The 53074-nt window shown below is 45.3% G+C and carries 44 protein-coding genes and 3 pseudogenes; 24 read left to right on the top strand and 23 right to left on the bottom strand.

Annotation, left to right across the window (positions count from 1 at the left end):
* Positions 1-68: 68 nt before the first annotated feature.
* The gene (locus tag RID53_RS20735) at positions 69-215 is read left to right on the top strand and encodes a hypothetical protein (RefSeq protein WP_446389892.1); all 147 of its coding nucleotides are present in this window, start codon (positions 69-71) and stop codon (positions 213-215) included.
* A 189-nt stretch (positions 216-404) separates the two neighbouring features.
* Here RID53_RS20735 and RID53_RS20730 read toward each other — a convergent pair whose 3' ends face one another.
* Positions 405-1679 (bottom strand): FGGY-family carbohydrate kinase, encoded by a 1275-nt coding sequence (locus RID53_RS20730; protein WP_446389891.1) that lies wholly within the window; start codon positions 1677-1679, stop codon positions 405-407.
* Between the two features lie 84 nt (positions 1680-1763).
* Between RID53_RS20730 and RID53_RS20725 the strand changes: the two genes are divergently transcribed.
* Both RID53_RS20725 and RID53_RS20720 read left to right on the top strand, forming a co-directional pair.
* Positions 1764-2795, top strand: coding sequence for a PstS family phosphate ABC transporter substrate-binding protein (locus RID53_RS20725; protein ID WP_446389890.1), 1032 nt, complete (start codon positions 1764-1766; stop codon positions 2793-2795).
* Between the two features lie 262 nt (positions 2796-3057).
* Complete coding sequence (locus tag RID53_RS20720) at positions 3058-4068, top strand: hypothetical protein (protein ID WP_446389889.1); 1011 nt, start codon at positions 3058-3060, stop codon at positions 4066-4068.
* A gap of 77 nt (positions 4069-4145) precedes the next feature.
* Here RID53_RS20720 and RID53_RS20715 read toward each other — a convergent pair whose 3' ends face one another.
* Positions 4146-4427 (bottom strand): hypothetical protein, encoded by a 282-nt coding sequence (locus tag RID53_RS20715; RefSeq protein WP_446389888.1) that lies wholly within the window; start codon positions 4425-4427, stop codon positions 4146-4148.
* A gap of 461 nt (positions 4428-4888) precedes the next feature.
* Between RID53_RS20715 and RID53_RS20710 the strand changes: the two genes are divergently transcribed.
* Together RID53_RS20710 and RID53_RS20705 are read left to right on the top strand one after the other, a co-directional pair.
* On the top strand, positions 4889-6046 hold the full coding sequence (locus RID53_RS20710; RefSeq protein ID WP_446389887.1) for a hypothetical protein: 1158 nt from the start codon (positions 4889-4891) through the stop codon (positions 6044-6046).
* A complete protein-coding gene (locus tag RID53_RS20705) occupies positions 6036-7034 on the top strand; it encodes a pentapeptide repeat-containing protein (protein ID WP_446389886.1) in 999 nt (332 codons plus the stop codon). Before RID53_RS20710 ends, RID53_RS20705 begins: the two co-directional genes overlap by 11 nt.
* A 156-nt stretch (positions 7035-7190) precedes the next feature.
* Here RID53_RS20705 and RID53_RS20700 read toward each other — a convergent pair whose 3' ends face one another.
* The gene (locus RID53_RS20700) at positions 7191-7385 is read right to left on the bottom strand and encodes a hypothetical protein (RefSeq protein WP_446389885.1); all 195 of its coding nucleotides are present in this window, start codon (positions 7383-7385) and stop codon (positions 7191-7193) included.
* A gap of 523 nt (positions 7386-7908) precedes the next feature.
* Between RID53_RS20700 and RID53_RS20695 the strand changes: the two genes are divergently transcribed.
* Positions 7909-8544, top strand: coding sequence for a type I restriction endonuclease (locus tag RID53_RS20695; RefSeq protein ID WP_446389884.1), 636 nt, complete (start codon positions 7909-7911; stop codon positions 8542-8544).
* A 137-nt stretch (positions 8545-8681) separates the two neighbouring features.
* On the opposite strand, the gene RID53_RS20690 is transcribed toward RID53_RS20695, so the two are convergent.
* The 3 genes from RID53_RS20690 to RID53_RS20680 all read right to left on the bottom strand — a co-directional run bounded on the left by RID53_RS20690 (position 8682) and on the right by RID53_RS20680 (position 15323).
* Positions 8682-13511 (bottom strand): WD40 domain-containing protein, encoded by a 4830-nt coding sequence (locus RID53_RS20690; RefSeq protein WP_446389883.1) that lies wholly within the window; start codon positions 13509-13511, stop codon positions 8682-8684.
* Positions 13512-13582: 71 nt separating this feature from the next.
* Positions 13583-14950, bottom strand: coding sequence for an ATP-binding protein (locus tag RID53_RS20685; RefSeq protein ID WP_446389882.1), 1368 nt, complete (start codon positions 14948-14950; stop codon positions 13583-13585).
* 229 nt (positions 14951-15179) lie between these two features.
* Positions 15180-15323 carry a hypothetical protein gene (locus RID53_RS20680; RefSeq protein WP_446389881.1) on the bottom strand — a complete coding sequence of 48 codons (144 nt, stop codon included), beginning with the start codon at positions 15321-15323 and terminating at the stop codon, positions 15180-15182.
* A 485-nt stretch (positions 15324-15808) separates the two neighbouring features.
* Here RID53_RS20680 and RID53_RS20675 point away from each other — a divergent pair, with 485 nt between their 5' ends.
* Positions 15809-15994 (top strand): XamI family restriction endonuclease, encoded by a 186-nt coding sequence (locus RID53_RS20675; RefSeq protein ID WP_446389880.1) that lies wholly within the window; start codon positions 15809-15811, stop codon positions 15992-15994.
* 95 nt (positions 15995-16089) lie between these two features.
* Here the strand turns inward: RID53_RS20675 and RID53_RS20670 are convergent, their stop codons facing one another.
* The 3 genes from RID53_RS20670 to RID53_RS20660 form a co-directional block, all read right to left on the bottom strand.
* The gene (locus RID53_RS20670) at positions 16090-16404 is read right to left on the bottom strand and encodes a DUF1816 domain-containing protein (RefSeq protein WP_446389879.1); all 315 of its coding nucleotides are present in this window, start codon (positions 16402-16404) and stop codon (positions 16090-16092) included.
* A 301-nt stretch (positions 16405-16705) separates the two neighbouring features.
* On the bottom strand, positions 16706-17278 hold the full coding sequence (locus RID53_RS20665) for a ferritin-like domain-containing protein (RefSeq protein WP_446389878.1): 573 nt from the start codon (positions 17276-17278) through the stop codon (positions 16706-16708).
* 185 nt (positions 17279-17463) lie between these two features.
* Positions 17464-17979, bottom strand: coding sequence for a hypothetical protein (locus tag RID53_RS20660; RefSeq protein WP_446389877.1), 516 nt, complete (start codon positions 17977-17979; stop codon positions 17464-17466).
* 329 nt (positions 17980-18308) lie between these two features.
* On the opposite strand from RID53_RS20660, the gene RID53_RS20655 reads away from it, so the two are divergent.
* Positions 18309-18971 carry a BON domain-containing protein gene (locus RID53_RS20655; RefSeq protein WP_446389876.1) on the top strand — a complete coding sequence of 221 codons (663 nt, stop codon included), beginning with the start codon at positions 18309-18311 and terminating at the stop codon, positions 18969-18971.
* 130 nt (positions 18972-19101) lie between these two features.
* Here RID53_RS20655 and RID53_RS20650 read toward each other — a convergent pair.
* The 6 genes and pseudogenes from RID53_RS20650 to RID53_RS20625 form a co-directional block, all read right to left on the bottom strand.
* Positions 19102-19275 (bottom strand): annotated as a pseudogene (locus RID53_RS20650) (NF041680 family putative transposase); the annotation flags it as partial.
* A 275-nt stretch (positions 19276-19550) separates the two neighbouring features.
* The gene (locus RID53_RS20645) at positions 19551-20282 is read right to left on the bottom strand and encodes a TVP38/TMEM64 family protein (RefSeq protein WP_446389875.1); all 732 of its coding nucleotides are present in this window, start codon (positions 20280-20282) and stop codon (positions 19551-19553) included.
* Positions 20283-20417: 135 nt separating this feature from the next.
* A complete protein-coding gene (locus tag RID53_RS20640; protein ID WP_446389874.1) occupies positions 20418-21392 on the bottom strand; it encodes a hypothetical protein in 975 nt (324 codons plus the stop codon).
* A 323-nt stretch (positions 21393-21715) separates the two neighbouring features.
* Positions 21716-22234 carry a phage tail protein gene (locus tag RID53_RS20635; RefSeq protein WP_446389873.1) on the bottom strand — a complete coding sequence of 173 codons (519 nt, stop codon included), beginning with the start codon at positions 22232-22234 and terminating at the stop codon, positions 21716-21718.
* Positions 22235-22393 (bottom strand): hypothetical protein, encoded by a 159-nt coding sequence (locus RID53_RS20630; protein ID WP_446389872.1) that lies wholly within the window; start codon positions 22391-22393, stop codon positions 22235-22237.
* Between the two features lie 3 nt (positions 22394-22396).
* Positions 22397-24097 (bottom strand): CHASE2 domain-containing protein, encoded by a 1701-nt coding sequence (locus RID53_RS20625; protein WP_446389871.1) that lies wholly within the window; start codon positions 24095-24097, stop codon positions 22397-22399.
* 511 nt (positions 24098-24608) lie between these two features.
* Between RID53_RS20625 and RID53_RS20620 the strand changes: the two genes are divergently transcribed.
* Positions 24609-25487 (top strand): DUF928 domain-containing protein, encoded by an 879-nt coding sequence (locus RID53_RS20620; RefSeq protein ID WP_446389870.1) that lies wholly within the window; start codon positions 24609-24611, stop codon positions 25485-25487.
* A 192-nt stretch (positions 25488-25679) separates the two neighbouring features.
* Complete coding sequence (locus tag RID53_RS20615; protein WP_446389869.1) at positions 25680-26516, top strand: DUF928 domain-containing protein; 837 nt, start codon at positions 25680-25682, stop codon at positions 26514-26516.
* Positions 26517-26602: 86 nt separating this feature from the next.
* Here RID53_RS20615 and RID53_RS20610 read toward each other — a convergent pair whose 3' ends face one another.
* The 4 genes from RID53_RS20610 to RID53_RS20595 all read right to left on the bottom strand — a co-directional run bounded on the left by RID53_RS20610 (position 26603) and on the right by RID53_RS20595 (position 31771).
* Positions 26603-27589 (bottom strand): 3'(2'),5'-bisphosphate nucleotidase, encoded by a 987-nt coding sequence (locus RID53_RS20610; RefSeq protein ID WP_446389868.1) that lies wholly within the window; start codon positions 27587-27589, stop codon positions 26603-26605.
* 588 nt (positions 27590-28177) lie between these two features.
* Positions 28178-28978, bottom strand: coding sequence for an inositol monophosphatase family protein (locus tag RID53_RS20605; RefSeq protein ID WP_446389867.1), 801 nt, complete (start codon positions 28976-28978; stop codon positions 28178-28180).
* A gap of 124 nt (positions 28979-29102) precedes the next feature.
* Positions 29103-30587 carry a BCD family MFS transporter gene (locus tag RID53_RS20600; RefSeq protein WP_446389866.1) on the bottom strand — a complete coding sequence of 495 codons (1485 nt, stop codon included), beginning with the start codon at positions 30585-30587 and terminating at the stop codon, positions 29103-29105.
* A 275-nt stretch (positions 30588-30862) separates the two neighbouring features.
* Positions 30863-31771, bottom strand: coding sequence for a DEAD/DEAH box helicase family protein (locus RID53_RS20595; RefSeq protein ID WP_446389865.1), 909 nt, complete (start codon positions 31769-31771; stop codon positions 30863-30865).
* Between the two features lie 241 nt (positions 31772-32012).
* Between RID53_RS20595 and RID53_RS20590 the strand changes: the two genes are divergently transcribed.
* On the top strand, positions 32013-32486 hold the full coding sequence (locus RID53_RS20590; RefSeq protein ID WP_446389864.1) for a DNA-binding protein: 474 nt from the start codon (positions 32013-32015) through the stop codon (positions 32484-32486).
* A gap of 79 nt (positions 32487-32565) precedes the next feature.
* Here the strand turns inward: RID53_RS20590 and RID53_RS20585 are convergent, their stop codons facing one another.
* Complete coding sequence (locus RID53_RS20585) at positions 32566-33543, bottom strand: hypothetical protein (RefSeq protein ID WP_446389863.1); 978 nt, start codon at positions 33541-33543, stop codon at positions 32566-32568.
* 315 nt (positions 33544-33858) lie between these two features.
* On the opposite strand from RID53_RS20585, the gene RID53_RS20580 reads away from it, so the two are divergent.
* From RID53_RS20580 to RID53_RS20540, 9 genes and pseudogenes are all read left to right on the top strand, one after another.
* Positions 33859-34806 (top strand): aldo/keto reductase, encoded by a 948-nt coding sequence (locus RID53_RS20580; RefSeq protein WP_446389862.1) that lies wholly within the window; start codon positions 33859-33861, stop codon positions 34804-34806.
* 283 nt (positions 34807-35089) lie between these two features.
* Positions 35090-35344 (top strand): annotated as a pseudogene (locus RID53_RS20575) (ribonucleoside-triphosphate reductase); the annotation flags it as partial.
* 727 nt (positions 35345-36071) lie between these two features.
* Positions 36072-37871, top strand: a complete 1800-nt coding sequence (ltrA, locus tag RID53_RS20570; RefSeq protein WP_446389861.1) for a group II intron reverse transcriptase/maturase — start codon at positions 36072-36074, stop codon at positions 37869-37871.
* A gap of 785 nt (positions 37872-38656) precedes the next feature.
* Positions 38657-40486, top strand: a complete 1830-nt coding sequence (gene ltrA / locus RID53_RS20565; protein WP_446389860.1) for a group II intron reverse transcriptase/maturase — start codon at positions 38657-38659, stop codon at positions 40484-40486.
* Positions 40487-40492: 6 nt separating this feature from the next.
* A pseudogene (gene nrdJ / locus RID53_RS20560) lies at positions 40493-43444 on the top strand (ribonucleoside-triphosphate reductase, adenosylcobalamin-dependent); the annotation flags it as partial.
* Positions 43445-43593: 149 nt separating this feature from the next.
* Entirely contained in the window at positions 43594-43818 is a 225-nt protein-coding gene (locus RID53_RS20555) for a DUF167 domain-containing protein (RefSeq protein WP_446389893.1), read from the top strand.
* A gap of 619 nt (positions 43819-44437) precedes the next feature.
* On the top strand, positions 44438-45403 hold the full coding sequence (locus RID53_RS20550; protein ID WP_446389859.1) for an NF038130 family PEP-CTERM protein: 966 nt from the start codon (positions 44438-44440) through the stop codon (positions 45401-45403).
* Positions 45404-45847: 444 nt separating this feature from the next.
* Positions 45848-46864, top strand: coding sequence for an NF038130 family PEP-CTERM protein (locus RID53_RS20545; RefSeq protein ID WP_446389858.1), 1017 nt, complete (start codon positions 45848-45850; stop codon positions 46862-46864).
* 224 nt (positions 46865-47088) lie between these two features.
* On the top strand, positions 47089-47985 hold the full coding sequence (locus RID53_RS20540; protein WP_446389857.1) for a PEP-CTERM sorting domain-containing protein: 897 nt from the start codon (positions 47089-47091) through the stop codon (positions 47983-47985).
* 246 nt (positions 47986-48231) lie between these two features.
* Here the strand turns inward: RID53_RS20540 and RID53_RS20535 are convergent, their stop codons facing one another.
* Complete coding sequence (locus tag RID53_RS20535) at positions 48232-48645, bottom strand: fasciclin domain-containing protein (protein ID WP_446389856.1); 414 nt, start codon at positions 48643-48645, stop codon at positions 48232-48234.
* Positions 48646-48726: 81 nt separating this feature from the next.
* A complete protein-coding gene (locus RID53_RS20530; RefSeq protein WP_446389855.1) occupies positions 48727-49998 on the bottom strand; it encodes a lipid-A-disaccharide synthase-related protein in 1272 nt (423 codons plus the stop codon).
* Between the two features lie 112 nt (positions 49999-50110).
* On the opposite strand from RID53_RS20530, the gene RID53_RS20525 reads away from it, so the two are divergent.
* Positions 50111-50806: a 2-isopropylmalate synthase gene (locus RID53_RS20525; protein ID WP_446389854.1), complete on the top strand. Its 696-nt coding sequence runs from the start codon at positions 50111-50113 to the stop codon at positions 50804-50806.
* Positions 50807-50896: 90 nt separating this feature from the next.
* Here the strand turns inward: RID53_RS20525 and RID53_RS20520 are convergent, their stop codons facing one another.
* Positions 50897-51130 (bottom strand): hypothetical protein, encoded by a 234-nt coding sequence (locus tag RID53_RS20520; RefSeq protein ID WP_446389853.1) that lies wholly within the window; start codon positions 51128-51130, stop codon positions 50897-50899.
* A gap of 28 nt (positions 51131-51158) precedes the next feature.
* Between RID53_RS20520 and RID53_RS20515 the strand changes: the two genes are divergently transcribed.
* The 3 genes from RID53_RS20515 to RID53_RS20505 all read left to right on the top strand — a co-directional run.
* Positions 51159-51416 (top strand): hypothetical protein, encoded by a 258-nt coding sequence (locus tag RID53_RS20515; protein WP_446389852.1) that lies wholly within the window; start codon positions 51159-51161, stop codon positions 51414-51416.
* A 2-nt stretch (positions 51417-51418) separates the two neighbouring features.
* Complete coding sequence (locus RID53_RS20510; protein WP_446389851.1) at positions 51419-52465, top strand: NAD-dependent epimerase/dehydratase family protein; 1047 nt, start codon at positions 51419-51421, stop codon at positions 52463-52465.
* Positions 52466-52664: 199 nt separating this feature from the next.
* On the top strand, positions 52665-53074 hold a 410-nt coding region (locus RID53_RS20505), incomplete at its 3' end, for a hypothetical protein (protein WP_446389850.1).

Below are 53074 nucleotides of genomic sequence, written 5' to 3'. Positions count from 1 at the left end.
AAGCATTGACTCGACCTGCTCAATGACTGCTAGACTCATATCATACATGAGTTTTAAGGCCAATCAGGATGTCTGGAAAGAAAATTTACGATGAGCCAAAACGCAGGTTTACGATGACATTGACCGAAACAGCTATCAAATGGTTAAAGATAAAACGACTGGAGTTGGGCGCTAATAGCCTTAGCGACGTAATAGAACGGATGGCGCGACATTAAAACTTACCCAAAAAGTCAAAATATGGGTAGCTTTGGGCAAGTATTTGGTTACAGTTGCTTACCCCTAGTGCAAGACGGTAGAAATAACGCCAGCAGCTAATATCTCCCCCTGCTCCCCCTGCTCCCTCTGCTTCCCCTGCTCCCCCTGCTCCCCCTGCTTCCCCTGCTCCCCCTGCTCCCCCTGCTTCCCTAGCTATCTTTTATGGGGTTCCTGACAAATAATGCTGTACCGTAAGCTGCTTCTATATGTCTGGGGGGTTGAATGGCAACCTGAAGCTGACGTTCGCGAATCCCTGTCCATGTCGTATTTTTAGCGCCTCCTCCCGCCGTATAGACACAGGTGAGGGGAGTCGCACCGAGTTGTTGTAATAGTTGATAGCCTCGTGCTTCAATACGGGCAATGCTTTCGAGTAAACCGTGGAGAAATTCGACAGGGTTGGCAGGTTGAGGTTCTAATTTGGGAGACAGATCAGGGTCATTGATGGGAAAGCGATCGCCTCTTTTTAATAATGGATAATAATCTAGGGGACTTTCCTGTTCAGGGTTGATTTGATGGCTAAGTTCTTCAAGTTCTCTGTCACTGAAAAATTGTCGCAGTACAGCACCTCCGGTATTCGATGCACCTCCGGTTAACCATAAGTTTCCCAGTCGGTGAGAATAAATTCCGTAACTCGCATCCTCGAGGCGGGTATGACTCAATAGCTTCAAGACTAATGTAGAACCCAGAGAGGTTACTGCTTCACCGGGATGCTTGGCACCACTGGCGAGAAATGCAGCAATACTATCCGTTGTACCCGTACAAACCTGACAGTCTGGGTGTAATCCTAACCGGGAGGCAATTTCTGGAGTGACTTCACCGACTGGTGTTCCCGGAGCCAGGACTTGGGGTAATATTGGTGTGAGTGGAAGTTGTTTCATCCAAGTGGGATACTCTAGGTTTTCTGGGTCGTATCCCAGCTTTAAGGCATTGTGATAGTCGCTAACTCCGAGCTTACCGTGTAATAAAAAGGCTAACCAGTCGGCTTGATGGAGGAAGTAATAATTTTCCAGAGTGCCTGGTGTATGGTGAGTTAACCACAAGAGTTTAGCCAGACTCGAGGTAGCACTGAGAACCACGGAATTAGCCGGAGCAATCTGCTTTAATTGTTCCATCACCTCTATCCCTCGCCCATCATTATAAAGAAGTGGCTCGGTGATTGGAGTCCCTTGGCGATCGCATAGTAGTACAGTTGCCGATGTCCCATCAATGGCGATACGAGTAATATCCTGTCGAATCGATGCCGGAATTTGTTCAATGAGCCGATACAGAGTGTTTTGCCAAATTGCTGTTAATTCAGCCAGAGGCGTCGCCGCAAACCCACATTGCGCTTCGGCTTGAACTGCACCTGTGGCGTCAATCACAATCGCTCGTGCGCCAGACGTACCGAAATCGATCCCCAGGTAAAGGATTCTAGAATCCGCCATAAGCTCTCGATAAATTCTGCTTAAACTAATACTGACATGATTGAACTGTATCCTGTGTTCAAACAATGGGGGCTTTGATTTGATATGAACACAACACCCCAGCAATTGGTTTTCCGGCTCAGTACAGTTGCGATCGCACTTAGCTTTGCTGTCGGATTGAACTCCTGTACATCAAATGTTCAGTCTCAACAACCGCAACCGATCAACATTGATGGTTCGAGTACGGTTTACCCGATTACCCAAGCCGTTGTTCAAGAGTTTAACAACACCACTGAGACTCCCGTAGACGTTTCCGTGGGCTTTTCGGGGACAGGGGGCGGATTTGGAAAGTTTTGCGCTGGGGAAACTGACATTAACAATGCTTCACGCCCCATAAACACGCAGGAAATGGAAGCCTGTAAACAAGCGGGAGTTCCTTATATTGAATTACCCGTTGGCTTTGATGCGATTACGGTAGTCGTTAATCCGGAAAATGATTGGGCTGATAGCATCACTGTGCAAGAGTTGAAAACGATGTGGGAACCAGCGGCGCAACGAAAAATCACCAACTGGAATCAGGTGCGCCAATCGTGGCCCAACCGCCCTCTGAATCTCTATGGTCCTGGCACTGATTCTGGTACGTTTGATTATTTTACAGAAGCGATTGTTGGCAAAGCGGGAGCGAGTCGCAGCGACTATACGGCTAGTGAAGATGACGACATTCTCCAGCAGGCGGTGAGTCAAAATCCCAATGCTTTAGGGTACTTTGGTTTAGCCTACTACGAAACCAATAAAGATGACTTGAAAGCTGTAGCAGTAGAAGATGGGAATGAGCCAGTGCTTCCGTCTCCGAAAACGGTAGAACAGGCTGAATATCAACCCCTTTCCCGCCCCTTATTTATCTATATTAATGCGGACAAAACGCAAAAGAATCCAGCCTTGAGAAAATTCGTTGAGTTTTATTTAGAGCAAGCGCCAGAGGTGGTTCGTTCTGTCGGTTATGTCCCCTTACCAGACGATGGCTATCATTTAATTGAGGTGAAATTTTATAACAGTAAAACCGGAACCGTTTTTGATGGACAATCTGAGTTCAATCTCACCATTGGCGAGTTATTACGCAAACAACCTAAGTTTTAAGGAGTCGGACTTTCATTAAAGTTAAACATGAGGGCAAGGCAACAGGCAACAGGCAACGGGCAACAGTAATAATTTTAGTTTTGCAGAATTTGTAGGGGCGGGTTTCACTATTATCGTTTCTTCCCTCACCCGGATGCAACTAAACCCGCCCCAACTCCATGAGAGAGTTTTGAGTGTTTAAGGTTGAATGCAGGCAATTAACGCTCACTCTCCCTTGTAAGTGAGCTAGATTGAATTCAGTATCTGAATCTCCAATAACCTGATGAAGAAACCATTCCTCCTAAGTGCTGCCTTCTTACTGATTACTGGATGGGGAGTAACGCCGCCTTCTCCCTCTGTCAATGCTCAAACACCCTTGATTGAAACCATTCCTGACTCAGCCGAAAGTGCGACTGAAGCGAAATCAACCATAGTCTTACTTGATCCAGGCGCTCAACCTCGGCAAATTTTGCGGCTTCAACCCGCCGCCAACACCAAGCAAACCACAGTCCTGACGATGAATATGGACATGACAGGGGCGGTGGATGGTCAGGTTATGCCTGATGTCAATATGCCTGCTATGCAGATGATTGTTGAGTCAGAGGTGACTCAGGTTGAGGCGAATGGAGATGCTCATATTAAAGTGACTTACACGGATGTGGATGTAGTCTCGGATACAACCGCGCCGCCGGAACTGATTCAAAACCTGCGATCGCAACTGCAACAACTCCAAGATGTAACCATTGAGTTTGTGATTAATCAGCAGGGAATCACCAAAGATGTGGACGTATCGTTACCGGCGGATCTTGATCCCAACCTCCAACAACTTTTACAGCAAATGTTGAGTTCCTTAGAGCAATTATCAGCCGCACCGTTTCCCCAAGAAGCCGTAGGAGTGGGCGCAACCTGGCAAGTCTCTAGCGCTGTACCTGTTTCCGGGTTGCCATTGGATCAGGTTCAAGTCTTATATGAGGTGGAAGATATTAAGGAAGATCAGGTGACGCTGAAAATGAGTATGCAACAGCAATCTCAAGAATCGAGCCAAATGAATCTTCCCGGAACGCCTCCCGGTGTGAATTTTAAGATTCAGTCTTTTGCGATGCAAAGCGCGGGCACAATGACCATTGGGTTTGATCAAATCATGCCGCTTCAGGGAATGATGTCTACACTTTCTAACATGGAGTTTCTGGTTACAGAACCGGAAAGTGAGCAAGAAAAGCTGATGCGGATGAGTTCGTCTATGCAAATAGAGATGGATTCTCAATCAGCGGTTTTTCGTGAGAGCCTTCCATGAAAGCGATTACCACAACTCCTAGCAAGATCCCCGGCTTCTTCAAGAAGTCGGGGATATGTAGAATAAAACAGAATGGTTTAGTTTTGATAGAATTTACCCTCGATATGATCTAACTTTTCCTCAATTTCAAAATGGTTGAGTTGTTCCCAGGCATCCGCGATCGCCAGAATTTCGCCAATGACGGAATGGGCATTTTGGGAGGGTAAAATATCAGACATTTGCCAAATGCCTTGATCGAGAACCGTATCCTCTAACGTGAGGATGTTGTGTTCAAGTTCTCTTCTAGCATCTTGGAGTAATTGACTGAGCCGTTTGGCATTGCGTTTTTTGGCTTTGAGTTGTTGACGAGTAAGTAACATAGTGATTTAGAAGGAGTCGTAATCGACTACTGATAAGGGATTAAACTGCCACTAAAATGGGGTCAGTATTTATTTATGATTTTCTTAGCCTGTGTCAGCCGATCAGGATAATTTCTGGGGAAACTGGGGGAGATGAGGGAGATTAACTTTCATTTTTCCCACCTACTTATACCAAGTTGCATTCCAAGATATAACTTTCCCTCCCCCTGCTTCCCCTGCTTCCACTGCTTCCACTGCTTTTCCTCTCTACTATGTTTGAGCGCAACTCGGTATTAGTATTGGGTGGCAGTCTTGATATCATAGAGTTGGAAATCGGTTTAATCTAAAACATTGACAAAATAAACAATGTGTGTTAATACCTCTAAGCAGGTACATCAGTTCAAGGCATCCTGCTCAAAAACAAAATGCGGCGGATTATTTCCCTATAAAAGCGATAATTTCACAATTCATTATTTAGATTAATGCCAGGGTTATTGAGTTTAGATAGAATTGTTAAAAATTTAGAAACCCACGACAATTCAACGCGGATAAAAAAGTTAATGGTTTATACCTGCCAGAGTCAGTGGGAAAGCGAGTTGTCAATTCTGAATCAGTATAAGTTCTCTGATTTAATCCAACAACTTCGCGCCTCCCATTTCAGTCTGGAACAGCTTCGTTCAACGCTTTATAGCTTTGCGGAAACGTTGAACCGCCAAGCTGAATATTTAGTCGTGGCTGATACGATTATTCATCAATTAGAACCCCTCTATGACGAACCGGAAGAGTTAACTCAAGTCGTCGCGGTTAAATCCCCGCCTAAAGCGGCGACTCAACCCCCATGGATTGTCTTAGAAACGGTTAGTGAACTGGAAGAAGACAGTAATATCCTGCGAATCAAAAAACTGATGCTTTATGTCGGTAAAAATCACTGGGAAACCGACTCGCAGATTCTCAACCAATTAAATTTGGCGGATTTAATTCAAGACTTAAGAGAATCTTACCCTAGCATCAAGCAACTCAGTGCAGCACTCAAGCAACAAGTGCAAACCCTTAACCGACAGGCAGACTATATTGTTGTGGCAAAAACGATTCTCAAGGTGCTGCAAAAACTCTATGATGATGATTCAGAAATCACCAGTGTTAAATCGGCTAAAGCCGCGCGATCGCAGCCGCCAGCACCACCACCGACAAGGTTACCTCCACCGACCAATCGAGGGAACAGAAATACCCAAAGACGGGGAGACAAAAACAAGCAAAGCGAATTTATTCATCAGCAATCATCAGGGGTTAAAGGTCAAGAATTTGGACAAAATTTAACTCAGGATTCCCCGTCACAGCCCTGCCCGTATGATCCGTTTGATTTACGCTTAAATGTAATGAAATATACGACACCATTGCGGGCAAAGTTATTAATTTTTTCGGTACTTTATCATCCGATTAAGAAAACGCAACATGATTGGTTATTGATGAAAGCCAAGCCCCTAGACGATTTGTTATTTGAATTGTTCTCAACTTGTTCCACACTTGAGGAACTCGAAACCAAGCTTTACCAGACAGCAGAAGCTCTGGAAGACGCCGAGGAAAACACTCAAGCCGCTGGCGCGATCGCACAATCAATGAAACGATTCTATGAACGTTAAAGAACTCCTACACCGCTATGAAGCGGGAGAAACAAAATTTACTGGCGTCAGCCTCAGTGGTGTCAATTTGTTTGGCGCGGACTTAATTGGCATTGTTCTCAATGGGGCTGATTTACATGGCGCGACGTTAATTTTTGCTTACCTGAGTCGCGCTAATTTGCGGAAAGCTAATTTAGTGGGGACACGGTTAAGTGGCGCAAATTTAAATCAGGCGTGGCTGAGTGGGGTTAATTTAAATAATGCCGACTTACATGGGGCGAGTTTACAAAGTGCTGACTTAAGAAGCGCCAATTTGACATTAGCTAGTTTGCTTGATGCTAACTTAATGGATGCTGATTTGCGGGGGGCTAATTTAAGTGGGGCGGATTTAACGGGGGCGTGTTTGCGCGGGGCGAATTTGCGAGAAGAAAAGCGGATGTATACCGCCAAGCTACGGGGCGCCATCTTGCAGAAGGTAGATTTACAAGGGGCAGATTTACGCGGGGCAGATTTATTGAAAGTGAACTTAAGGGGTGCCAATTTAAGGGAAACGAATTTGCGGGAAGCGGATTTGCGCGGGGCTGATTTGAGTGGCGCTAATTTGAGTTCGGCATTTTTGACCGAAGTGAATTTGATGGGGGCGAATTTGCGCGGCGCTATTCTAAAGAATGTCAAATTGGAACGGGCAATTTTAAGTGAGGCAGATTTAACCGACGTGAATTTACAGGGGGCTGTAATGCCTGATGTACGGTTAAGTAAAGCTCAAGTGAGTCGGGGAAATCTGAGTTTGGCGCGATTGAATCGGGCGGATTTGAGTCGGACAAATTTACGGGAAGCGAATTTGAGTGAGTCGGATTTAATTGAGGCATATTTGGCAAGAACAAACCTGATGGGGGCGAATTTGAGCAATGCTAATCTGACACGGGCAGAATTGAGTACCACGAATTTAATGGGGGCAAATTTGCAGGGGGCAACCATGCCTGATGGTAGAATTCATGACACAGATTGATACAGGGAAAAGGAAGAAAATTTAAGCCCTGAACTAAAGTTCGGGCTAAAAGCTTAAGTCAGCTAAAGCTGACTGGATACGGATTTTAATCCACCAAGCTTGGACTTGAGCGACTCGCTGTGAAACTAAGCTAGGTTTGGAGTTGCGCTGTCTTCGCTATAAATATAGCGGTACTAAGACAGGGCGATCGCACTCTTGGCAATAACGACTATTCACGACATACCACTTTGTCCTTTCTGTATCCTTCGGTACTGACATTTCCTTAGCTTGACTCAATGTCGTTTCGGCTAAATTTGTCAAGTTCTGATAATTAAAACTATTTTTTTCCCCATAAAGGTTTAAATTTTTCAATCAGGTTCACATCGCAACAAAACGTCATAATTGCTCAATTTTTACCTCTGTTCCGAAATAATCTACGAATTTTCAGGGGTTACGGCGATTGTGAGGTGATTGTGGGATTTTCAGGTATACTATCTATTGTGGGTATTTTGTAAGCAAAACTAATCTAAACGCCGCTAAACCCTTGGATTTTTCGTGGAACTTTGTATAATTTATGGTTTGCGCTTTATACTCAATGCCCCCTTGAACGCATGTATTTTGTTAAAGTTACGATAAAAATTATGACTAAGCCTTGACAAAAACACAGATTACACAGAAGGGATGGCTGTTTCGAGAACACAGAATAGTGAAGGACACAGATTGACACAGAAAACTCAATAATCTCCCCAACCATCGAATCATCTTCTCATCCTTTGCCAGCGAGAATTAACCTGTCTGTGTAATCAGTGCGACTAACCTCTCACCCCCCACCTCTATCGTTCCTACTAATCAGAGAAATCAGTGTTCTTAACCCTAACCGTAAATTTGGATAGTTATGGCACAAGTCATTCAAGCCAGCGAACTAACCTTACACGATGTCAAAGCCAAGTTTAACCTTCAGCGAGTGGAGGATGAACAGTTCTTTCCAGAATGGCAGGATGATTTACCCCAAGCCACTGATGCTGAAAAGCAATGGCTTGATCGGGTTAAGGCGAATTTTCTCTATTTGGCAGAGTATCACATGCATGAAGAGATTGTGAAAATGGTGGTACTGTCTCCATTGCTATCCCTCGCTAACTTTTATAGCTATCCGTTTCGTCCTGTGGCAGAAAAGCCAGTGGAAATTGTGTTTGAGGATGAGGCAGAAACCCTCAGGGGAAGGATTGATGTGCTGGTTTTACATCAAAACTTATGGGTTACAGTTATTGAGGCGAAGCGTAAGCAGCTTAATGTTTTAGAGGGAATTCCCCAAGCGTTGTTCTATATGATGAATCGTCCGACTATCAGGGAACCTCTATTTGGGTTGATTACCAATGGCAGTGAATTTGTGTATCTCAAACTCATGCAGCCAGACTCGCCGCGATATGGTTTGTCCCGGCTTTTCTCGCTGATTAATCCCGGAAATGATTTATATACGGTGTTAGGTGTCTTGAAGCGATTGGGGGAAGTTGTGAACAGTACTAAGCTGTAAGATGGTAAAACAAGGTTCTAGGGTCGTGCGATCGCACCTGATTCCACCAAATCCGGGTTAGCTACCCCGGTTATAACCTAGTCCTTACCTTGCGGACGAAAGTTTATGTAGCAGCGATTTCAATCGCCTCCTCTTGCTTATTGACAATAAATGTCATCACACAGATTTCTATCACTCTCACTGACATTGGGATTAGTCTTTAAATAATCCCGCAACCAATTACAACCCTGTCTGAGTAAATCATCTAGCGCTAACTTCCAAGTCATCACCTTTACCGTTCCATCACGGCTAGCAGAGGCAATGGTTTGACCATCGGGACTGAAACTAACACTGTAAACCCAATTACCATGTCCTTGAAACGTTTGTAGTTCGATACCATCTATCCGCCAGAATTTTACCGTACCATCACCACTGGCTGAAGCAACGGTTTGACCATCGGGGCTAAAGCTGACACTATTCACCCAATTGCCATGTCCCTGAAACGTGTGCATCAGTGTACCATCTAAACGCCAGAGTTTCACAGTGCCATCCCCGTTTGCCGAAGCAATGATTTGACCATTTGGACTGAAACTAGCGCTATTCACCCAATTGCCCTGGCGTTCAAACTCTTGCACAATTGTGCCATCAGTACGCCACCGTTTCATCGTCCCGTCACGACTGGCGGAGACAAGGGTTTGACCATTCGGACTAAAGCTGACGCTATTGACGCCACCACTATGCCCTGCAAAGATTTGCATCACTGTGCCATCTCGACGCCAAACTTGGACGGTACAATCGGTACTAGCTGAGGCAAGGGTTTGACCATCCGGGCTAAAACTAACACTCTTAACCAAACCACTATGTCCTTTAAACGTTTGAACCACTCTGCCATCTAAACCCCAGAGTTTTACTGTACCATCATGACTCGCCGAAGCCAGCATCTGACCATCGGGACTGAAACTGATGCTACTCACCCAATCCCTGTGTCCGGCAAAAGTTTGTACGTCTGTGTCATGGAAATGTCGGAGTTTTACCGTGCCATCACCGCTAGCTGAGGCAATCCTCTGACCATCAGGACTGAAACTAACACTATTGACGCCATCGCTATGGTCGTGAAATGTTTGGACAACAGTGCTATTGGTGCGCCAAAGTTTTACTGTACCATCCGTACTAGCTGAAGCAAGGGTGCGATTATCGGGACTAAAACTGATACTCCACAGCCAACTGCTATACCCTTGAAAGGTTTGCACAATTGTACCATCAAGACGCCAGAGTTTCACGGTGCCATCACTGCTGGCTGAGGTGAGTATTTGACCATCGGGACTAAAATTGACGCTATAAACCCCATCACTATGTTCCTGGAACGTTTGCACCGTCGTGCCATCTAAACGCCACACGTTAACAGTACGGTCATGACTAGCTGAGGCAATTAGTTGACCATCGGGACTGAAACTAATGCTATTAATCCCACCGTTGTGTTTTTTAACGGTTTGAATCACGCTGCCATCTAAACGCCAAAGTTTTACGGTGCGGTCATGACTGGTTGAGGCAATCAGTTGACCATCGGGACTGAACGTGACGCTATTGACCCAATCCCGATGCCCTTTTAAGGTGTGGATAAGTTTACCATCTATGCCCCATAATTTTACTGTCCCGTCACCACTGGCTGAGGCAATAATTTGACCATCGGGACTAAAGGTAACACTCCTCACCCAATCCCGATGCCCCTCAAACGTGTGCAAAATTGTACCATCAAGACGCCAAAGTTTGACGGTTCCATCCGTACTGGCTGAGGCAAGGGTTTGACCATCGGGACTAAAACTGACACTCCTCACCATACCGCGATGTCCCTCAAACGTGTGCAGAATTGTGCCATCAAGACGCCAAAGTTTTACGGTTCCATCCGTACTAGCTGAAGCAAGGGTTTGACCATCGGGACTAAACCTGACACTCCAAACCCCACCGCTATGTCCCTGGAAGCGATTACATTCTTTCATTGAGTAGATGACTTGCCAAAGTGTACACAAGGTTCGCGTTTTTATCGTCGCTGGCGCATTGATATACTTTAGCTTTTGACCTGCCTTAACGCTGGTGACTAATGCCCCCAGTTGGTCATGACACAGAAACATGGCTTGAGCTAACGAACTTAGGGTTTCAATTTCGGCAATTTCTGTCCGCCTACGCGCCTGTTGTTCGTGAGTTAATGCCTCTTCTTTCTCTTTCAGTGCCTGTCTGAGTTGGGCTTCGGTTAATTTCTGCTTCTCTTTTGCCTCGGCTAATTCGGCTAATAAGCCGGGGGCTTGCTTCTGGCGAATGAAGTCAACTAAATAATCGTGAAATAACTGATAACGATTGACGGGGTAATCGGGGACTAAAAAGACTATCCCTGAACCAACTAAAATATGCAGAACCAAATTTAATTGCTGCCTTGCGGCTGGAAATCCCCAGGCGTCTAAATCGGCTGCCAACTCAGCACGGGTTTTGAGGGGGCGTGTTCCATTTTCATAGGTAAGTAAATACAAAATCAGTCGGGCAAGTTGTTCATTCTTTGCCCCACAATCGACAACCACTTCTTCTAGAAAACGCTGGGCTAGGGTTTCTTTGGGATGATCCAAAAGTTGGCGATATTGATGTAACTTTGTGATGTTATAGGTTTGCAGTTGCGCCCCCACCACCTGCAACTCAATCGGACGAACTTTCCCTACATCACCGGCTAAATCCTGGACAACTTCATCGATGAGTGCTGGCTCTAAATAAAACTGCGATCGCTCGGTTAAGTCCTGAATCACAGATTTTGCCCGTTCCGGTGAAAAGTCGCCGAGGTAATAGCGAATCGTTTTATCCAGAATATTCTGATGAAACGCCTCTAAATTCGCTAGCCGTTCAAATTCTAAAAGATAGTGTAAATAATCTTCCCGTAACGCTATGATAATTTTCAGATAGGGAATACTTAAACAACATTCTAGGAACTGATAAAACTCACGGCGAGTACTTATATGACTACAATTAAAGAAAAATTCTTCAAATTGGTCAAGAATTAACACCGTCAGCAGATGGCGATCGCCATTTTTTCTCAAGGTTTCCAGAATCCCATCAAGTCTCTTAACCGATTCTCCGGCTTTCCGGGAAAAAGAACGGCTTTCATCGGATAAATCAAGGGCTTCAATTCCCCTTTCCTTTAATGCATCTGCTAACTTAATCTCCAATTCGTTGACCCAATTAGTATAAACTCGCAGCGTCACAGGTAACGCATAGCGATCGCCAACAGGATGCTGTTTCAAATCGGGGACTAATCCTGCCGATAAGAGGGAACTTTTACCTACCCCTGATTGACCATGAATGACCGTTAATTTATGGCAGGGTTCACTCAGCCTTGTCCTTAACGCTTGAATATCTTGACCCCGCCCCGATGCTGTAATTCGGTCTTGGGTTCTGACTTGGGGATAAATGGAATCAATAGAGGAATTAATCACTCGTTTGATCGGCTTTAAACGTCCAGCGCCGACAAAGGGGCGGAACCCATATTGCGCTTCAATCGAACGTTGCTCTAATTTGAGGGCAAATGATTTCAGATACTCATCCCGTTCAAAGTAGAGTCCGCGTAATTCTTTTAAGATATCGATATAAAGTTGAGGATCATAGTCAGGTAGACTCTGGTTTTTAGCCGTCTCTAAATTTTGAATCGCTTCAGCCGTCTGATCGAGATGACGTTGGGCTTTTGCCAGTAGTAATAAATATAAACTTTGATAGTGTTGCCATGCCCAAGCCCAATGGGTGTGATTATGCTGGGAGGCTAAGTCAACTACAGACTGCTGATTATTCTTGTGTCGGGCTGATTCAGCATACCGTTTGGCATCACTCCAAGCGCCTCTGGCTAGGGCGACTTCAGCTAAAAGGGCATCAGCATAGCCGGCATACAGATGAGTGCTGTCTAAATACGTTTGATGCAGATTAACGGCAGTTTGAGCCACCTCTTCTAATTCCTGCCACTCCTGCAACCGAATTAACACTTCTCCCCAGGGATTAATAAACCGGGCGGCTAAATCCGGACGATTCCCCTGTTGAAACACACGCACACAGCGCTGAAAATAGTCCTTTGCCCGATAACACGATCGCCAATAGTCAGCTCGATGCAAAACCGCATAACACCGCCACCATAACCCCAGATAAAATAACAAACAGCCTTGCTGTTCCGGGTAATCCCCCTGTTGCCAAAATGCCAGACTTTGCTGATAATACTGGCGGGCTTTTTCCATGTCCTGATTAGCCTGAGCATCTCTACCCAGGAGAAAGTGCAGTTTTGCTTCGAGTTCTGGTGTTAAGGGTTCGCCCCGACGGTGCAAATCATTCAGCGCCGATTCTAATTCAGAACAACGACGGGAACCCACGGCGATCGTAAACACCGCGTTATCCAGAAACCGACCGACCCCAGCCTTTAACACCTCAGTAAAGATTGTATCAGCCGTTTGCTGAATTCTATCGATTAAATCTTGGGTCGCGATCGCAAAATCGACTTGGGTTGCCCAACTTTCAAAATCGGGGACTAACCGAATTAGTTTTCGCAGCAGGTTATCGGTTACCCACAGGATTAAGGGAAAGGGCAATTTGCGAAACTCTTCCCGGATTTGGTTGGTAGCGGTTAGCAGTTGATCCAGATCGGTTATAGAGTCTAAACCGAATACAATCAGAGCATTAGGTGATTGCTTATCAGTTGCAGGCGAGATCCCCGACTTCTTAAAGGAGTTGGGACTCTGAACCGCTGATTTTGAAGAGGAAATATGTTCAATAATGGTTGAGTAAAGTCGGGTAACAGAGGGCTGGAGAATTAGTGTTTGAATATCAAGAGGACATTGTTCTTGCAACTGCTGTGTGATCTGCTTTTGCCAGGTGAAATAATTACAACGCGCTAGAATGAGTGAAAACTCACCTTGAGACAATTGGATGGCACGGATCAGCGTTTTTAAGGATTGTTCGTTGTCATTCGTCATTTGTCATTCGTCTTATGTCTTATGTCTTATGTCTTATGTCATTCGTCATTCGTCTTATGTCATTCCCGCCCCTACAATTGAAAACCATGTCCTGGAGGTAAGCGATCGGCTAAGATAGGATTAATGTCAAACCAACACCCTTGCTGATCCCGATATTCAAAGACAAACAAACTCCGCAAAAGAACTTGATATCCATCCTCACCTCTGACGGTTTTGTTTTGTTCGACTTGTTCCAGTAATTCCCACTCATCGGGGGTAATTGCCAAGCATAAATCATTCCGCCGCTGACAAATTACATTGCCTAAACAATTCTGACTGATAGGGGGGTCATCTTTTTGGATACAGCAAAACAATAAAACCAGCACGTTTCGCACATGACCCCCACTGACTAAACAGAGACGATCTAGGGTTTCCGAAGAATCAAATACGTCTGCAATCAAACGCAATCGCTGTTGAGGTTCAACCCCTGGAAATGCCCTCGCTAATACCATCTGTCGCAGCAATGCCATTCCCTCCTGGCAAATAGTATTATCCCGCTGCTTCACCCGCACCATCGGCAATATTTTCGGCTCAACGCCAAAACGATTCGTTAATCGTCCTAAGGCATTGGAAAAGGCTAAAACCAGGGGAATGGTATAGACAACATGACAGTTTAATTGATTCAACTGTTCGCCTCGGTCTACAAATAAATATTCCGGTTGCAGTTGTCCTCCCGGCTTTTGTTTATTATCGATGCGGTCAAGATTATCGACAATGACGACTAATCCTTGTTTCCCCTGCTGCTTTAACTGCTGGATAGCGGGTTCAATTAACTCCTTGTTAATCGCGTCTAAAATACCATTAACTCGTGGTTCTAAATGTTGTCGCAATAAAGAACGCACTTCTGGACTATTCTTCGCTTGAGCGGTAATTTCACCAATACCCAACGCCAAGGAAAACTCGCCCTCTTTTTTAGTTGTCATCCCTAAATTTCCCACCTTAGGGATTTTTACGTTTACCCCCTTGACTTCCGCTTGCAAAATCTGAGTTGCACCTTGGAGTAACTGTTGAAAACGGGTAGGCTGGACATTGAGGTGACTGGCTTCGAGACTGTTACTCACCTGACGTGCGATCGCGAGTAGAATATCACTAATATCCACATCTGCCATATCCAAGTCCTGGGAGGACTCAAAGTAGACGACATGAAATCCTTGCTGTTCGAGTTCGGTTTTCAGGCGCAGTAATTCCGTGGATTTGCCACAGCCAATATGTCCGGTAAACAGTTGACAGGTTGGTTCATCGGGAGATAATCGGCTAATCGTGCGTCCCAGTTCCTTGATGATATTATTTCCTCGCACGGAAGAAAAATCAATATAATACTGTCGATCCTCAGACTGACTTAGATCGAGGGTTTTGCTAGGGTTGGATGCTCGGTAAAATTTGGCTAAATTCAGTGTCATGGTTTGCCTGACTCTCCAGCCTATTCCTAGTGTTGACTCTGTTTGTTCTAGCCCTGAGTAATTGTCTTCACTGAAGTGTAGCACTACAATCTGTCAGTTGCTGGGCAATACCAGAATCAGGCGGTAAAGATGGAGTCGGCTAGGTCTGGCGGCTGTTTTGACTATTGGGATGAAAATGGGCAAAAAAATGGGTGATGTTGAAGGATAAGAGGGGCGATCGCACAACTCACTAGACGACTACATCAGAGTGCGATCGCGCCAAATCCATTCGCTCAAATTGGGTGGCTCTTGCCTCAATTCTCTGGCGCAAAACGACATGACATTTTGTTTGTCTGATGGGAACAACTTTGATATGACGGGTGGATAATTGCATTCCCATTCCCTTTTGAGCCGGGAAATATGCATGAAACGACTTTTTTGTCAAATCTGCCTCTGCATGAGTCGATCAAATTGGGTAATGGAACATGATTGTAGTATTTCAATTTTTCCGGCGCTAGGGAGAACCCAATAACGCAGTATCAAGGCGTTTCAGGAATAGTTAGTTAAAAATGGTCACAAAAATAACCCAATACAGTATAACAGTAACGTTATACTACATCCTCAAACCCAGGTCAAATCAGGATTTACCCCGGGCATTTTCTGCCCGCCCGAACTCCGCTTATCTTTAGACTATTAAAACGTAAACGTCAAACCTAAAAGTTTTACTTATATAAATGGGGTTCGTCTGGAAGCTGGGGGAGATGTTAGCGGCTCAATTATTTCTGCCTTCTTGCACTAGGAATCGGTAATCACCTGTTCAATAATACTAACGGAGACTATTTGATAATCTTGATTATCTGTAGGAAGGTTGCTAGGAAGGTGATAGAAGACGTTAACCGAGCCGCGACTATTGTAGCCGATCATCTCTGCGGTGCTATTTCTGACCCGATTATTCGCCTGGAACCGAGAGAATTGGGTAATGTTTGGGTGGAGAGGATTGAGGAAATTTTAGCTAGAGCCGTCTCAAGAAATAGTGAGGCGATCGCGAATCCCCATCATAGCTGATACAGGGGTGATGAAATTTTTCCCTGAAGCGTTTCGCTTTAATCAGGATAGAGGAAAACTATTAGCATTGAAATTATTGAGTTTTAGGAATCGGATTAAGAAAACAGCTTGGAATTATAGAGAACATCAAGAATACCGCTCTTAAAATTATCGGCAGGTTCATTTTCCGAAATGGTGAGTAATTTGGGTTGACCTTGCTTCAGTTCAATCATGCTGATTTTACAGCCTTCTTCCTGTAAATCCTCGATATATCCGGATTGGTAAAGTTTGGCTTGCTTGCCACTGCCAAACGGTCCAAAGTAGTAGGTATAGTGGGGATGATCTGTGACGATTTTCAACCACCACGCTAAACCTAAGCGTTCTAAGGAAGCAAGAAACGTATTTTGATATTTTTTCCAAAAGCCAGTCATCTTTTTTGGTAAGTCCGTTGCTGGAGCTGTTGACACCCTGTTCATTAGGGATGGCATTTCTCAATCTTGCCATCTCTACGCTAGAGGATTTGGGCTTCCAGAGCTTAAGATTATCAATGTCAGTGAGGCAATTTCTTCTATCTAAAGAATGAACATTAAGTTAAGTTAGCCTGTAATGCTAAATACAGAACTATTTTGGGCATCAAGGAAGAATCCCGCCCCCAGTCAGTGATTCTGGTAGCACGGGATACCTTTTACCTGAAGTGGCGCGATCGATCGCACGCCCAATAGAACCAATTAATTAGCTGGGTTTATTTCTGGGATCGATAGCCGCTAACAGATCAGCCAGTTCACTGGCGTGATCTTCTTCATCTTCCAGAATGCTTTCCACAATATGACGAGTTGTGGGATCAGCATGACCAAAAAAGCCAACTAACTTGCGGTAAACTTCAATCGCAATCCGCTCGGCGACTAAATCCTCTTTGATCAATTGAGTCAACTCAATATTGGCACCCGTGCTACCATACTCCGTAGATGAGCGCTCCATGATTGTCGCCGGATTAAAATCGGGATCACCCCCAAGCTGATCAATCCGCTCGGCGAGCATCATCGTATGTTCTTGTTCTTGCTCGGCATGTTCTGCAAACTCCGCCGCAACTTGAGGATAATTAATTCCCTTAGCAATAACCTGATGGTGACGGTAGCGCATTACACATAAAATTTCCGTGGCTAGCGCTTCGTTGAGAAACTGACAAGCTTGTTCGCGGTCTAGGGGATAATCTTCAGTAACGGCTCCCTCTTCAATAGACTGACGCGCCTGCTGGCGGATCTTGTCGATATCATAAAGTTTATTTTTTGTTTGTGTAGCTGTCATACGTGTTCATCCTTCTCATTATCAATTCAGGGATACTCACCGATTCACCAACCATAAGTCATTGGCTCTCGGCGTTAATTGAGTAACCCAAATCTTTATTACTGAACTTAACTGTAAACAAAGAGCCGAAAAAGTGCTTCTGTCGCAGGAGAGAACTAGGATTTCTAACTTCCGAACTATTCGACTTAGGCGGAAGTCGGCTCTTGATACCCCTGAATCGCTTCGGGTTCAAATTGGCGCAGCACAGAAGTAGCTTGGCGGATTAAATCCTCCGATGCTTTTACCGCAATCAAATATTTACCTGCATTCAGGCGATTGCGATACGTCAGAGCATCACCCCCACCAATGGCGATACCTACGCCACCGCCCACCAAAAGAGCGCCCAGCGCTCCAGCAATAGCGCCGAGAATTCCGGCGATAATGTGATTGAGTAGGCGACTCGCACCAGGAAAAATGGCGATACCCGTGAGGACATTGAAGACATAACCAGCCACAAATCCAAAGGGAATCAGCCAATAGGCTAAACGGATGATTTGTTGAGTCGCCTGTTGATTGGGTTCAACCAAGCCAAATTCATCTGCACTTTGATAGCCTTCGCCTAGGATACTAATCTGAGTCGTTGATAGACCATTTTTAACTAAGGCAGAGGAAGCCGCTTCTGCTTGGGTTCGATTGGGCAATACGGCAATCAGATAAGACATAATCCGATAGTGATGATATCTACAAGTTGAACAAAATAATAGATTTAGGGGAGTTTACGATAATCTTAAAGAATCGAACCCGGCAATAACGTCAGTCTTGAGACGGAATACATCTCCAATACCTTTACCTTGATCTGACCCCACCCTAACCCTCCCCTTGCCAAGGGGAGGGAACTTTCCCCCCTACTTTGAGAATCATATCTACCCCTTTAGAAAGAGGAAAGCCAAGGGGAACAAATACCAAGATGAAGTGGGGGTGTCGGCTATTTCAATATGAGTTAGATTCCGTTAAAACCAAATGGCGATTTGAGGTGATAGGTATGGTTTTCATGACAGATCAAGAACTTGGCACTAGAGTTAAAGATCAAATCCGCTGGGATGGGCGCGTGCCAGCCGCAGATATTGAGATTACGATTGAAGATAGTAAAGCTATCCTGAGAGGCAATGTACCCAGTTACCGCGCCAAAATGGCAGCAGCAGAAGACGCTTGGGTGGTATCGGGAATTCAGAAAGTAGATAACCAACTCCAGGTAAAATATCCACCTGCGGTAACAGTTCCCCCGGACAGCGAAATTGCATCGAGTGTAAACGCTGTCTTAGTTTGGGAACCTGATATTGATTCGGCGAACATAGAAGTCAGTGTTACCTCTGGAGTGGTTACTCTCCGAGGTACTGTGGATGCTTATTGGAAGAAATATCAAGCGGAACAGGATGCTTATGGGATTGCGGGTGTCATCGATGTAATTAACGAACTTGGGGTGGTTCTGACCGATAAACTGCTTGATCAGGTAATCGCTAGAGATATTGAAGCCGCCCTAGCCAGAAATTCTCATGTCAATGTTGAGGATGTCACGGTGGCTGTAGAAAATGGCACTGTGATCTTGGGAGGTAATGTTCCCAATTGGGCGGCGTGGCGATCTGCCTATAACGCGGCTATCTATACTACTGGTGTGGTGGATGTAGTCGATCAACTTAACATCGTTTATACCTAGTTTTGGACTTTGGACAAAATCGAAGTATTTGCGTAACTAATACGCAAATAAAGCAAGAGACAATAGCTTCTCTATCTCAGCTCGAAGAAAAGCTCAGAAATACCGGATTTAGAAGGTTACAGAGTAAAGCTTAGGAGACTTGACTCTTTTGGTTTTTACAAGGTGGCTGTTTTTTGATAACTTGATGGCGGGTTCTCAGCTCTTTTTTTTCACCTTTAATTCTTCCAGGTGAATAACCACGACGTTTGGGGGATTGAGCAGGTATACCCAAAGACGAAATAATTCGGTAGAAGTCCCGTTGAACTCTCTCCAGGAAAGTTATTTAGATGTTTGTTTTGGGGGAGAAACTGAGCCGCATATCTCGGAGAAAAATGAGGGAGTTAAAGACGAGTAAAAATTTTCGGTCATAGTCAAATTATTTCCTCTTCATTAAGTTAAAACATCCAATACTAAAATTAGTTATTTCTGGTTGCAGTGGGTTAGACTTGGGAGCATGTCAGGTTTGCCCGCAATACCCCAGTTAACCGGATAAGTTGGGTTTCGTCCCTCAACCCAACCTACAAAGTTGACATGCACCCGTTAGACTTCTTCCTGTACAACAGTTTCATCTAAAGCTTTCTTGGCAAGATGGGTGAGGTAGACTGTTACGACAATTGTCGCAATTAAGCCAATGATCCGAATCACCCATTTAGCGATTTGAGTTTCCTGCGTGGTGGGTTGATTAGACATATTAACGGCGGCTAAATTGCTAGCCAGGGAACCGATGTAAACGTATACCAAGGTGGCTGGAATCATGCCAATAGAACCCACAACATAGTCTTTGATAGAAACTTGGGTAACACCAAATAGGTAATTGAGTAGGTTAAACGGAAAGATAGGAGAAAGGCGAGTCAGCAGGACAATTTTCCATCCTTCTCTCTTCACCGCTTGATTAATCGCTTTGAATTTGGGATGATTTTCAAGTTGTTTACAAACCCAATCCCGCGAAAGATAGCGTCCAATTAAAAAAGCAAAAATGGCTCCAAACATTGCCGCAATCGTGACATAGATTGAACCCCAAAACAAGCCAAACAAGCAACCTCCTTTTAAGGTCAAGAGAGAACCCGGAATAAATAGTACTGTTGCTAGGTTGTAGATGATTATATATATAATGGGCGCTAAGATACCAAGAGTTTTCACCCAATGTAAGGTGGTTTGCAAAAGTTCCCGAATGTCGAAATGTTTGTTGGCAATAATCAGAAGAACGACTAAACCCCCGATTAGTACCAGTTTTAGCTTTGAATTTAAACGATATTTACTGAGTTGAGCCATTTTATTTTCCTTAGTTTTACCATTTTTATCTGCTTTCCTCTATAGAGACGGAGGTATTTAATCCAATTTAAGTATCATTTATAGATTATTTTTGTTTCAATAATCATGGTTTATAATTGCATCTTATAAAAAAACTTAACGACGATAACGTTCTCGCTCAATTTGCAACCGCTGTCGGACTAACTTGTAGACTTCCTGTGCCAACATCCGCAAATTAGATTCACTGACGAGTTCCGGTTCGTTTGATTGGGAGGAGGGAACGACTGTTGATGAAGGTTGAACCGTTACTTTAGGAGTTTGATAGGTTTCAGAAACTGTTTTTGCTTCCGCTTCAATTGAATCCGCCCCATCACCAGATGTTTTTATTGGATTAGCATAAATGGGACGAAATCCTTCTGGAGTAAACATGAACCCTTCGATATCTTCATCATCGCTATCCTGACTAGAAACCGAACTATCCTCGCCAATTAATTCAGCCAAACTCTCCCAAGAGGTTGGTGTAGTTTGACTAGAGGATTGACTATCTAAATTTAAATCTGAATGACTCTTGTCTAAAGAGATTGAGTTCAATCGTGAGAAACTTGACTCAGGTAAACGATTCTGATCATTCTCAGAACGACTTAAGGACAATTCACCTAATTCCTGATTAATTGAAGTTTCAAAAGTAAGGTTTAACACCTGCAAAGATTGAAGCGAAGACCGACCTAAACTATGAAATTGACCTAAAGAAATTATGGTGTTTAAGTCTTGCCAACTCAAAGGAAGTTGTGGAAAAGATTTGGCTTGATTAACCTTTGGGTAAAATGCCGATATTTCGTTGTTGTCCTCACCAGAAACCCAGCTTCTGGGAATAGTTGACCGTTGGGTGTCGTTCCTCAATCCAACGCCATCGTTAGCTTGAGCATTTTCTGCCAACTTTACAGATTCTTTTTCCCTTTTTTGAGAGATAGCCGCTAATACAGTTCTACCCGTGGAAGAAAGTATGTCTAAGTTATGAACATTTGAGTTAGCCAATAGCCCTAGAGTGGGCAATTTACTGGGCATTTGTCCAAGAGGTTTAGCCGACAGTAATGGCTTTTTTATCCCCAGTGATAGTTCTGAAAATTTCATCAATTCTTTGAAGCTTAAAATTTAGTCAGAGCAAGTTTGAGGTACAATTATCACGAACATTCCTAAACCGAATGGCACTAAAATAAGCATTTCATTTAGGGAGAACCAAAACCCTTGATATACCGTAGGGTGGGCATTGCCCACCAGCCTTAAGTCAGTGACATTCTTCCTAAACCTGTCCTTCAAAACGTGCCATGGCACGTCTCTAAGTAGGTTGGTGGAAATACCAAACTTTTGTCAATATTCCTCAAACCCTTACAAATGACAAATGACAAATGACGATTCTCACTATTAACTTTACCTTTTCCCACCGACTGACCTAGTTAGTTGCTGGGGAAATAGCCAGTGCTAGCCCGTTGTAAATTGGTACTGGCACCGCCGCCACCTTGCTCGGCGACAACCTTTAAGCCTTCGTAGGCAAGCGTTAATTCCTCAATCGCTACGGTACTAGAACTCGCTTGTAAAGCTGGCGTTTTCCAACCGACTGGAACCGCACCAATTAATGTCCAACATTGCATGGTTTCTCCGGCTTGATTAAAGACCAAGATGTTGACATTACGTCGTTCTTTTTTACCAGGATTGAGCGTCTTGTTAATCCAATCCCAAAACACTAAATCTTCGGTAATCCCCCGCTTCAGGGTAACATCATCAAATTTGGCTTGCTTGAGAAAGATGCGTTGTTGTTCGTTAACTCCTCCTTCAAAATAAACTTCTTTATCAATCTGAACTCCTAACCCAGAACACTCACTAAATGAAGCCGTAATCTGACTTTCGATTTCGATATAAAATCGATTAGCGGTGACGTAGTTGAGTTCGTGGGTGATATTACCGTTGTCAGCCATTTATAGTAATCCTCTGTAGTTTTTATGGCGTTCGCGTTGCTTGCGTAAATCCTCTTGCATTAGCTGATACACTTGTTCGCTGACTTTCCGCATTAGTAAAGGATCTTGAGATACTTTGGCAGCAAGTTTTAAGAGAATCGTTCGTTGTTCCTGGTTCATCGTTTATCGGTTTCTCATCCGTCTTCCCCGACTTTGTAATTGCGAGAGATAACTTTCGTCTTCTGGGTTAAATGCTTGTCTTTTAACAGTTGGCATGGTTCCAGAAGACCCGTTCGTCGAATGATCAGTCTCTTCAATCTCGTCCCGTTGATCTTCGACCCGATTGAGCTTATGTCTTAATACTCTCGCTCGTTGCAGTAATTGTTGATATTGACCGAGTTCTGGAGCCTCTTCCCAATCGACTAATACTCGATCTTTGATTGTATTACTAGAAGTTGTTTTCTTGGTAATGTCGCGGCGCTTCTTGAGTTCTTGTGCTTTAATTTGCAAGTCTTGAAAGGTATCAGTGTTGACAACTTGGTTAACCTGCTCTTCTCTTTGAGTTTCGTCAATTTCAATGTTGATTCTCAGTAGTTTTTTAACTGTTTTAGCCACAACTTGACCGTAGCGGTCAATAATGACAACGCTAAAGGTGGTTAAGGCTAACCCGATGGTTGGCGGAACTAACGGTATCCATCCCGCCTGCTGGACAAATACAGCATAGGAAATACCATACAAAACACCACCCGCTACAATCGCAACGGGAATCAGAATCCAAGGGCGGCGAATTTTCCAAGCCAGGGTTCCGCCAACAACGGACCAGAGAAAAATCCAGAGGATTTCAGTTCCTTGAGACCAATACCAAATTAAGGGGCGACCCTCTAAAACGGTACTCAGGATTTGACTGACAACTTGGGCGTGAAGAACCACCCCAGGCATTAACACTCGATCCTGAGCAGCTGCACTAAAGGGTGTGGCAAAATCATCATTGGCTGTGCTGGCGGTGTACCCGACCAAAACCACTCGGTCTGTGACAAGATTAGGATCAATGTTGTCTTCTAAGACATCAGTCAGGGTTACTTGCTCAATGGCATTTTCACCTGACCAATTGATCATGATTTGGTAGTCAAATGCACCTGTGTAACTATAGTTACCGGATTGCTCTTCTAGAGGAAGGAATATCGTGGAATCCAACTTGATGAATTCCTCTGGGGTGGTTAATTCTTCTTCGATTCCCTCTTGTTCTAGATATGACGTAGCTAACCGAAACGGTAAGGAATAGAGGAGGCTATCCGGATCTTGACACAGATGGGGATTTTCTGGGAGTGGTTCCACAAACGGAGGAAATGAAACTAACGCTGTGCGGCGAATGACTTGATCTTGATCAAGCTGCATATCCGCAAAACCAACCCGTTCTGGGGGAACGCCGGGGGCGGGTGGCGTTCCGGGTTCAGTCGCAGAACTCATGACGCAGGCGGCGACCATGTTATCGTTTTGCTCAATAACCTGAATTAAATCCTCACGACCTTCACCAATCGGCACATCCCGTCCAATGTCAATCCCGATCGCACGGGGTTGATAGTCTGCTAGTTTCTTGAGTACCGTTGCTAATGTGGCATCCGTTATCGGAAACTGGTTATAGTTTCGGATATCCTCTTCGCTAATCCCCACGACTAAGACGCGATCGCTTGGCACTGATTCTGGACGCGATCGCACGAGTTGGTCGTAAGCGTCCAGTTCAGCTCCTTCTAAAGCCCCCAACTGTCGCAGTCCCACAATCACCCCTGTCACCACCACACTCGTAAGAACAACTGTACCGCCAAACGCCATGATTCCCTTACCTACGGGATGCTGGCTGAAAAATGAACGCATTTCAGAAATCATCTTGGTATTGCCTCCTGTTCGCTTGAGGGTTAATTCGCTGACAATGCCCACTTTAAGGCGGAATTTATTGGGATTCTCAGCCGGGGATTAAGACAATCGAACTTAATATAAATTAATGTAGAGTCAGTAAACCATAGCCACTGTCTAATTTTATCGGTATATTCATCACTTTTTTTAAAGAAGTGTAATGATACTAGGTTTTACAGACGAGTCCGATAGAATATCAGTATATAATATAGTACCCAGGCAGGTTGTTACTGTCATGGGGCTTAAATTGTATACTGAGCGAGTTTAGACCGTAAAGCTGCTCATTGCCAGCGTCTTGGCTGAGTCGCGATAAACAAAGAAATGAGTTAACCTGGTTTAGCGTTGCTTAAAATTTACAGCTAGGACAGGAAATTTTGCTGAATAGAGAGAAGTCGCTCTGTAGATGAATACGCTAACTTAGTTAAGCTCTCTACTACTGCGTTAATTAAAATTGTATCCATTACCGCCATTGGCAAGGAGTAACATGAAAAAGCCCTCTATATATCTTAAAACGTTTTCCCTAATGTTGTCTCTGGGATTAGTGATGAGTGCCAGTGCCATGGCGATCGCTGGTCTCAAACCGAGTTCACCCAATCAGGAAAATCAGAAGCTTTCAGAAACGTTAGTCGCGGGGAATAAAGGTCTACGCTTCCGACGGCGGAGAATGCGAGCCTCTCGGCGCAGAACTGGAGGGTTCTCGCGGGGAGTCTGCAAAATAGGGGATGAAGAAAAACAAGTTAACGTAACAGCATTATTACCGCAACTGCAAAGTAAGGAGTTGCCAGAAGATGCTCAAGAATCGTCCACAAATGCTCAGATTCCCGTTGAATTGACAGTCGAGGAAACGCCGACGTTCTTAGTTCATATCACTGAGACTGAAGCCGAGGAAGCAGTATTCACGCTGATGACTGAAGACAGGAGTGAGGTTGTTCATGAAGCAACCATTTCTCTAGACAATCAAACTCCCGGAATTGTCAGCATTAGCCTCCCAGAGTCCGATCCGGCTAATCCAGATAATGAATTGTTAAAAGTAGATCAAATCTACAACTGGTTCGTAACTATTCCTTGCGATCAGACTGATTGGAGTCAAAATCCTACAGCAGAAGGTTGGGTGAAACGAATTGCCAAGGAAGAGTCTTTGCAGCAAGAGTTAGCCAAAACCCCAGACATGGAGCAACCGAAAGTATTTGTGGATCATGGCATTTGGACAGAGGCAGTGAGTTCACTGGCGAAATTACGGGAGCGTTATCCGAATAATCCTCAAGTTCAAGCCGACTGGAAAGATCTCCTAGCATCTGTGGGGTTAGAGAATCTTGTTGCAGAACGTCCCGTTAATAGTCCTGAGTCTGAGGTTGATAATTAACTTTATCTTCAGACGACTGAGCTATTGTAAATTTCAACTCCAAACCCTAATGTCTGCCCGGATTATGATGCAGACCCGGGAAAAGCTGATCCGCTTTTCCCCAGCTAGAGGCGTTTCGGGAGAACGTCTCTACAGATAAAAATAAGGATAAGGCTAGACTTGTCTCAAGAGCTGCCATTGGCAAAACGTAACATGAAAAAGCCCTCTATCTATCTGAAAACATTTTCCCTGATGTTGTCTGTGGGATTGGTGATGAGTGCCAGTTCCCTGGCGATCGCTGGTTTCAAACCCACTTCGTCCAGTCACAATGATCAGAAGCCTTCAGAAACCCTCTTTGCTGGAAATAAGGGGCTACGATTTCGTAACCGCAGCATTAGAGCGTCTCGGTGGAGAACCCCAGGATACTCGCGAGGTTCGGGTATGTGCTATGGAGAGGAAGTCGAGGTCACACCCTTAGTACCAGAAGTTGCAGAAAAAAACACAATTCCAGTTGAAGTAACGGCATTACCGAATCCGACATTCTTGGTTTACGTGGGTGAGACTCAAGCCAAGGAAGCAGAATTTGCATTGCTGAGTCCAGACAAAGGGATTATTTATCACGAAATAGTTTCTTTAAACGAAACGCCAGGAATTGTCATGTTCACTCTGCCAGAACCGATGACAGAGGAAGAGGAGCTACTCAAGGAATCGGAAAAATACCAGTGGGTATTTTCCCTCAGTTGTGAGCAGGGGGGTGATGCTTCTGCAAATTTGACGGTCGAAGGGTGGGTTGAGCGTGTTTCTCCAGAAACCGAACTTGCTCAAAAGTTAGCCAATGCATCAGAACGGGAAAAGCCAGCTATTTTCGCTGAATATGGCTTCTGGATGGATGCAACAGGTAGATTGGCTCAGTTACGTAAGGATTCCGATGATCCTCAAGTTCAAGAAAATTGGCAATCTGCCTTGAACTTTGCGGGTCTAGATCAACTGATTGAAGCACCGTTGGTGAGTCATTCTGGGTCAACTGTTGAAATCAATGCTGAAAATTGACTCAAGGTTGTGAGGGATAGGTTTCAGGGAAAAGGTTTAACCTTTTCCCTTTTTGATTACTGACAGTGGTTAGATTGGCATCCTTTTTACACGCTCGCCGTTTCTCGCAAGGCGTCCAGCACGGTATCGTGAATCACACCATTGCTGACAATGACCCCCTGATTATCAGACAGTTTGGCACCGAGAGAAAAGTTGAGGGCTTTCCCGTGCATATCGGTCACCCGTCCCCCGGCTTCCTCAACTACAATTGTTCCCGCCGCATGATCCCAAATCTTTTCCCGGTAGTCTGGAGACTTGGGTGATGGCAAACGCAGGTAAAGCGATGCACGCCCCGACGCGACTGCGCCATACTTGGCTTGAGAATCCATCCGCAACGACGGTGTGGTAATGCCTACAGCTTTGGCAACTGCATCCTGTCGTGAGTGATCCCCGTGACCGGATTCCACACTCTCGACAAAGCGCATCGCCTCCTGACTATCAGCCTTTGTCACCTGAATCGGCTGAGGTTCTCCGCCAGAGATGGGAACCATGGTTGCACCCTGACCCCGTACCGCTACAAATAGGACACCCTTTTCTCCATCGGGTTGATAGGGTGAAACGGGTAAAGCGGGACAAGCTAAAACACCGAGTTTCACTTCACCCAGTTCTACCAGGGCTAAAGCTACGGCGTATTGGTCTTGACGCAGAAACCCTTTTGTGCCATCGATGGGGTCTAATGTCCAATAGCGCCCCCCAATCTGACTATTGCCGCGATCAATCCAGTCCAATACCTGATCGGGTGTCGCATCACCAACGACAGACTTGACGTAGTGACTTACCCGATTCAGTTGATCAGCCATTTCGGGTTGACGCAACTGGGACGCATCTTCTTCGCCCACCACAAGGTCATCAGGAAACGCCATCGCTAACGCTCGACAGATAACCGCTTGAGACCCCAAATCCGCTACTGTGACCGGGCTTTTATCGCTCTTTTCCATGGCTTCAGTCACCTGTTCTTGGCGAACTTGCTCACAGAGTTTTGCTGCTGTCAGTGCCGCCTCAATGGCTACCTGTTTTTCTTGCTCGTAAGACATGATAAATCTCTATTGCTCCATAATACTCTCAAACAACCTGGCTTAAGAACGGGTGGGAAAACACCCCATTAAGCGGCTTTAGCCCGTCCTTACCCCCAGACAGATATTTTTTATTCTGGTAACGAGGGCAATTGCTCTCGTGGGGGTTTGCTTACAACACTCCTCTTAATGAGCCTTTCAATGTTAATACCCTGCTACTGGTCGAGAAGCCGCTTCCCGTTGACCTTGAGTACTGTTTGGTCGCACCCTTGGGTTAGGTTTAACTTTCCCGATGTCACCACTGATCACGATCTACCCAAACCTGTACCCGGATTAATCTGTACAGTGGCATAAAACTAGGAGCGATCGCTGTAACGTATTGCCGCTTCCATAATGACCTCTCGACAGAGCGATCATCAAGGTTCAAGCCAAGATTTCAGGAGAGATGGGGGAGCGGGGGGAGCTGAGGGAGCTGAGGGAGCTGGGGGAGCGGGGGGAGCTGGGAGGAGCTGGGAGGAGCTGGGGGAGCTGGGGGAGCTGGAGGAGCTGGAGGAGCTGGGGGAGCTTGTAGAGACGTTCCACTGGAACCTCTAGGAACTAATTCGGGTTCTATTGGATATAGGATTTAAATACATCCACTAATTCAGCACGGCTGACAATTAGTGTGGGAAACGATCGCCCACCGTAATCTTGACCGACTTTCAAGGGGAAAATTGGGTTGGATTCCAAGGACACCCAAACCGCACCCGCTGCTTTTACAATCACCCACGCCCCCGCAATATCCCAAATCTTTGGCGTTGCTTCCATCCCGCCCAGAACCGCTCCTGTGGCAACGGTAATGAAGTTATAACTGGCAACCCCTAACATGCGAATTTTACAGGGGAAGGGTTGCTGTAACAGGGAGGTACTGCGAGAGCAAAGGTTGAAAAAGTGATTGCTACTGAGTTCATCGGGGCTACTGTGGATGGAAAACTCATTCATAAACGCCCCAGGGATGATATCCGGTAATCCCGATTCCCCCGCCCAAAAGCCATGAAAGGATTGTCCGATGGGGGGAAAATGGACATATCCAAACACGGGTGTGCCATGATACAGCAAGCCCAGAGAAATCCCCCAAATCGGAATACCTCGGGTAAAGTTAGTCGTACCATCTAAGGGATCGATAATCCAGCACCACTCCGTATCCGGAAACCGATGTTCCCCTTCCTCACTGATGATTCCGTGACTAGGAAACCGAGACGCGATCGCCCGACGAATCGTCTCATCCGCCCAATGATCCGCTTTTGTCACCAAACTCCCATCCGCTTTCTGCGACGCCTGACAGCAGCGAAAATCAGGCAGGAGTTGGCTACCGACATGGTTGGTAATCTCTTTGGCAAAGTCGAGTACAGACGCCCAAAATTCCTTCATTAGTTAAATAATCCATAGAATTCCTCATCCAGAGTCCCTGGATAGAAATTGTCTACCCTCAAAATTAAGTTAGGGCAGGTTTAGTTAAATCTGGGTGAAACCCGCCCCTACCATATTATCCGTATTAGCCGTCTAAATCATTTTCCATAACCGTCGCGATCGCTTGTTTGGCATTATCCCGGAATTCTTGCACGTTCACTCGTCCCAAAAACCAAATCGCGACAATCATGCCCACGGCTTGCAAGGCAAACACCAAACCATACGCTAATACAGGTGCGGTAAACAGGGTTTCTCCAATGGACAACACCCAACCGCCGATAAAGGTAGCTAACCCCCGTGCGATCGCTTGGGCTAATCCCCATGCCCCAATAAAGGTTCCGGCGGTTTCTGCTGCCGTCAAATCCAGCATCAGACTTAATCCTCCCGTCGTGGTGATTCCCGCCGCGAGACCAAATAACACCATCGCCAGCTTCAAAATCTCTCCCTGTTGGGTAAATCCCGATAGAATAATCACACAGAAGCTAATGGCTACGGATAGACACCCTAATTTCGTCGTATTCTGCTTACCAATATGAGGTACGACTAAAAACCCTGTGGTACTCACACCAATTAATGTCCCTAATCCCCAATAGGAGTTGAGTCGAGTGGTTTCACCAATCGGCATGCCAAAGACATCAGCGCCATAAGGTTCTAACACGCCTTCCTGCATAAACAGGCTAATCGTCATTACCAGTAAAAAGGTGAAAAATAAACCCGTTTGGCGACTGGCGGTTAACACTTTCAGCGCCCTACCCAAGGTAACTTGGTCTTCTCGCTCGACTAAACTCGAACGGGAGGCGTAGCGGGAGTATTTTTTCTCAATTCCTAGAGTGGCTAGGAGGGTTAATCCGATAACTACCAATGGCACGATGATAAACAGGCGGTTGAGGGGAGTCTGTAATGTGGCTAAGGGTGATGACAGAACCTCTGCACTAACCTGTGATCCTGTTTCTGCCGGATCAAGGCTGTTGAGCAAGATACCCCCGGTAATCCCGCCGATAATAATACCCACCATCAGCATTGACCAAGTTGTGCCGATTAACTTGGAGCGATTGTCCTCATCCGAAACATCCACCAGCATGGCGGTAAAGGGTGTAGAACTAGCACTCAGGGCTAAACCATAGAGGGTAAAAATTAATGCCAATACCGCTGTCCAGCCTAATATTTCAGTATTTAATGTCCAACCTCCAGCAGTTTGTACTGCTGCACCCAATTGCCACATCACCTGAACCGCTAAAAAAGCCGCGATCGCAAATCCAGCGGTGCCAAGCCAAACATAACCACTGCGGTGATATCCAAACAGGGGTTTAGCATCGGATAGTTGACCAAACCAAATTCTAGCCGGGGCAACCAGTTGATGCATGGCTAAAACCCCCGTAGCATAAGCCGGATTAATCCCCAGTTCGCTAATCATCACCCGGTTGAGGATACCCAAGGTGAGAATCGCCATAATCCCTAACCCCATCTGGAATAAACCCAGGCGGAACATGGTCAATATCTTGATTCTGGGCAGGGGTTTGTCTGGGGATGAGGGAGTGGACGAGGATTGAGTAAAATCACTGGTTTCCATAGCCGTTAAGACGCGATCGCTTTTTCTGGATGACCTTATAAAACTATACGTTTCCTGAGGGTCTGTAACCAATAAACCCGATAAAATCCAATAAATATGAACAAATGTAACGAGCTTGTAGTAAGGGAACCTTAGCCCTAGATGCGGTTGGGTTTCCTGGCGTCTACCCGACCTACTGGGGTGACACAGCTAAAATTGTGGAATAGATTTTATCATTGAATCGGGCGCACGCTATGCGCCCCTACGGTTTCCGGGCGTAATTCTAATTCATCTTGCTAAGGTGTGCCACCGTCCCTCGGTATCTCGTTGTCCTGGGAACGGCTAAACAGTGACCCTTCTTCCTCTTCCTCCTCAAACTCCGCCTCACCCTTCAACATGGCATACAGTCTCTGAATGGTGGTGATACAAACCTTATTCACCGTATCAATCGTGTTAGACGAGAGTAACTGGACATTGTACAACTCAGTAAACTTACGCCCATCATCAGGAGTCACATACTGCTGAAACTCCTTCAGCGTCTGCTCTCCCAAATTCTTCCGATCGACGAGAAATAAAACCCGTTCTGCACCCGCTAACTTAATCAACCAGTAGATAAAACTCACGGCTGTATAGGTTTTCCCACTACCCGTCGCCATTTGAATCAAAGCCCTAGGACGATTGTCCCGGAAGGATTGAAATAAACCCGCGATCGCTTCTTCCTGGCATTTCCTTAAATCGGCTGTCTGAATCTCTGGCAGTTCTCTAAGCTGATTTCTCAGAGTCGTTTCCTGTCCTAACCAATCCCTCAACGTCTCTGGCTGATGGAACGCAAACAACCGACGGGAACGAGGTTCTATATCCCGCTCATCTCGGAAAAAAGTCTCATCACCCGTACTCTCATAGGCAAAAGCTAAAGGTTTACGATAGCAAGGTAAATTCGACGGTAAACCAAAAAGATACTTACCCGACTGAACCTCAACCCCACTCAGGGTTGTACCTTTAGCTTTAGCTTCAATAACTCCAGCCGCCTGACGATTAATAAACAACAGATAGTCAGCCGCACCCGTTTTGAGAGGATATTCTCGCACCACGACACCCAGAGCCGCACCTAAATTTAAATCTGGGTAATCTTGGACTACCCAACCCGCCGCCGTTAGGAGTTGGTCAATTTTTTCTCTGGCTATCTCTTCAGGTTTCTTCGGCAAGGCAGGGTTAGAACTCCACTAACTTTTGATCCGTAATTTTTGAATTTTAGCAAGCTCCCGATCCTGTATCAGAAGACAATACATCGTCTGCGTTTGAGAAGGCTCTCGCTGGAGTAAAGCTGTAACCACCATGCGATCGCGCACCGACCAGCCGCTTTAATCAGGAGGGAGCAACGCCATCCTAGCGGTAAACTATTTTTACAGCCACCGGGCGAAAAACTATTACGCTACCCTTACAGTTATGATGATAGTCGGTACGGCAGTTGCCGCTCAAATTTTAAATATCTCTACCGCTCGACTGAGAGTCCTGCTGATGTCAGGCAGAGTGGAAGGCGCTTACAAAACCGGGAAAATGTGGTTAATGCCCCTCTTCAACGGCAAACCGATCATTAAGCCCGGTCAAAGAGGTCCGGCACCCCGTTGGCGCAATCCCAGAAAGCCAGCGAAAACAATCATTCACGTTAACTCACACAGAATTCGCTCCAATCAAAAACACAACTCACAACAGCCCGTGATTACGGTCAAAAAGTGGTGCGACCCCACGCCAGCAAAGGAGCAGGAACACAAAACCAGCAAGACTAACGTGTATGGACATGAGGTAGAAATACCGGGAGGATGCCGCGTTGTTTATCGTCCCGATAGTCCCAGATGTGGTGCTAAGGTTTGGATCGAAACGTTTTACGACGTTAGGGTGATTGCGTGGGACAAAGGATAGAGAAAGATTGCCCAAAGGCTCATACAACCTAAATTAACCGTAGAATAAGGCTTTCAACACTCTGTCAAACAATGCAAACTTATCGGTTGACTGTAACCTCTAACTCTACTTCACCGCTATTTCCACCAATGGAATGAATGACAATAAATTCAGTATCCGCTGAGAGACTCCCAAATTTCCGAAACACAACAGTTTGCTTGGATGGAATTTCCTTCACAGGAATTTTTACTGTTGCGCCGCCTAGCCCTGTTCCATTAGAACTATAAGACATCCCTAAACTATGTAATGGTTCGTTGCTGTGGTTTGTTATACAACCCACTAGAACAGACTCTCGTGCAAATCCAAAGTTATACGGATCTTGGGGAGGGTCGTAAATTTGTAAGTTATTGACTTCTAACGGTTGGTCAGATTGGGTAGGTTTTACGTCTGCACACAACTGCTCTATTGATTCTACTGATGGTATTGTGGCAGGTACATAGGTTACAGTTTTCTCAAGGTTAAAACTTTCTAACGGTTCATAGAAACCTTCTGTTGCTGTTGGCTCAAGTGTCGTAACTTTATTAATTGTGACTGTCTGAGTATCGGAATCAATACCAATTGAATGGCGAAAGGGAACAGTCTCTCTTGGTGGTATTTCCTGATTTGGGGAATTTGCTATCCCCGCTCCATAGGTATTCCCCTCATTGTAACTGATCTCAAGATGAATTCCTGCAAGGGGGTCTTGGCTATGATTAGTAACGCAGCCAATTAGATTATCCTCATCGCTGTCAGTCCCAAAATTAGACCCTAAAGCTAAAGAATCATCAAAGTTAATGGGATTAGGGGGAGAACGATAGAATTGAAGGTTTGATAAGGTAACGGGTTGGTCACTCTCTGAAATTTGCACGTCTTGACAGAGTTCTGATGGAGAGGGAGGGGTTCTCGGTTCAGGGGTAGTTTGGGTTGATGTTTCCGCGATTTCCTCATTAGAATTAGACTCCTCATTAGAAGTGGAGATATCTTCTTGAGAGCCAACAGGATCGTTATTCCCATTACAACTACTAATTAAGAGAACCATGCATAGTCCGAAAAGATGAATTTTAGGCATGATACATAAAATAATAAGCAGTCTGTAAGTATTGTGATAAATCCACCTTAACTTAGGTAGACACAGATAGCAATTTTTAAACGGTTATGCTTTCCGAAAGCCCCCGATTGCGTCATCTACTCAGGGGATTTTGAAACTAACTTTGACTAAACCATGCCTCTGCGCCCTCTGGGTTAAACACACCATCCCCAATCTCAGATGATACCTGTCCTATCCTGAGAGTCGCCACCAGCAAAACCCGATACAATAAACATTAAGAAATGTAACGAAATCGGAGCGCAGGGAATGACAATACAGACAACCACCTTGGCTGAAAATGGTCCCACCCTAACCAGCGTCGGCATTGGCACTTGGGCGTGGGGCGATACGCTGTTTTGGGGCTATGGCAAAGATTATGGAGTATCTCAGGTACGAGACGCCTTTGCTGCTACCTTAGATGCGGGAGTCAGCTTTTTTGACACGGCGGAGGTGTACGGATTAGGAGAATCCGAGTCACTGTTGGGACGGTTTATGAAAGAATTCGGACGTCCAGCCCAGATTGCCACAAAATATTTCCCGGTTCCCTGGCGGTTTACATCACAGTCCGTGTCTGACGCTTTAACGGCTAGCTTAAAACGGTTACAGGTTGAGCAAATCGAACTGTATCAAGTGCATTCTCCCTTCAGCTTCTTCATGGGTCAAGAAACCCTAATGAATGCCCTGGCGGATGAAGTGCAGCGGGGGAGAATTGCCAGCGTGGGGGTGAGTAATTACTCCGCTGAACAAATGCGGGAGGCGCACGGTTATCTAGCCGCTAGAGGAATTCCCTTGGCGGTGAATCAGGTGCAATATTCCCTCCTGGCGCGGAAAATTGAACGGAATGGGATTCTGGATACGGCGCGGGAGTTGGGGGTGACGATTTTGGCGTATAGTCCTCTAGCCCAAGGATTATTAACCGGGAAGTACACCCCAGAAAATTACGTCAAACCCACGGGGGCGCGTAGTCTTGATCCGCGTTTTAGCAAAGGGGGGTTAGAGAAGATAGCCCCTGTGATTAAGCTGTTGCGTCAATTGGGGGAAAAATACGATCGCACGCCTGCACAGGTGGCGTTAAATTGGTTAATTGCCCAAGGCGTCGTGCCAATTCCAGGGGCGAAAACAGCCCAGCAAGCCCAACAAAATGCCGGGGCGTTGGGGTGGAGTTTAAATCCGAGTGAGGTGGAACAGTTGGATCAGGTGACTCGCGGTTTTTGAGGAAGATGGGGGAGATGGGGTGATGGGGAGATGGAGAGATGGGGAAGTTCACTCAAAATTGAATAAGGGCGGGTTTTGCCAAAAAAGTTAGGTAAAACAATTCATGTTTGTCCCTAAACCCGCCCCTACAAACTATATCCCTTGAGCGAAGCGAAGGCTCAAAACTCAAAACTTCCCAGACCTACTACACATAGCGCAAACTTCTAATTTTTTCAAGCTTTGACGCTATATCTGACATGACCTATAGTCTAGGTTTAGCGGAAATTAACAGCAGATTATCACGATGGTAAGAGAGCTTGAACGGGAACGCATCAATGGCGATTTTCCAGAAACGGCAGCGACGGCAAATCCAGTGTTTTTCAGAACCTACAGCCGCCGCACAGCCAAGGGTAGAGAGACGTGGAAGGAGGTGTGCGATCGCACGATCCAAGGCTTAAGCAAACTGGGTAAGCTAACTCCAGCAGAAACCGCCCTGCTGGAACGGATGATGCACCAGATTAAAAGTTTACCCTCAGGGCGCTGGTTGTGGGTCGGCGGCGTGTGATTCGTTAGGTCGAAACTGAGACGAGGAAAGGCTTTCAGCCAATCCACCCTCAGGAGATGACCGGGCAGGTTTTGAAATTTTATTACAAAAGCTGAAATCGGATTACCGAACAAGCAAGTAGTGATAACCGAACCTGGATAACTAGATAATCTTGTAGGTGATTCTGGATAGACTGGAGCCTCACAGTCATAAAACAATTGTTCAAGGCAAGGAATGAACGTCCAAATAGTCCAGGAAAGTCCTACCCTCCAAGCGTGGGAGTGAAAGCATATCCCTCAACTGGCGACTGGTTCTCAAAGGTTGAAGCGGGGATAAACGCTGGTAACACCAAACCGTGCGGTGAATCCCAGCAAGCAAGAGTGCATGGGTAACGAAAGTGAAGGTACGTTTGAACAGTCGTAACCCAGTAAGTAGCGAAAAGAACGGTTGATACGCTGCGGTCAAAATGACAATGAGGAACACAAGAGCCTGAAAATACCGCCTTTAAGGTCGCGCCCTCTTTCCTCCGGCTGAGTAGTATCCGCCCTAAACACTCAAACCAAAGATTATCTGGAACGAAGTAATCTCTATATATGCTCTCTTGGCAGGTCGAAACAAGAGTAGGAGCCAATCCGCAAGCGATGTAGAGAAGAGATGGAGTCAGAAGCAAATACCTACCTGTAATGGGTATGGATAAGCCGACAGACTCCCGATGACTTGGAAGATGGAGTTTTGAGTAGCAATGGAAACGTCTAAAACACGGAAAAATCCGATGGTGGAATGGGCAAACGTCAACTGGCGGAAGCTGGAAAGACGAGTGCTAAAGTTGCAAAAGAGAATCTATCGAGCCTCTAATCGGGGAGATGTGAAGGCAGTCCGCAGGCTGCAAAAGACTCTACTGAATTCTTGGTCTGCCAAAATGCTTGCAGTCCGCAAGGTAACTCAGGATAACCAAGGAAAGCTAACACCGGGAATAGATGGGAAAGTGGCTATCACTCCCATAGAACGCCTGGATTTAGTCGATCAACTCAACCTGGATCGGAAATCTCCAGCGACACGTCGTATTAGGATTCCAAAACCAGGAAAAGATGAAAAACGTCCTTTGGGAATTCCAACGATAAATGAACGGGCAAAGCAAGCATTAGTGAAAATGGCAATGGAACCCGAATGGGAAGCCAAATTTGAGCCAAATAGCTATGGTTTCAGACCAGGGCGATGCTGCATGGATGCCATTGAAGGAATCAAAGTAGCAATCAAGCAAAAAGATAAGTACGTCCTTGATGCCGATATTGCTCAATGCTTTGACAAAATCAATCATCAGGTGTTGCTTGATAAAATAGGGACGTTTCCCAAACTAAGAAAACAGATTAAAGCATGGCTGAAATCTGGACTATTAGCAGGAGGAAAATGGTTCCCTACCCAGGAAGGCACACCGCCAACGGGAGTACTATCACCCCTACTGGCAAACATCGCCTTACATGGTATGGAAGAAGTAGTAAAGGCTTATGCACGTTCTCTGCCAGGGAAAAAAGCAAATAACGAAAAAGCAATCACGTTGGTTAGATATGCAGATGATTTTGTCATCCTGCACCCTGACTTAGACGTGATTCAAAGGGTAAAAGTTCATATAGAGAACTTCTTGAAGGAAATGGGTCTAGAACTCAAACCTGAAAAGACCCGGATTGCCCACACCCTCAAGCAATTGGATAAACAAGAGCCAGGATTCGACTTCCTCGGATTCAACATACGGCAATATTCAGTTGGTAAACACAACACAGGCAAGAACACCCATGGCAACCCATTAGGTTACAAAACCTATATAAAGCCCAGTAAGACGGCAATCAAAGCACATTACGATCAACTCAGTCATCTGATTGAAACATCCAAGTCTAGTCAATCACAGATAGGATTAATCAAACGACTGAACCCGATGATCACAGGATGGAGTAATTACTACTCCAAAGTAAACAGTGCTAAGGTGTTCAAGAAGTTAGACCACCTTCTAACTCTTAAACTAATTGCCTGGGCAAAAGCACGACATTTTCACAAATCAACAAAACGGTGGATTGAGAAATACTTCGGCACTAAAGGAAAGACCTCTTGGTGCTTCAGAGCAATCACAGAAGGGAAAGACTTATATTTGTCTTACCATTCTGATTTGCACATCCAGAAGCATACCAAGGTTAAAGGAAAAGCCAGCCCTTACGACGGAAATGACCTATATTGGGCAACTCGAATGGGTAAAAGTGTCGAATTACCAGTAAGAGTCACCAAACTGCTGAAGAAGCAGAAAGGCAAGTGTGGTCAATGCGAAACCTATTTCCGTGATGGAGATGTAATAGAAGTTGACCATAAAACACCTAAACATAAAGGTGGAAAGGACACATACAGCAATTACCAACTCCTTCACAAACACTGCCATATCGTCAAAACTCGAAACGAGCGTACTCATGACAAGAGCCGAGTCATTGAGGAGCCGTGTGAGGTGAAAGTCTCAAGCACGGTTCTGAAGCCGAGTCAGACCAGCGATGGTGTGGCTTAGGGTAATACAAATTGGCTGGAAAATCCGGAAAATTTCTCCGGCGCATATAATTGTACGTCTACGAATGTGGTAGACTGGCGTGCCTTTGGCTTAATGATGGACTTAGCGATGATGGGATGCGTGCGATTCGTTGGACTGAAACTTGCTTAAATAAAGGCTTCTAGCCGATTTAAGCATTGGGATAGTTCGCAAGGTTATTGACAATCCGTTACAAACGTTTGTACGGATTACCGAACCTTGACAACTTGATAGTCATGTTGGTGACATTGACCGAGAATAGCGGCTTAAGGCATAAATTTCTAAACGTCAATGAAGTCCAACCCTTCCAGGTGCGGGAGTGAAAGCACTTTCCCCACGGTAGCGACTAGCCATCAATCCGTGAAGCGGGAATGAACGGCGGTAAGGATTTAGTCCAGAATCCGACTCCGACTAGCAAGAGAATATGGTTAGCGAAAGCGAACCTTCATTTGAACCATCGTGATCATGAAAAATAGCCTAGTGGACTAACAGGCTATGCCAAAAGGCAAGGGTAGAGTGGCTTGAACTGCAACCGTTTTAGCCAGCACCACTCAAAGCCCCGGTGGACAGAAGGAATCCTAAATTCTCAACCAATGACTATCAGGAACGAAGTAACCTCGTAGTTTCTCTCAGAAAGGTCGATAACTGAGTAGGTGCTAACCGGATGGACTACGAGGCGAGATTGAGTCAGAAGCAAATGCCTACGGTAATGCGTAGGATAAGCTGACAGACTCACGGAAGACAGATGTATGAAGGTACAAGTAGCAATGGATAAGACTAAAACGAGTTTAAAGACTACGGTGGTATGGAACGAAATCAACTGGAGTAAAGTCCAGCGGATGGTGTTCAAGTTGCAAAAGCGCATTCATAAAGCTGCTCAACGTGGGGATGTCAACGCAATGCGACGACTCCAGAAAACCTTGATGAGATCCTGGTACGCCAAACTTCTGGCGACACGAAGCGTAACTCAAGATAATCAAGCAAAGAGGACGGCTGGTGTGGATGGGGTTAAATCCCTCAACGCTGTAGAACGTCTGAAACTAGCCCAAGAACTAGGTACAACCAGGAAGGTTAAACCAACTCGAAGAATCTGGATTCTAAAGCCTGGGACAGACAAGAAAAAACCTCTGGGTATTCCCACAATGGCTGACCGAGCCAACCAAGCGTTAGCCAAGTTAGCTCTAGAACCGGAATGGGAAGCCAAATTTGAACAGAATAGTTACGGATTCAGACCAGGACGGTCAGCACATGACGCAATTGAGGCAATCTACTTAGCGATTCACGGCAAGAGTAAATTTGTCCTTGATGCAGATATATCCAAGTGTTTCGACAACATTGACCATCAAATGCTACTGAATAAAATAAATACCTATCCTTCTATGAGAAGAATGCTTCGGGATTGGCTGAAAGCTGGTTTTGTAGAGGGTAAGGATTTATTTGAAACCGGAGCAGGCACACCTCAAGGTGGGGTGATCTCTCCCCTATTGGCAAATATTGCTCTACATGGGCTAGAAAATGCGATTAAGGACTTGGCTGATACATTGCCAACGCGCAGAAATCATGGCAAGAAACAGAATCGTAAGGCTCTAAGCCTAATTCGGTACGCAGACGACTTTGTGATTCTTCATGAAGATGTCAATGTTGTCCTAAAAACTAAAACAGTGATTGAGGAATTCTTGGCAGAGATTGGTTTGGAATTAAAACCAAGGACAACCAAGATTTGCCATACCTTGAATGAATACGAGGGCAAGAAACCTGGATTCGATTTTCTAGGATTCAATATTCGGCAATTCCCCGTGAATGACGGAATCAGTGCCAAAGCACCGAGGTCAGGAAAAATCTTGGGATTTCAAACAATTATTCAACCAAGCTCAGAAGCTGTTAGGAGACACTACCAGGTAGTTGCGGATATCATCGATTCCCATAAAGCTGCTCCGCAAAAAGCGTTGATTAGAAAGCTCATTCCTGTCATCCAAGGTTGGGCTAACTACTATTCAACAGTATGTTCTAAGGAAACCTATACCCAACTAGACCATTTGATTGTTAAGAAACTCTTAGCATGGGGGCGGTCTAGACACCCAAATAAAGGGTCAAAGTGGACGGTTGACAAATATTGGAGAACAGTTAATGGGAATAAATGGGTTTTTGCCTATATCAACCCTGATAATGATGAAAGCTACATACTACCGAAACACGCTTGGACTAAGATCGTGCGCCATACAAAGGTTAAAGGGAATGTATCTCCTTACAATGGAGATTTCATCTACTGGGGTACAAGAACAGGTAAGAGTAAAGATATACCATCAACTCTAGCTAAGACTTTGCGTAAGCAGAAGGGTAAATGTGCTGCTTGCGGACAGACGTTCACAACTGAAGACCGCATTGAGCTTGACCACATTATCCCAACTAGCAAAGGTGGTAAGAGAAAACTCTCGAACCTTCAAGCATTGCATAGACATTGCCATGATAAAAAGACCGCAATTGAGGGGTCTTTGGGTAGCTCCCATGATAAGGGTATGTCTTCTGAGGAGCCGGATGAGGTGAAAGTCTCATGTCCGGTTCTGGAGACGAGTGGCACTTGTGAGGGTGTTGCTTAGTTTAATGGTACAGGGGCGGTTTTAGAACCCCAATACATCAACCAGTTACCCCCAATTCGTAATCCTCTGACTGTCACTTTAGAGGGTGAAATTGGCACAACGCCATCGGAGGAACGCCGGGAAAAAAGCGAGGTCAAAATTGATGGGAATCAGGTAAAAATTTATGTCGGAGACTCCCGTCAAGGGTGGGTTCAGTCCTATCAAAGTCTGTTGGAATTATCCACAGATGAACAATTTTCTGGTGAAGTTCAGGTATCCATTAATGTGAGTGATATCCGTCCCGCTGGAGAATCCCTAAAAGGCTTTGGTGGGGTGGCGAATCCGATCAAATTACCGGAACTGTATCAGCGATGTGCGGCGATTTTAAATAAAGCCGTGGGACGGCAATTAAATTCAGTCGAATGCTGTCTATTAATTGACGAAGCCGCTGTCGTGGTTGTCGCCGGAAACGTGCGTCGTTCTGCAGGTATGCGGCAAGGGATTAGTAATGATGAAAACTTTATCAATGCTAAAGATAACCTGTGGCAACAGGATGAAAATGGAAACTGGCGAATTGATCCGGAACGGGATGCGTTGAGGATGGCAAATCATTCCCGTGTTTTCCATCATAAACCTACCTTGGATGAATGTATTGCAGCGGTTCGCAAACAATATTATTCTGGTGAAGGTGCGATTCAATGGGCGGGAGAAGCTGTAGCACGAGCAAGTTGTGATTTGCTAACTACTCCAGCCTTGAGAAAAGAGTTTCTGCAAGCTTATGAACAAGGAAATGCGCGTCATTGGTTACAGGAAAAGTATCCGAATTTGACTCCCGATGAAATTGAACATCGTTTGCAGCGGTTTGGCTTAAATCCCTGCGTGACGGCTGATACTTGGGTGCATACGGAATTTGGTCCCCGCCAAGTTAACGATTTAATCGGGAAACAACATGGAACTTACGTTAATGGGGAACTGTTTAGCACAACAGCCGATGGCTTTTTCTATACGGGCGATCGCACTGTCTTCACCCTAGCCACAAAAGAGGGGGTTTCCCTACGTTTGACAGGAAACCATCAACTTTTGCGAGTTAGCGCCCAAACCCAAAAGCGTCAATATACCGAATGGGTAGCGGCTGAGGAATTGAAACCAGGCGATCGCGTCTGCTTGCACAATCACCGAGGAATTCAGCCTTGGCAAGGTGTGGGAACCTTTGATCAAGGGTGGTTATTGGGGAGTCTCGTTGGTAACGGATCACTAGCAGAAACTCAAGCCATCGTGCGATTCTGGGGTGACTCTCATGTCAAAATGGCAGAGTCTGAAGTAGCAACCCTTCAGAACAAAGGTGTTTGTACTGTAAATTTAGGGGGTGATTCTGATCGCCAACCGGATTTACAGCAAGTGGCGTCAAGTGAGTTAGCGAAACTAGCCGCGCAGTTCAATATTCATCGCGGTCAAAAAATAGTGACGCCGGAAGTTGAACAAGCCAGCTATGAGTTTTATCGGGGATTCTTACAAGGCTTATTCAATGCTGATGGTACTGTACAAGGAACGCAAAATAAAGGCATTAGCGTGCGTTTAGCCCAAAGTAATCTTGAGTTGCTTCAAGCCGTACAGCGGATGCTGCTGCGTCTAGGAATTGTTTCTACGGTTGATCAAAATCAGCCCGAATTGGTAATAGCTAACGACAATCTGATTGAGTTCCGCGATCGCGTGGGTTTCCGTCAGCCGGAAAAACAGCAAAAGTTGGATAATTTACTCAACGGATACAAGCGTCAGCTAAACCGGGAACGCTTTGTTGTCACCGTTGAGTCGGTTTCTCCTACTGGTATCGAATCCGTTTACGATTGCACCGTTCCAGGTGTCTCTCGCTTCGATGCCAATGGCATTGTGGCACACAATTGCGGTGAAATTATCGGCTCAGTATTCCATTGTAATTTAGCCGAAATTCACCTAAATCAAATTGATCCGAATAACGAGAAAGAACAAGAGGAAGCCTTTAGTGCGGGGGCGCTTTCCGTTGCCATTTTGCTCAACCATGAATTTGTTGAGGAACGATATCAAAAATCACGGGAATTAGACCCCATTGTCGGCGTATCTTTCACCGGATTATTTGACTTCTTTGTCAAAGCCTTTGGCGTAGACTGGTTACGCTGGTGGGCAGAAGGGCGTCCCGATACTGACCAAGGTGTACAGTTTAAGCAACAAGAAAAAGCCTATTTAACCCGGTGGCGCGATATTGTGCATCGGGTGGTGTGGGAGTATTGCGATAAGCATGGGATTAAACACCCCAATCGCTGTACAACCGTGCAACCGTCTGGAACAAAATCGCTACTCACAGGCGCATCTCCGGGTTGGCATCCTCCTAAGGCACAGCGATTTATTCGCCGAATTACATTCAGAAAGAATGATCCGGTGGCGTTAGCTTGTCTGGAATACGGGTACAATGTCACGCCATCCCAATCTGATAAAGATGAAAACGGGAATCTATTAAATGATCCCTTTGCTGAAGCCTGTTCGGAATGGCTGGTGGAAATTCCCGTGGCTGTATCCTGGGCAGATTTACCCGGTGCTGATGAAATTGATATCAGTCAGTTTTCGGCATTGGCTCAAATGGATTTTGCCATGCAAGTTCAGCGCTGGTATGTGACACACAATACCTCGTCCACTTGGGAATTGCGCGTCAATGAAGTTGAACCCTTAGGAGAGCGGATTTACCAAGCGATTCAGAATGATGAAGGGTATATTTCAGCGGCGCTATTGGCGCGGTTTGATGACCATCAATCCTTCCCCCGTTTGCCTTTTGAACCGATTGATAAAGCCACATACAACCAATTGATGCAAGAGGTACAACAGCGACGAAAAGTCTCTGAGTTCTATTCGGCTTTGGAGAAATATGATGCTGGCGAATTAATGGAAGCTGGACCCGTGGGTTGTGATTCGGATAAATGTATGTTCCCAGAACAGACACCGAATTCATAATTCATCGTTCGGATAAACCTCCCGACTAAAACCATTTGAGTTCCCTCCCCTTTGCAAGGGGAGGGTTAGGGGGGGGATAAACTCAAGGTATTGAAGATTTTTGAGCTTAAGTGAACACCAATGCAAGCGGGTTGCCCCTACAGGTGGATATGAAAAAAACGGTGAAAGTTAAACCCAATTCTAAAAAGCAATTGATAGAAGAAATGGCGGATGGGACTTTCAAAGTGAACCTGAAGTCGCCGCCTGTGGATGGGAAAGCGAATAAGGAGTTAATTGAGCTATTGGCGGAAAAGTTCAATGTTACCAAGTCTCAAGTTCAGATTAAATCAGGATTGTCGTCTAAAACAAAATTAATTGAAATTGTTGAAGATTAGAATTAGTTTCAAATTCTTTAGTGCTAAAAAGGCTTAATTCAGCGTATTCAATCAGATACCCTAGTGCAAGAAGGCAGGAATAACTGAACAGCTAATATCTCCCCCAGCTTCCCAGACGTAGCATGCTACGTCTCTACATGCTCCCCCTGCTTCATCGTATCTACGAAGCTGCTCAAGTATTGTTCCCAAGCTGCACTAGGTTCCCGAACAGTATAGCGTTTTCAGACTCCATGTGATACAGCCAAACAAGAGTAGAGCAAAGCTATCTGATGATTGCTGTACTACACGGTGTTAGAAAGTGCTGTAAGGGTTTGAGGACTATTTACAAGACTTAGTACAGTGCCGTTTCCTTTTGTCCGACTACTTAGTGCAAGAAGGCAGAATGCAGGAGACAGAAGGAAAGAAAGCTTGTACAGTAAGCTGTTGCACCTTTTTAAACTGGATAGTTATTTCTGCCGCGCTGCACTAGGTTTTCCTGATCTTCTCAAAATCTTCACAGAAGCCTATAGAAGTTTTACACGGGCTTTACCCATTGGCATAGTATAGCTTTTTATAATACAAAATATCTGAGAGTCGGCTGGCTTTGTAACCACTCAATAACTAAGTAAGGAAAGAAATCATGAAAGGCAATCTGAATAAACTACTGGTTGGCGCGTCAATTCTTGCCAGTGTCACTGGGCTTGCTACTGCCCCCGCTTCGGCAACGGAGTTTACTCTCTCTGGTTCAGATATTATTAAATATGAGGCGATCGATTCTGATGGTGATGGCATCTTGGATACAACGGAAGCCAAACCAAATGCCGACATCAATGATCTCCTACAAGGAAATTGCAGTGTTCCCGCCTATCTGCCTCAATATCAATGTCAACCCGGTGAACCCGGTGGAAACGTAGAATTATTCGCCAGCAGTGAAAAACTAGACCTAGAGCAATTTTTAGATCATCAGGACGTTACCAGTTTAACAGCCACGTTTGATGATGATAGAAGCATGACGCTGAGTAGTCTCACGGCAGTGGACTGGTTTGGAGAGGACTTAAATACTGACTATGAAGCAAATACATTAGCCAATGAATGGTTTAGTGATGCTCTGGATGCCTACAATATTAACGATGTATTACTCGGCAGTTTAGGTTACACACGAGGGAGTTTATACAGTACATTCCTGAACAACGGTGGGTTCCAACGGTTCAGTGACGCAAATATCAGCTATGTCAATAATAATGAAGGTCTCGTGGATATTGGTTTAGCGGGTCACTATGACGCAACACATATGTTATTAGGCGTTCTCACTCCTTCACAGCAAGCACAACTCGACCGAGCTCAAGTTTTAGGGATACTACCATCGGAATTACAAGCCAGTGAGGTGGTTAAAGTTACCCATAACGGTAGAACAAGTTATGCTTATACCTTCAGTGCGGCTAGATCTACCCTTTCGTCCGACGATGGAACGCGATCGCATACTGGAGTCTATGATCCACAGTTTACGCTTGATGATCCTGTTGATGTACCAGAACCCTCGATTCTACTCGGCTTAATTGGCGTAGGTGGTTTAGTCGCCGCCAAACGCCAGAGCAAAAAATCTTAGGTCAAATGTCGCTGAGATAGGCGTTTGTGACAATTAGATCAGTTTTTAGGGAGCCAACAGGCTCCCTTTGTGGTTTGAAGATCTGATTTTTGTCGGTGAGTATGCATACTTCGGCGGAAATACACCATTTTTTTACAAAATGTCACCAAAGGTATACGGTTGGCTAGATTATTTTATATATATTTAGTTGAGTAGTGATTAGCACATATAAAATAAAATGTCTACAACTTTATCGAAACTTTATCGATTTTTTGCGAAACTTCATGTAAACTTTATAAAGAGATGAGGAAATGTGTGTGCAGGCGACGAAAGCTCAAGGGCTGAAGACATCGCCTGTTAGAAGGCAACCAGAGGTTATTAGAGCCAAGAGAGGGTTAGCCAAAGCCTAACCCTGTGTATGTGCTGTTAAGAAGGCTCAACCTATAAAGTCACGGAGATACTGCAATGAAAACCAATATCCAGAAACTGCTCGTCGGGGCATCACTTGCCGTGGGTGTCAGTGCGATCGCCACCAATCCAGCGTCGGCGGCATCTCTGACTAACCCTATGGTGACTGGTGAAAAAGGAGAAGACTATTTAATCTACGAACACGTCCCCAATCCAGATCCTGAAGCGACCACGGATTTTACAAGGCTCAACAACGATGCAGATTTGGAAACAGTTCTGCAAGGAAGTTGCTCGGTTGGAGGAGCGTTCATACCCAGCAACAGTTGTAACAAAGGTGAACCGGGGGGCAATGTTGAGTTATTTGCCAATAGTGAACGACTATCCCTTGATGAATTCTTGAATTACGACACAACGACCAGCTTAATGGGTGATCTGGGGGACAAAAGCATTACCCTGAGTAGCTTAACGGCAACGGATTGGTTTGGGGAAACCTTGGATACTAGCTATAACTATAATGGCGATAATTTGAATTTGGCGAACGAGTGGTTTGAGGCGGCTTTAACCTCCTATGGTATCACCGATGATTTGCTAAGGACAGCGAACATGTTTATGCCCACAATTCCCAATAGTAAAGAGAGTCTGTTCAACGAATTCCGGGACAATGGCGGATTTCAACGATTCAGCGATCCGAATATCGCCTATGTTGAAATGGATGATATGACGGGAAGTCTAGAGGTTGGGCTAGCGGGGCACTATGATGCCGTTGACCTAATCTTTGATGATTTAACCGATCAGCAGAAAGGTATGTTGTCAATGGTCTGGGGTGACCGACCCGTGCAAGCTGCTGAACTTGTCAAGATTACCTATGACGGAGAGACAACGTACCACTACAGCTTCAGCGCCGCAGCATCTGGGTTGCTTGAACAGGGGGATATGATGTCTCATACAGGTCTCTACGATCCTGAGCTAACCAGTAATGTGGAAGTGGAAAAGGCTCCTGAACCCTCCTTTGTACTAGGAAGCCTGTTGGCGGCGGGTGGCATGTTTGCTGCTAAGCGCAAGCAGAAAAAATAGTCAGTCACAGATTAGAACATTTGTATTATGTCTGAGGGAGATAACTCCCTCTTTTTTTTGTGCGATCGCCTCCCCACGACTGGACGATCCAAAAACTTCATCAAAACTTCATATAAACTTCATATAAACTTCATGGTTACTTTACCGACTCAGATCTATGCTTCCCATATATTAAATAGGGAAAGTGTACATATTATATTAGTGTAGGAGAGCGGCAAATCAGCATGAATAAGCTATATATGGCAGTTGCTGGAGCTGGAGTTATGACTCTCGGTGTGGTAGGTATGGCTCCGGCTGAAGCGGCTCACCTGACAAAAATTGACTCCTCTGGCTCTGTTGCGTTTGACGTAAATGTTAATCCCTTTTTGTCGTCATTGTTACCACCAGATCTTCAAGCGATCCTTGATCCACAACAGGTAGATTTCGAGAGTACAATTATTGTCGATAACGCCCATGGTCGGCTATCTGATGCCGAAGATGAAGAGCTAACGTTGGGTCTTAGCCATGTTGAGGACTATTTAAAGGAACTCCTACCTAGCATCGTTTTACCAGAGATTAATTATATTGACGTTCAGGGTTCTATTCTAGATTCCGAGAACAATCTTCTATCGGGGTTTGATGTCTTTTTCCAAGATAGTGAAATTGTGGTAGGTAACTATACTTATGGTGATATCGAAAGCTGTTTAGAGAATACCTGTAGTGTTCTGTTTAACGGTAGTGCCACCGCCTCTGTATTTTTCCCTGATGATGTTAATCTGACAGTAAGTGGCGGTTTTACCCAAACAGCAATGTCTCTGGTTGATGACGGTTTGACAGAGCCTGGTTTAGTATCTTTCGACTATTCAATCACTCCCATCAATTCTATACCCGAACCGATCGCGCTGTTACCTGTTGTCGAAGACCCATCTCCTGAACCTGAACTTCCTGTTGATGAACCTGGACCTGTTGATGAAGCCCCATCTCCTCAACCTGAACCTGAACCCCCTGTTGTCCAAGAACCGCCTACAGATCCGGGTGATGAACCTGATATTGCATCTGTACCGGAACCAACCACATTATTAGGGCTATTTGGCTTGGGTGGTTTCTTGGTGGCAAAACGTAAGCGAATGAAAGCAGATTAGGGCGGCTTAAGCTGTTCGGCATTTAAACCTTAATGTCAATAATGGTGAAATCCTTGTAGTGCGTTTAGCGAAGCCATGCCGCAGGCTTTGCATCTTGCTCGCTACTAATACCCAATTGAAATGCATGACAGCTTACCGCCACTAACAACAACTGAAAATATTGAGAGGATACCCAAAACTTTACTAAGGAATAGTTTTGGGTATTAAAACTAACTAATTAGTGACAAAGTACGCAACATAAAAAATTTAACTGGACATGATTGCTGGCATCAAGATTGAGTCAATCACATGAATGACACCGTTATCAGCCAGAATATCCGGTTTAACCACAATCGCTTGATTCACTTTATAACCACTGGATGTATCGATCGCTAATACTGAACCTTCTAGGGTTGGTACTTCTTGTAACTCTATCAGGTTATCACTTCTGACATCTCCAGAGACAACATGATAGGTCAGAATTTTCTTAAGTTTAGGAATATCCTGCAAGAGAGTGTCTAAGGTTCCCTCTGGGAGTTTAGCAAACGCCTCATCAATAGGCGCAAAAATGGTGTAAGGACCAGGACTCTTGAGAGTATCGACTAAATTGGCAGCCTCAACCGCCTTGACTAGGGTGTTGAATGAACCAGCGTTGATGGCAGTCTCAACAAGATTGGGCATGAGTTTGATCGGGTTTTTATTGAATCTCCTGTTTAGGAATACAATAGTTTCTCTCAAACTAACATCTTTCAAAGGTTAGAATTATTTCTCAAACCGTTCCATCAAACAATCGGCAATGCGTCGCGCTGCACCAGATTGACCCATACGACGGCGACCATTTTCGGCAATCAGTTGTAAGCGATCTGGATCGCGTAACAACTGCTGCAAGACTTCAGCCACTCGATCCGGTTGTTCGACTAATATTAAGGATGGTCCTAATAGTCGCGTTTGGGCTTCAGCAAAAGCTGGGGTGTATTGAGGACCCGTTCCCGGAATCGCGATCGCAGGTTTTCCTAATCCCACAAATTGTTCGGTTGCGGTTCCCGCCATGGCAATGCAGCAGTCGGCTTTGAGCAGACAAAGGGTATAGTCGTCTTGGGTTAATATCAAGATGCCATTCTTTTGGGTGAACGCGATCGCACTCGGATCATTCAACTTCAGGTTCATGTTGATGGCTTCCAGAGGCTGCTGACACCAGCCATACCCTATCAACGTTTCTTGTAAGGGTTCAAGACTCAAAGCGGGTGCGATCGCGCCGAGAAACACCACAGATCGTTCTGGGTAAGCCTCCAATAACCCATTTGCGGCTAGGGCGATTTTCTGCCAATTCTGGTAGGCTTCTGGCATTCTCGAACCCGGTAATAATGCAACCACCAAAGGACGCTGCATTTCTTTTTGTTCGGCATCGGGTTCATAGAATATCGGTTCTGGCTGTTCTGGTTCAATCCCATCCATCATCGGGTTCCCTAAATCCAATGCTGGAATTGACCATTTTTGCAAAATTTCTGTTGTCAGTTTATCTCTAGGAAACACCGCCTTGCATCGCTTGCGACTCATCAACCAACGTTCCCACGGCAAATACACCGAACCAGACCATCCTTCCCGACGCTTACGATTCGGTAACCATCCCGCTTCATCCCGCAGATAATACTCCGATTTAGCTGTCCCGACAAAAACATAAGGGGCACCACTTAACCACGCAAACAAAAGCGGGACAATATCCCCCACCGCTAAAATAACCCCGCCGCGTTTCGCCCAACGGCGAACCGCCTTCAATTGCGCCCAGGTCAATTTCAACAAACCACTCTGCACATCCCGCAGCAGGTGACGCCCTTCCATATAGATAAAACCACCAGAGGGCATGGTTTGCACGGGTCCAACAATCGGAATATCCAATTGTCGATAGGCTGCCCCTTCACCCACTAACGGCAATGCGGCTAATTCGGGTGCATCTGGGCTAGCGTTGAGTTCCTGTAAAATTCGGACAGCAATGACATCTTCTCCGTGACCGTTGCTGATGCACAGCAGTTGCATAGTTGATGATGGGTGCTAAATGCCACTATCAAATTTACCTTAAAAAACAGGAAACAGGGAATAGGTTCTAAGGATTGAGCGTTTTGATCGGCAACATAATTCTTCTCTTTTCATGAAAAACCTAACCAAACCGGAAAACCCGCTGAAAGTCATTCTCTTCGATACCACGATGCGAGATGGAGAACTCACACCTGGAGTAAAAATGAATGTCCAGCAAAAAATAAGACTGGCTAAATTGCTCGAAACTATAGGTGTAGATGTATTTGAAGTCGGGTATCCAGGACAGTACACTAAGGATTTTGATGAAATAGTTACTATTGCTAAACAGATAAAAAAATCAATAATTTGTGGAATAGCTAGTTTTAAACGAGAGGAAATTCTCCGGGTAGCTGAAGCGATAAAACCCGCGAATCGAGGCAGAATTCATACGTACACATCGGTTAATATTCCCAGCCACAGAGAAGCGGATATATTAGCCACCATCAACGATAGTATTTCTCTTTGCCGCAACCTCTGTGATGATGTAGAATGGAGCGCCTTTGATGCACCTCGCAGTCATCCCGATTTTTTGTGTCAAGCGATTGAAGTCGCTATCCGCCAAGGCGCAACCACCATCAATATTCCCGACAGCCTGGGATTGGAGTCACCGGCAAGCTTTGCTAAACTGATGCAAATGATTGTTAACCGAGTCCCGACTATTGACCAAGCCGTTTTGTCTGTCCACTTTGACACTCCCCGCCCTACAAGTGAGGGGATTCTTAGTTCCGCGACACACCTTACAATTATCTATCCTTACGGCAATACTTAAACCAAACACCCGTAGTACACTACCAAATGTTGAGCCTAATTTAGATAACCCCAGAGGGAACCTGCTCCCTAAGCGTTTAGAGATTTCTCTCTATGTTCCCGTATGCCCTACGGTACATTTTTTGAGTTTTACAACTAACCCATTGCTGCACTTTTCTGGTATCGGCACTCGTTTAAGTCCATGCGTTTTTGAAGAGGTTGTCCGCGCCTCATGTACTAGCATCACTTTACGTGATAAGTGTGGATTGGCGATACTCACGACTTTCGCCTGTGCTAGACTACCCTTAGAAATTAGCACAACATTTGCCGTCGTGCCAAAAGACAATCCAAGTCGTCCTAGAAGGACGAAGCTTGTGTCCCTGGTTTTCGGTCATAATGATTTAGGTAAGGCAGTAGAGAATTCAATCATCGGGCTAGAGTGGGGAGTCAGGCAAATCGAAGGCTCAATTAATGGTTTAGGCGCACGCAAAGGGAATGCTGATTTACGTCAAGTGATTCTCCAACTTTTAAAACAAGGCAACTATCACATCGATATTGATACCTCGCTAATTAACACAGCGTCTAAACGCGTTAGCGAAATCACTGGAATTCCATCGCCCAATCAGGAGTAACGATGAAAATCCTCATAATTGGCGGCACAAATTTTATTAGTCCTCCGGTTATCCATCGACTTGTAGCCATGGGACATGAGGTGACGGTGTTCCATCGCGGACAAACCCACGCTGATTTACCATCAGGAGTTGATCATATTTACGGAAATCGTCAAAACCTCAGGGATTTCCAAGCCGAGTTTGAGCAAATTTCACCTCAAGTGGTTCTGGATGCGATCGCCTATACTGAACAAGATGCTAGAACTCTGATGAGTACATTCAACGGCATTGCTCAACGAGTCGTCGTGATTAGCAGTGGCGATGTATATCGGGTTTATGATGTACTGCGTGGCATTGAATCTGAACCCCTAGAACCTCTACCGATTACAGAAACTTCTCCCTTACGTCAAAACCTTTATCCCTATCAGGACTTCTCCGAACGACCTTTAGAAGTCCCCGCCGATTATGAGAAAATTCTAGTTGAACGAGTCGTTAGAAATGACCCAGAGTTACCGGGTACAATTTTACGGCTACCGATGGTTTATGGACCCGGTGACCCCTTGCACCGCCTGTTTCCCTACGTGAAGCGGATGGATGAACAGCGTCCAGCCATTGTATTGGCACAACGTTTTGCCCAGTGGCGCGGCGTATGGGGATATGTGGAGAATGTCGCGGCTGCGATCGCACTTGCCATTACCGATGACCGAGCGACTGGTCAGGTTTACAATATAGCAGAGGCAGAATTTCCGACGGAAGCAGAACGGATTCGACGCATTGGACAAGTGGCTGGATGGACGGGTGAAGTCGTAATTGCGTCACCATCCCTGATGCCAGACAGTTGGAGTTTGCCCTACAATTTAGAACAGCATTGGGTGGTCGATTCTACCCGCATCCGCCAGGAATTGGGTTATGTTGAACCCGTCCTCTTAGCAGAAGCACTGAAGCGTACCATTGAGTGGGAACGAATTCACTCGTCTGAAACCGTTTCCTCGGCAGCAGCACCAGAATTGCTGGACTATGGCACTGAGGATGCAATCCTAGCTCAATTGGCAGCGATTAGGAGTTTGTAGGATAAGTACAACGGCGATTGCGTTAAAACAGGAGTAAACCCCTGCCCTAGTGACAATGAACCAGCCCAACAATCTCGGTCTGGAGAGTTCCAATCATTTTTTGATAGTGAATCATTCGCCTAAATTATCCCCGGAGTCGGACAAACTAAGCACAGAGAGATTAGATTCAGGTGTCTCACCTGAACCATCCAAATCATCAATGACATCGGCTTTAGGTATCTCATCCGAAAAGCCAAAAGTATCAATGACTGAAAAATTTGGGTTAAATAATCAATTATCAATTGTTGATCCGCGTCGTCGGAATGGTTTAATTATCTATAAACGTTATCACGCCGAGTTTGCTGGACCTGGTGCCGCCGTCGGTGGAATATTTGATCATGATTGTCGGCAAGTGATACCTGTGGGGGATATGAACTTGCTTACTCCAAAATCAGCCGATGAGCGAAAACGGGCTTGTTTAATTCGCCGTCAGTGGGCGCAACTGACGATACAAATAACCAATCATCCCACATCAGCCAAACGTGCCCAGAAGATTCTGAGTCAGTTTGAGGGCTTTTTTGATGCTGAAACAATTGCCAAAATACCTGACGAAGCCTTTGCCCTATTGGT

This window comes from Coleofasciculus sp. B1-GNL1-01 (genome assembly GCF_040220235.1).
Classification (GTDB): domain Bacteria; phylum Cyanobacteriota; class Cyanobacteriia; order Cyanobacteriales; family Coleofasciculaceae; genus Coleofasciculus.
This window is presented reverse-complemented; position numbering and strand designations above follow the sequence as displayed.

What these genes read in the sequence shown, in the direction of transcription:
- RID53_RS20665 (WP_446389878.1), bottom strand. Translation starts at nt 17,278, where the DNA reads ATGACAGCTACACAAACAAAAAATAAACTTTATGATATCGACAAGATC.
- RID53_RS20540 (WP_446389857.1), top strand. Translation starts at nt 47,089, where the DNA reads ATGAATAAGCTATATATGGCAGTTGCTGGAGCTGGAGTTATGACTCTC.
- RID53_RS20685 (WP_446389882.1), bottom strand. Translation starts at nt 14,950, where the DNA reads ATGACACTGAATTTAGCCAAATTTTACCGAGCATCCAACCCTAGCAAA.
- RID53_RS20735 (WP_446389892.1), top strand. Translation starts at nt 69, where the DNA reads ATGTCTGGAAAGAAAATTTACGATGAGCCAAAACGCAGGTTTACGATG.
- RID53_RS20620 (WP_446389870.1), top strand. Translation starts at nt 24,609, where the DNA reads ATGAAAAAGCCCTCTATATATCTTAAAACGTTTTCCCTAATGTTGTCT.
- RID53_RS20550 (WP_446389859.1), top strand. Translation starts at nt 44,438, where the DNA reads ATGAAAGGCAATCTGAATAAACTACTGGTTGGCGCGTCAATTCTTGCC.
- RID53_RS20710 (WP_446389887.1), top strand. Translation starts at nt 4,889, where the DNA reads ATGCCAGGGTTATTGAGTTTAGATAGAATTGTTAAAAATTTAGAAACC.
- RID53_RS20625 (WP_446389871.1), bottom strand. Translation starts at nt 24,097, where the DNA reads ATGATTTCTGAAATGCGTTCATTTTTCAGCCAGCATCCCGTAGGTAAG.
- RID53_RS20660 (WP_446389877.1), bottom strand. Translation starts at nt 17,979, where the DNA reads ATGTCTTATCTGATTGCCGTATTGCCCAATCGAACCCAAGCAGAAGCG.
- RID53_RS20525 (WP_446389854.1), top strand. Translation starts at nt 50,111, where the DNA reads ATGAAAAACCTAACCAAACCGGAAAACCCGCTGAAAGTCATTCTCTTC.
- RID53_RS20605 (WP_446389867.1), bottom strand. Translation starts at nt 28,978, where the DNA reads ATGAAGGAATTTTGGGCGTCTGTACTCGACTTTGCCAAAGAGATTACC.
- ltrA (WP_446389860.1), top strand. Translation starts at nt 38,657, where the DNA reads ATGGATAAGACTAAAACGAGTTTAAAGACTACGGTGGTATGGAACGAA.
- RID53_RS20680 (WP_446389881.1), bottom strand. Translation starts at nt 15,323, where the DNA reads ATGCAATTATCCACCCGTCATATCAAAGTTGTTCCCATCAGACAAACA.
- RID53_RS20705 (WP_446389886.1), top strand. Translation starts at nt 6,036, where the DNA reads ATGAACGTTAAAGAACTCCTACACCGCTATGAAGCGGGAGAAACAAAA.
- RID53_RS20615 (WP_446389869.1), top strand. Translation starts at nt 25,680, where the DNA reads ATGAAAAAGCCCTCTATCTATCTGAAAACATTTTCCCTGATGTTGTCT.
- RID53_RS20545 (WP_446389858.1), top strand. Translation starts at nt 45,848, where the DNA reads ATGAAAACCAATATCCAGAAACTGCTCGTCGGGGCATCACTTGCCGTG.
- RID53_RS20530 (WP_446389855.1), bottom strand. Translation starts at nt 49,998, where the DNA reads ATGCAACTGCTGTGCATCAGCAACGGTCACGGAGAAGATGTCATTGCT.
- RID53_RS20720 (WP_446389889.1), top strand. Translation starts at nt 3,058, where the DNA reads ATGAAGAAACCATTCCTCCTAAGTGCTGCCTTCTTACTGATTACTGGA.
- RID53_RS20580 (WP_446389862.1), top strand. Translation starts at nt 33,859, where the DNA reads ATGACAATACAGACAACCACCTTGGCTGAAAATGGTCCCACCCTAACC.
- RID53_RS20730 (WP_446389891.1), bottom strand. Translation starts at nt 1,679, where the DNA reads ATGGCGGATTCTAGAATCCTTTACCTGGGGATCGATTTCGGTACGTCT.
- RID53_RS20655 (WP_446389876.1), top strand. Translation starts at nt 18,309, where the DNA reads ATGACAGATCAAGAACTTGGCACTAGAGTTAAAGATCAAATCCGCTGG.
- RID53_RS20670 (WP_446389879.1), bottom strand. Translation starts at nt 16,404, where the DNA reads ATGACTGGCTTTTGGAAAAAATATCAAAATACGTTTCTTGCTTCCTTA.
- RID53_RS20555 (WP_446389893.1), top strand. Translation starts at nt 43,594, where the DNA reads ATGAAAAAAACGGTGAAAGTTAAACCCAATTCTAAAAAGCAATTGATA.
- RID53_RS20610 (WP_446389868.1), bottom strand. Translation starts at nt 27,589, where the DNA reads ATGTCTTACGAGCAAGAAAAACAGGTAGCCATTGAGGCGGCACTGACA.
- RID53_RS20535 (WP_446389856.1), bottom strand. Translation starts at nt 48,645, where the DNA reads ATGCCCAATCTTGTTGAGACTGCCATCAACGCTGGTTCATTCAACACC.
- ltrA (WP_446389861.1), top strand. Translation starts at nt 36,072, where the DNA reads ATGGAAACGTCTAAAACACGGAAAAATCCGATGGTGGAATGGGCAAAC.
- RID53_RS20600 (WP_446389866.1), bottom strand. Translation starts at nt 30,587, where the DNA reads ATGGAAACCAGTGATTTTACTCAATCCTCGTCCACTCCCTCATCCCCA.
- RID53_RS20725 (WP_446389890.1), top strand. Translation starts at nt 1,764, where the DNA reads ATGAACACAACACCCCAGCAATTGGTTTTCCGGCTCAGTACAGTTGCG.
- RID53_RS20690 (WP_446389883.1), bottom strand. Translation starts at nt 13,511, where the DNA reads ATGACGAATGACAACGAACAATCCTTAAAAACGCTGATCCGTGCCATC.
- RID53_RS20635 (WP_446389873.1), bottom strand. Translation starts at nt 22,234, where the DNA reads ATGGCTGACAACGGTAATATCACCCACGAACTCAACTACGTCACCGCT.
- RID53_RS20695 (WP_446389884.1), top strand. Translation starts at nt 7,909, where the DNA reads ATGGCACAAGTCATTCAAGCCAGCGAACTAACCTTACACGATGTCAAA.
- RID53_RS20715 (WP_446389888.1), bottom strand. Translation starts at nt 4,427, where the DNA reads ATGTTACTTACTCGTCAACAACTCAAAGCCAAAAAACGCAATGCCAAA.
- RID53_RS20510 (WP_446389851.1), top strand. Translation starts at nt 51,419, where the DNA reads ATGAAAATCCTCATAATTGGCGGCACAAATTTTATTAGTCCTCCGGTT.
- RID53_RS20585 (WP_446389863.1), bottom strand. Translation starts at nt 33,543, where the DNA reads ATGGTTCTCTTAATTAGTAGTTGTAATGGGAATAACGATCCTGTTGGC.
- RID53_RS20630 (WP_446389872.1), bottom strand. Translation starts at nt 22,393, where the DNA reads ATGAACCAGGAACAACGAACGATTCTCTTAAAACTTGCTGCCAAAGTA.
- RID53_RS20640 (WP_446389874.1), bottom strand. Translation starts at nt 21,392, where the DNA reads ATGAAATTTTCAGAACTATCACTGGGGATAAAAAAGCCATTACTGTCG.
- RID53_RS20645 (WP_446389875.1), bottom strand. Translation starts at nt 20,282, where the DNA reads ATGGCTCAACTCAGTAAATATCGTTTAAATTCAAAGCTAAAACTGGTA.
- RID53_RS20590 (WP_446389864.1), top strand. Translation starts at nt 32,013, where the DNA reads ATGATGATAGTCGGTACGGCAGTTGCCGCTCAAATTTTAAATATCTCT.